Genomic DNA, 40919 nt, shown 5'->3' with positions numbered 1-40919 from the left:
AAAATAAATCTGTAATTTTAGAGTAACAAAACATAGATAGGTTTTTAGATTAATAAATTGAATTTCAGTACTTTAATTTACTAAAAATCTATCTTTTTTACTATTAAAACTTATCTAAATATTAATCGAACTCAGGTTAATAAACCCTTTTTGCTAATAGAAAAGTGAAAGCCTACGGCCTTCTTTTTTAATTTCTGTGAGTGGGTAGAATAAATTCTACCCACTCACAGAAACAAAAAAAGCAATTTGCAAGGGCAAATCACTTTTTTTCTAAGTCGGGATGACAGGATTTGAACCTGCGACCACACGACCCCCAGCCGTGTACGCTAACCGGACTGCGCCACATCCCGAATATTTTAGATTTCAAAGAAAATCTTTTGCCGCATATTTATAAAACGGGAAAAAAACCAAAACATATGCTTTGGTTTTTAGTAATATTAAATTATCCTATTCTAATTATATGTTGGTGTTGACACTTCGAATGTTGAATCTTTAGCTGCCAAATAACGTTCTGCATCCAAGGCTGCCATACAACCTGTTCCTGCTGCTGTTACGGCTTGTCTGTATACATGATCTGCTGCATCACCAGACACAAAAACACCCTCAATATTAGTTTTGGATGTTCCAGGTGTGTTAATAATATAACCTGTTTCATCTAATTTTAAAAACCCTTTAAAGATATCTGTGTTAGGTTTATGTCCAATAGCTACAAAAAATCCAGTTGCAGGAATATCATGCTTTTTATTGGTTTGATTGTTAAAAACTCGAACACCAGTTACTACTTGCCCATCTCCTAAAACCTCATCAGTTTCAGTATTGAAAAGTATTTCAATATTTTCAGTATTCTTGACTCTAGAAGCCATTATTTTTGAAGCTCTAAACTCATCTCTACGAACCAACATGGTTACTTTTTTACAAAGCTTTGATAAGTAATGTGCCTCTTCACAAGCTGAATCTCCTGCTCCTACAATAACAACTTCTTGGTTTCTGTAAAAGAATCCGTCACATACAGCACATGCAGAAACACCTCCGCCTAATTTTAAATATTTTTGTTCAGAATCTAAGCCTAAATATTTCGCAGAAGCTCCTGTTGAAATGATAATAGTATCGCAGTGAATTTCTTTTTCTTCATTAACCCAAACTTTATGCACATCTCCAGAAAAATCGACTTTAGTTATCCAACCATCTCGAATATCTGCCTCAAAACGTTCTGCTTGTGCTTGCAATTGCATCATCATTTCTGGCCCTGTAACCCCCTCAGGATAACCCGGAAAGTTCTCAACCTCATTCGTTGTTGTTAACTGCCCCCCTGGTTGCGTACCTTGATACAACACAGGTTTCATGTTAGCTCTAGCTGCATAAATAGCGGCAGTATAACCTGCTGGTCCAGAACCTATAATTAGGCATTTAACTTTTTCTATATTTTCAGACATAGTTTCTATAAATTTTATCTTAACAAAAGTAGAATTTTTGACTATAACCTAACAGAGAAGTTATCAACAGTTTTTATAGTTTAATAATTCTAAATTATATAAATAAATATGTGTTCGTTTTTTATGTAACTTATAGAATACTAACCTTTTAATTTACGTAGTCATGAAAAATTTATTATTAATTGTTTGTATTGTTTTATTTTATTCTTGTAAAGACAATTCAAACTCAGATACGGTAAACAAAAAAGCTTCTAAAACTGATAGTGAAATTAATACTTTAGAAGGTGCTTGGAAGTTAGTAAGTTAACCCGTTGTGCATTTTAAATAATGCTAGTTTTAATATTGTTAATGTTTCTGTCAAATATAAATTTGTTAATATACTGAATCGTTGTTAGGGCGATTATTTTAGATAATATTCTCGTTTTAAATCCTTCAAAAGTCTTTGCTTAGTTGCGTCTTATCATAAACTGGTCTCACAGTTGAGAAAATAATGTTTCTATTATTTTTCTTTTTTACCGAAACAAATAAGGTTGTTTCTTATAATCTTTTTGATTATTTCTCATAGGTGTATTGAGTTTTATATTGCAGGATTCAAACAGATTAAGTTGGATTTTAGCTGATAAGCAACCGCTATCTCCAATTAATGTGCAGTCACGTATTTGCATCTTAATATCTTTTAGATAATTGATGTCGCGTACAGAAGCTAGACTTAAATCTACACTTTGAAAAACGCCATTTACAGAGCAAGCAGAGTGTAATTTATAATCATAGTAAGTAGATTTTTCGCAGCACAAAAAACCCTTGTCAGGGAACGCATAAGCTTCTTCTTTACAGATTTTTGAGCGTGAGATTCGTGATAATTTACATACTTCTAAAGGCATACTATCTACAACGAAATAATTTTCAAACTCATTAAAAAACAGAAGCTAATTTTAATCGAATATCATTGTGCTCATTAGCTAGTTTTCTTCGTCGCCTGTTGTAAACACTGCGCTCAATTCTTGCTAACATATGCTTTAGAAGTTTTCTAAACAAGTTATTCTTACTATCTATTCCCATAAATTCAGCAGTTAGACTCAAACTAATAAGTTCTAAATCGCTAAGCTTTGGTTAACGCCTTTGATGAGTTAAAAGCTGTTCTTTTGATATTTTTCTTAACACTTCTATTCTTTCGTAATTTTCATTTAAGTTGTTTATTATTAATGATTTGTGGTTAAATCAGTTTGCTGATTTTCAGCAATATGGATAACTTTTTTCTTTTAAATCATAATGCACAACGGGTTTCTTTAAATTAGTTATATTCGGCTATTGAATTATCAGTTAGTGACTTTATAAAAGCAATAATAGCCTGAATTTCATTTTTAGTTAAACCTAGACTGCTTGATGGCAAGGTTTGATACGGAACATCCAGACCCATGCCTTGTCCACCACCAAAATTATAAAATTCAAGTACCTGCTCTAAAGTTTCAAAAGCACCATTATGCATGTAAGGAGCTGTCAATTCAATATTTCTAACAGTTGATGTTTTAAAAAAACCTCGTCTTTCTTCGACTTTATAAGGGTAGTACAAGCCAGGGTCTTCATCTAAAAGAGGGTTTTTAAAATCTGTAGTTTTGGTGAGTCCTAAATTTTCGAATTCGGTTTCATCAAATTTTGGTGGTACAGTTCCGTAAAATGCTGGTGGAAAATGACAGGTAGCACATGCTGCTTTTCCCATAAATAAGTTAAAACCTAAAACCTCTTCATTATTTAAAGTATTTTCTAAACCTTGCATATTTCTATCAAATTTAGAATCAAAAGGCGTTAAACTACGTATGTATGTAGCTATCGCATGTCTTATATTCCGATTATTTATTTTCCCTTCGTATAAAGAGTCAAATTGTTGTTTGTAAGCTGGGTTGTTTTGTATTCTTTTCTCTAGTGTATTTAAATCGATATGGAATTCATTTTTATTATTAGCTACACTAACTATCTGCCCTTCAATACCATCTCCGCGTCCATCATAAAAAAAAGTTTTTTGATATACAGCGTAAGAAAGTGAAGGCGTATTACGCAGAAGTGCTTCTCCGTTTAATCCTAAGGCTGTTTTAAGACCATCGGTAAATGCTTTTTCCTTTATATGGCACGTAGCACAGCTTATTGTATTAGAACCAGACAGGCTTTCATCATTAAATAATACCTCGCCTAAAGCAATTCTTTCATCTGAAATTTCTGGAGAATGTGGAGGAGCAAACATTTTTTTATTAAAAAATGATGCTGAAAATATATTGGTACTTGTTGGGTCTAAAGGTCTAGATTTACTTAACTCAATTTTCCAATCTTCAGTTATATTGTTAATTAACTCTAATTGTTTATTTGTATGGTTTTTAATAAATGAATATCTATCGAAAGTATCAAAATCGCTTGTGTCCAAGGTCTTAATAGAGTTATTAATCTCACTCATCCAATTATTATATAGAATAGTGTTAAGCGTATTTTTATAAGTAGAGATAACATATTTTATTGATTCGTAGTTGTATACCGCCTCTCTTAATGAGTTTGCAAGTATAGGTGAATCAAATCCTGTAATCCCTTTAGTAGCAATATTTACAATGGCATCTCTAATCATTTTTAAATGATGTCTGTCGCTTTGGTTATAAATATTGTGATTTTTTCTGATATAGGGAATTCTTGCTTGCAGATAATTGTATATGCTAAATAACTCTTTATGTGAAACATCATCCACTCCAAACAAATATTCTTCAAGTACTTGATAACTTTTAGGTTTAATTTTTTTGATATCTGTATGGTCATCTATTTCTACCTTTAAAAGGTTTGGAGCATTCATAGATAAATAATTTTGATAGTCGTAAGCAATCATTAGCGGTTCTGCTTTCTTATACCATTTTCTACTAAGCAAGAAGTTACTCCTATTTTTTTCTATTGGTTGAAGTGTATCTATCCGGTGGACGTAAAAGGAAGCACTATCTAAGGTTTGAAAATAATACTGTCTAATATTTTCATTAAATATCGACTCTTCGGTAGCAGATATTGTTTTAATAGTTGATATAGTATTTTCTTTTTTACATGATACTATAATTGATGAAGTTAAAAGAACTAATACTAGAATTTTTAGAAATTTCATTTATTAAATATTCAGGTGTTGTTTTAAATATGAAAAGGCTCTCCTTAAGAAAACCTTTTCGATTTATTATTATTATTATTATTATTATTATTATTATTATTATGCTAGACTATCTAGGTAAACCAGTAATTTTAAATAAAAAAGAACCTTCCTTCGCTGCCTCAGATTCAAATATGGCAGTTGGATCGAAGAAGAAACTTCCATCAGCTCTTTGAGCATTATCTGGATTAACATCTGGTCTCCAACCATGTACTTGAGCACCACCTATAAACGTAGATTCTGATGATCCAATAATATCAGTAACATCAATTAAACCGGTAATTTCCCACATAGAACTTGTGTTCCCAATATTCAACCCACTAGCAGTAGTTTGATCACACTCCATGACTTCTTGTAAAGTTCCAGCTGTAATATCATATTGCCATAACTTCGCATAACCAGTAATATCAGAGTTTAATGAAGCATAACCATTTGGATCTTCTTGGATGTAAGCATAGTTTTCTGTAACCATAATATTATCTGGCGAGTGCATACCATCACCAATACCATTTTCTTTATCACCATCAACCACAACAGTTAATTTAGCATCTGCAGTTGGGTTATCTGGGTTTAATTGTAATTTATATACTCTCCCAAAAGTAGTTCCTCTGTTTGCTAAATCTGGGTTATTCGATCTGTACCTTCCAGTAGCATTAAAAAATACATTTCTGTTAGCTGAAGCAGAACCTTTTTGCCAATCTATGTCTTCAATTCTCTGGAAACCTATAGCTTTTAAATCTATAGCTTCTTGATTCAATTCATCAATAGTTCGTTCGTTAACTTTTACCCACTCAACATCGTAATCGGTACCTTCTGACATACCCATTTCAAATAACTGACCTCCAGCTCCTGGTGCAGTTTCTATTGGGTTTTTTCCTTTTAATACGTATAGGTCTCCACCATTTAAATCACCTCTAGATCCAACATACATGGCAAAATGGGCTTCAGGATAAGAATTATTACTATCATCATCTCCCATAAAAACTACAGTTTGACCTGGGTAAGCATCTTTGCCAATTACAACAGCATTTTCAGTAGACCACTCACCAAGAGCAGGTAATCTATCTGCTTCAACACGGTCTTCTTTAGAGCGGAAAGGATTTATTCTATAAACACCTTTAGCATTGCCTCCCCATTCACCACCAGATAGGTATAACGGTCCAAAACCATGCTCCTCAACAGTAATTGAAGAGCCAGAACACATAGCCGTAAAAGCGGTGGCTGTAGAATTTACGATGTAATCCCCTTCAAGTGCTTGTAAATCTGAGTTTAATCTAATTCTTGCAATTGAATAATCTACCTCTAAATTGTTTATGAGTGCATATGTACCATCTCCGTAAGGAAAAAGTGCAGCGCCATCCATATATCCTCCATAGACAAAAGTAGAATCCGTTGGCAGGATATCTTGAGAAGTCATAATCATTGATAAATTTGCGGAAGTAAATTGACCTTTCAATGCAAAGACTGAATTGGGAATTACTGAGGAGATTAACGGCTCCATTTCAGCAACAGTTAAATCTTCACCATCAGCACCATCCATTCCGTCAGCACCATCAACACCATCAGCACCATCAACGCCATCTATACCATTAATTCCATCTTCGCCTTCACAACTAACAAATGTTGTAGTAGTTATAACACTAATTAAAAGTAATAGTACGAGTCTAAATAATTTGTTCATAATCTAAAATTTTTTTGGTTAATTTTTATGCACCAAATTTATAATTAGACTTTGTAAAACTTGTTAAGCTAAGAATGTGGTTTGATTAACTTATGGTTAGTTATAAGTTAAGAAGTTTAACTGAGTATTAATTAAGACATTTTTAAGTTTAATATCATTTGTATTAAAAATGAATGACTATATTTTTTAGATTTATTGAAGTAGAATAACTGTCAATTTACATGTATTTTTAAGCAAACATGCCCTTAAAAAGAAAGTGATTTTAAAAAACCACAGAATTATCAGTACTTGCGATGCAAGATTCATCTGTAAACAGTTGAATAAAGGGATTTAAATTTCTAAAATAAAAAAAAATAAAACCAAAAAGCGAAAATAAATATAGCCTTATTAACATTTAAAGTATTGTGTTCAAGTTGGAACTAATTAAGTTTTAAAAGAATTGGTTTTAAAGGTGTTCTGAAAGGGTGAAAATTTAACTGACACTAAAATAGCTTCTTTATGTAAAAAGGTTAACAATTGAGATTATACTTGATAGTATTTGGTCTGTTTTTTTTAATAATCTCATAACTCGAAGGTCAATGATTCTGGGCCAGTTCTCACCAAATGTAGAACATTTAAGTTTTTTATAGAATTAAATAAAATGTAACCTTAAGTTTTATTTATTGTTAAGCGCGTTTAAAATCTAAGAATTTTTACATCATAGATAACCATAATTTAAAGCGTACTTAAAACGCTTCATTTACTCATTTTGTTATTTAGCGGAAAATTAATTAATCAATAAATTAACAATGAAAAAACACTACGTAATTTTATTCTTTATCTTAATCTTTTCATCTTTTGGATTCGCACAAAATTCTAATATACAAGGTGTTATAACTGATGACAACGGTATTACTGTTCCTGGAGCATCCATTTTAATTGAACAACTAAAAAAAGGCGCAATATCAGATTTTGATGGAAAATTCACTATGGTTGATATTCCTGAAGGCACTTATACATTATTAATTAAGTATTTAGGATATGTGGATTATAAAGAAGAGATTGCTTTAGCAAGCAATGCAACAACAGCAGTTAATATTACTTTAACTTCTAAAAGCACCGAATTAAATGAAGTTCAAATAACTGGTTACTCAATAGGCGGGCAAGCAAGAGCTTTAAACACACAAAAAAATAAAACGAACATTACCAATATTGTTTCAACTGATCAAATTGGTAAATTCCCTGATGCTAATATTGGAGATGCTGTAAAACGTATTCCTGGAATTACAATGCAAGTAGATCAAGGAGAGGCCAGAAATATTATTGTTCGTGGATTATCACCAGAATTAAATTCTGTAACCTTAAATGGTAGTAGGATTCCGTCGGCGGAGGGAGATAACAGAAACATACAAATGGATTTAATTCCGTCTGATATGATTCAAACTATCGAAGTGAATAAAGCAGTAACTCCCGATATGGATGCAGATGCACTTGGTGGTTCTGTTAATTTAATAACCAGAACTTCGCCACAAGGTTTTAGATTGTCTGCAACTGGAGGCTCTGGAGTTAATTATATTACCAATAAAAGAATAATTAATGGCTCTTTTTTATTGGGAGATAGATCTAAAGACGAAAAATTTGGTTGGATGGTTTCTACATCTTTTAATGATAATGATTTTGGTAGTGATAATTTTGAAGCGGAATGGACAGACGAGTTTGATTATAATGCTTTTGATGATGAAGATAATTTAGAAGAATTAGATGTCAATCCTTATGCAAACGTATTCGAAATTCGAGAATATTTGGTTCAACGTATTCGTCGTAGTTTTTCAGCAAATTTTGACTACAAAATAAATGATAATAATAACATTTATTTTAAATCTATTTATAATTGGCGAGACGACCGTGAAAACAGATTCCGTTTAGAACACGAAATTTTAGATGGTGAAGACATTGAACCTGGAGATTTTACAATTGATGGAAATGGTAATTTAACATCATTTCCTGTAGAAGTCAAAAGACAATCAAAAGGAGGTATTGACAATCAACGCAGTAAAAACAGACGTTTAGAAGACCAACGGATGTTCAATTTCAGTTTAGGTGGTGAGCACTTAGCGAATACATTACAAATAGACTGGATGGCATCATTTGCAAAAGCTTCAGAAGAACGTTTAAACGAACGTTATTTGGAGTATGAAAGTGAGTATACTATTAATTTTAACAACGATTCTGAGTTTCCTTTATCCACACCTGTAATTGCTGCTGCTAATTATAATGATTTTGAATTCGGGGAATTAACAGAGGAAAACCAATATACCGAGGAAGAGGATTTTAACATGTTTGTAAATTTTCAATTACCTCTAAAATTATTTAATCAAGAAAACGGTTTTTTAAAATTTGGTGTAAGAGGTAGATTTAAAAATAAAAACAGAGATAATAATTTTATGGAATACAGTCCACTGAATGGTGGTTTTGATGAATTAGGATTTGTTCCTACTCGCGATTATTCTGATTCTAATTATCTAGCAGGAAGTCAATACGCAGTTGGTACTTTTGCTACACCTGAATTTTTAGGCGGATTAAATTTAAATGATACATCTCTTTTTGAAAGTGAAGATGTGCCAGACGAATATTTACGCGCAAATTTTGATGTGGAAGAAAATGTATTTGCAGGTTATGCAATGGCAAGTCAAAAACTTTCTGAAAAATTAAATGTACTTTTTGGCCTAAGAATAGAAACTACAAAAATTAGAGCAACTGGAAATCAAATTGAAGACGAAGAGAGTGTAATTGATCAAATAACCGATGAGAGTTCTTATACGAATGTGCTTCCTGGGATTCATTTTAAATACAATTTAACGGATGCAACTATTTTTAGATTTGCTTGGACTAATACTTTAGCAAGACCAAATTATGCAGATTTAGTACCAACACTAGATGTTGTATTAAGTGACGAAGAGGTTTTTGTAGGAAATTCAGAATTAAACCCTACAACATCTATGAATTTTGATGTTATGGCTGAACATTATTTTAAAAGTGTAGGAATTATTTCAGGAGGTGTATTTTATAAAAAGATAAATGATTTTATTTACACCTTCCAGACAGAAACTACTGATGATTCTTTTGGCACAGGTACTACTGGGTTTGATGTATTCCAACCTTTAAATGGTGATGACGCCTCTGTTTTTGGTTTTGAATTTGCATTTCAAAGAAAGCTAGATTTTTTACCAGGATTTGCTAAAAACTTTAGTGTTTATTTAAATTATACACACTTAACATCTGACGCCAATGGTATTAGAAATGAAGATGGTGATGAACGAACTGATTTAGATTTGCCAAATACGGCACCTAACATGTTTAATGCTTCTTTAGCTTATGATAGCAAAAGGTTAAGTTTACGTTTATCTGCTAACTATTCTGATTCTTATGTAGATGAAATTGGTGGGAATACTTTTGAAGATAGGTATTATGATGAACAATTCTTTCTAGACTTTAATGCTAATTTTTCAATAAATCAAAACTTAAGCTTATACGCTGGATTAAATAATATTACAGATCAACCGTTACGTTATTTTCAAGGTGTAAAACAAAGAACCATGCAAGCAGAATATTACGGAAGACGCTTCACTCTTGGTTTAAAGTATGATTTATTTAAAAGTAAAAACAAGTAGTTTTTATGAGGTATATATTTATAATAATAGGATTACTGGTGGTTTCATGCGGAAAAAAGTTGCCTGTAATAGCACCAGATGTAATTACAGAAAAGACCTTGCATGACACCGATGATCCTTCTATTTGGATTAACAAAACAAATCCAGAAGAAAGCATCGTTTTTGGAACAGATAAAGATGAATTTAATGGTGGCGTTTATGCCTTTAATTTAGACGGAAAGATCATTAAAGAAAAAAGCATCATAGGAATAAGATACCCAAATAATGTGGATGTGGAATATGGTTTTGCTTTAACAGATTCTACTTCGACGGATATTATGGTGTTTTCAGAAAGAGAAAAGCATCAAATACGACTGTTTTCTATTCCAGATATGAAACCATTGGATAATGGAGGCTTTAAAGTTTTTGAGGACGAAACAGCTATTGAAATGAAACGACCCATGGGAGTTTCAATTTATAAAAACCCTAAAACAGGACAAGTTTCAGTTTTTGTAAGTAGAAAAAACGGTCCAAAAAAAGGATATTTATACCAATACGAATTGGTTTCAGATTCTTTAGGAGTTAAAGCTAATTTAATCAGAAAGTTAGGAGCATTTAGTGGAAAAAAGGAAATAGAAGCTATTGCGGTTGATGACGAAAAGGGTATTCTTTATTATTCTGATGAAGGCTATGGAATCCATAAATATTACGCAAACCCATTAAAAGGAGACAAAGAAATATATTGCTTTGGTGTAGAGTATTTTAAAGAGGATATTGAAGGTATAGCTATTGCGAAATATGATAATAAATCTTTTTTAATAATTTCAAATCAGCAAGCAAACACGTTTAATATTTTTGATGCTGATACAACCGTTTTTATAAAAGAGATTAATTTAGGCACTATTGAAACTGATGGTTGTGATTTAACTATGTCAGCTTTAGGAAACAAATTTCCTAATGGACTATTTGTAAGTATGAATGATGAAAAGAACTTCTTTTTCCATGATTTAACAAAGCTTAAACTGCTAGATTAGATTTTTTTTATTGTTACATCTATGATATGGACTTACTATATTAGACTGGACATTCCTTATTTGGTATTACACCGCTGGAGAAAAGAATCAAAAAAATATGTTAAGAACAGTTTTTCAAGGTCGAGGCAAACCAAAATTAACATTATAACAAAAAGAAATAGTTCTATTAAAGAAACAGTTAAAAGATATTTCAGAAGAACATGAGATATTAAAAAAGGTGGTGAGCAAAATACCCAAAAACAGTGTTTTCTCCTCTTAATATCAAATCTCCAAGAGCGACAAGTGAAATTTAGGTTTATAAAACATCAAAAATTTAAGTTTATAGTCGAGAAGGTGTGTAACGTTTTAAAAGTTAGCACTAGTGGCTATTATAGTTGGTTAAAGGCTAAGGTTTCAAAACTTTGTTTATACAATAAGAAACTATCAGAATTAATTACCAGTATTTTTAAAAATAGTTTTGAGAGTTATGGCCCACCAAGAATAAAAACAGCATTAGAAAAGTTAGGACATTATATTTACAGACCTAGAGCAGCTAAATTAATTAAAGTCAATGGTTTATTTGCTAGAAGAAAACGTAAATTTAAGACAGCAACAAATAGTAATCATAAATACCCTATTGCTGCTAATATTCTAAATCAAAACTTTAAAGTATCCAGAATAAATCAAGTATAGGTATCAGAAATCACTTTCATATAAAACAATAATGGATTATGATTCTTCATATGTTAAACTTAAAATGAAAAAAACCTGAAAATCATACGATTAACAGGTTTTTAACATAGATTGATATACTATTTGTCGGGGTGGCAGGATTCGAACCTGCGGCCTCCACGTCCCAAACGTGGCGCGATAACCGGGCTACGCTACACCCCGAATAGTTATCTAGTAACAGGGTGCAAATATAGTTTATTTATTCATTTACCTATAACTATTTTAAAAAAAAATCTTGTTTAAAAACAATATCTTAGCCACTTTAATTTATTCGATTTTAACTGTGCTCCATATAAAAAAAAGTATTTTCATTTTTGCCATTTTAGGATTAGTTTTAACTAGTAATAGTCAATCAAAGATAGTAGGGAAAATAATTGAAAGTGATAATAATATCCCCTTAGAAGGTGTCGAAATAATTAATATAGACACAAAAAAAAGTATAACTTCAAAAATAGATGGTGGTTTTGAAATTTTTAATGAAGGTATATACTCATTCAATAAAAAAGGGTACGTCATTAAAAGTTTAAATTTAATTTTTAACCAATATTACATTATCCAACTAGAACTAAAGCCCTCGGAATTAAACGAAGTTATTGTACACTCAAATCATATTCCTAAAGCACTAAAAAAAGCAACAGCTTCTATCACTGTCATTACTTCAAAAGACATTAAACGTTCAAACAATATAAATTTTGCACCAATTTTGAATAGAGTTCCTGGTGTCTTTATGCAGAGTGGAGCACTTAACACCAACAGAATTACTATAAGAGGTATAGGGGCCAGAAACCTTTTTGGTACTTCAAAAATTAGAGCCTATTTTAAAGATATTCCTTTAACAAATGGTAGTGGAGAAACTAATATTGAAGATTTTGAATTGGCTTCAATGTCTCAATTCGAAATTATTAAAGGTCCTGCTTCAAGTATTTATGGCGCAGGTCTTGGTGGCGTTATTCAATTAAAACCTAAAAATGCATTGTTAAATCAAACTCATTTAAATACGGAATTTTCTTTTGGTTCTTTCGGCCTTAATAAAGGTATTATTAACGTAAATCATGGTTCAAAAAAAAACAGTTTAAGAGCTGTATACAGCAATACCCAAAGCAATGGTTATCGTGAAAATAATGAATATAATAGGCAAACCTTTACTCTTCATACGAACCATTTTTTAAGTAAAAAAAGCGAACTATCATTTTTAACAAGCTATGTTGATTTAAAAGCGTTTATACCCAGTTCTATTAATGAAACCGATTATCTAAACAATCCTGAATCGGCAGCATTCACCTGGAAACAAGCTCAAGGTTTTGAAGACTCCAAACGAGGAGTTTTTGGCATATCTTTAAATCAGGATTACAGTAGCAATTTAAAACACACATCGAGCATATTTACATCATTTAACAATGCTTACGAACCGAGACCTTTCAATATCTTAAAAGAAAACACATTTGCAATTGGTATTAGAAGTCGTTTATTAGGAAAGTCTAGATTGTTTAGTAAAAATATGAATTGGACTTTAGGTGGAGAACTTTTTAGAGACACATACAACTATAAAACTTTTGAAAATTTATATAACGATTTTCCAACTGGCACCGGAAGTGTTATGGGGAATCAATTATCAAACTTTAAAGAAAAAAGAAACTATTACAATATTTTTGCTGAAACTAATTTTGAAACTTCAAACAGAACAACAATAACATTAGGTGTAAATCTAAACAAAACAGCATATAATTTAGAAGATAATTTTATAACTTCAGCTGAAAACCCAGATCAGTCAGGTGCATTCAAATTCAAAAATATAGCCTCTCCAAAACTCGGCGTATCTCATTTAATCTCAAAAAACTTTAGTATTCATTCAAGTATAAGCCATGGTTTCTCTCCTATCACTCTAAATGAGACACTATTACCAAACGGACAAATAAACACAAACTTAAAGCCCGAAACTGGTTGGAACTATGAAATAGGGACACGTGGTACAACTTTAAAAAACAAGTTACAATATAGTGCGTCAATATATCGGTTAGATATAAAAAATCTATTGGTTTCAAGAAGAACAGCACAAGACGAGTTTATAAGTGTTAATGCCGGAAGTACACAACATGATGGATTAGAATTGGCATTAAATTATAATTGGTTTCAAAAAGAAAGTCTATCTATTAATTCGTTTATGAATTACACACACAATAATTTCATATTTAAAAAATTTATTGAAAATACCAATGATTTCTCTGGAAATAATTTAACTGGAGTTCCGAAAAATATTCTTAATGCTGGAATTGACTTTGATTTAGCTTTTGGTATTTACGGGAATATCAATTATCAATATGTTGGAAGCATGCCAATAACGGATAGTAATAGCTTATATTCAGACAACTACAGTTTAACTAATTTAAAATTCGGGTATCAAGCAAATTTAAATAAAACGCTAAAATTAAATATTTTCTTTGGAGTAAATAATATCTTTAACGAGCAATATGCCTCACAAATATTAATAAATGCATCTGGCTTTGGCGGTAATGCTCCAAGGTACTTTTACCCTGGAAATCCCGTAAATTATTTTTCAGGATTACATGTAAATTATGTATTTTAATGTAACTTTAAATCAAAATTACTTCTAATGAAAAAGATGTATTCCATAATCACTTTAGTATTCATCACCTGTTTTGGATGTGCGCAACAAACCGAATCGGAAATAAATGCAGAAGAACCAACAGATTTAAAATATACCACAGAATTAGTTGTACCAGAATTAAACATTCCGTGGGGCATGACCTTTTTACCAGATAACAGCATGGTTATTACTGAAAAATCAGGAGAATTAATTCATTTTAAAAATGGTACAAAAACTAATATTGAAGGTGTCCCTGAAATATATGTACGTGGTCAAGGCGGTTTTTTAGATATTAAAACACACCCAAATTATAAAAATAACGGTTGGATTTATATGACATACAGTTCTGCGGAAGGCGAAGGTGATGGTGGTAATACTGCCTTGGCAAGAGCAAAGTTAAATGACATTACTTTAGTAGATTTTGAAGTACTTTACAAAGCTGAATTAAATACTAAAAAAGGACAACATTGGGGTTCTAGGATTGAATTTGATGATGATGGTTATTTATATTTCTCCATTGGAGACCGAGGTAATAGAGATGTTAATCCCCAAGATATCACCAGAGATTGTGGTAAAATATATAGGTTAAATGATGACGGATCCGTCCCTCAAGACAATCCTTTTGTAAATGAATCAGGGGCAAAAACCGCTATTTTCAGTTACGGGCATCGCAATCCACAAGGCATGGTAAAAAATCCATTCACAGGAGCTATTTGGATAAACGAACATGGACCAAAAGGAGGTGACGAAATTAATATTATTCAAAAAGGAAAAAACTATGGTTGGCCAGTAATATCTTACGGAATTAATTATAGCGGCACATCATTTACCGAGATTACCGAAAAAGAAGGTATGGAACAACCCCTGTTCTATTGGGTACCTTCCATTGCTCCTAGTGGAATGGCTATTGTTTCTTCAGATAAATACCCAAATTGGAAAGGAAACCTATTAGTTGGCTCTTTAAAATTTAGCTACCTAGAGCGCTTGATTTTAGAAAATGAAAAAGTAGTGAAACGAGAAAAATTATTTGAAGGTATTGGTCGTGTTAGGAATGTTTTGCAAGCTCCCGATGGTAATATTTATATAGCCTTTGAAGGAAAAGGTATTTACAAAATAGTCTCAAAATAATTAGAACAAAAAAAATGAACAGATGAAATTATTTATTACTTACTTTTTAGCAATCATATCATTATTCATATTAAACTCAAACACATACACATACAGCTGTCAAACAGATCCTCTAAAAGAAAGCATCGCACGAGGAAGTGAAATCTACACTGATTTTTGCGTCTCATGCCACTTACCCAGCGGCGAAGGTGTTGCAAACATTTATCCGCCATTAGCAAAGTCGGATTTCCTCATTCAAAAACGAGAAGAAAGTATTAGAGGGATTAAATATGGGCAAGAAGGGGAAATTATTGTAAACGGAAAAACTTATAACAGTAATATGGCCGCTTTAGGTTTAAGTGATGATGAAGTTGCGGATGTCATGAATTATATTACAAATAGCTGGGGAAACAAAAACAACAAAATAGTTACTGAAGAAGAAGTTTCAAGGATTAAAAAATAAGAGCAATTCTCTACAAATGATTTTACATTAACTAACTTTGTAAAAAGCCAATTAAACAACAAATCATGCTAATTTTAGGAATCGCAGGTGGCACAGGTTGCGGAAAAACTACTGTTGTAAACCAAATACTAAATGAACTTCCAGAAGGAGAAGTTGGCGTAATATCACAAGATTCTTATTATAAGGATACATCGCATTTATTATATGATGAGCGCGTTAAAATTAATTTTGACCATCCAAGATCTATAGATTTTGATTTATTAGTATTACAATTAAAAGCACTAAAAAAAGGCAAGCCTATTCATCAACCAGTGTATTCTTTTGTAAAACATAATCGAACTGGAGATACCATTTTAACACATCCTAGAAAAGTAATGATTGTTGAAGGTATTTTGATACTTACAAATCCAGAATTAAGGGACATGTTTGATATTAAAATATTTGTTCATGCCGATAGCGATGAACGCCTAATAAGACGCTTAAAACGTGATATTTCTGAAAGAGGAAGAGATTTAAATGAAGTTTTAAACAGATACCAAACCACCCTAAAACCCATGCATAATCAGTTTATAGAACCTATGAAAGAGTATGCAGATATCATAATTCCTAACAACAAACACAATACAGTTGCTATAGATATAGTTAGAACTATAATAACCGAAAAATTATAATATGGCACTTCCTAGCAACAAATACCTAAAACCTTTTAAAAATATATTCGTACTTATTTTAGTAGTATTTGTGATTTGGATGCTGTTTTTTGATGCCAATTCATGGCTCATCCACCACGAGTTAAATACCGAAGTTGACGATTTAGAAAACGAAAAAGAGTATTATAGAAAGGAAATTGAAAAAGACAAAAAAGACTTAAAAAAGATAAGTACAGAGGACGGTTTAGAGAAATTTGCAAGAGAGGAGTATTACATGAAACGGGAGAATGAAGAAATTTACATTATTGAATATGAAGATAGCTTAAAAACCAAAAATGATGAGTAACAATTTGTTTGATACTTTTAATGCCGTGTCTTCAAAACAATGGAAACAAAAAATACAGTTCGATTTAAAAGGAGCTGACTACAACGATACGCTTATTTGGAAAAACAATGAAGATATTGATGTAAAGCCGTTTTATCATGCTGACGACTTTAAGACATTACCAAACATACCAAAAACAAAAGCAACGCAATGGAAAGTTTGTCAATCTATTTTTGTTGCAGATGTTAATAAATCAAATTTAAAAGCTATTGATATCATTGAAAGAGGCGCTGAAAGTATTGATTTTATTATACCTACTGAAGATATATCAATCAAAAATTTAATTAAAAATATTGATTCAGAAACCGTACTTCTACATTTTAATTTACTATTTCTTTCTGAAGCATTCACAAATAATTTGAATACATTATTACCTCATGCTAAAATAAATATAGATTGTATTAGCCAATTAGCTAAAACCGGAAATTGGTTTAAAAGTTTGAATGATGATTTTAAAACATTCAAAAATATCACAAAAAAAACGTCATCTATAAGTGTTAACTGTTCTCTATATCAAAATGCAGGTGCGACAATGGTACAGCAATTGGCATATGCCTTAGCGCATGCCAATGAGTATTTAAATTTTCTAGAAAGTTCTGAAATAAAATCACCATCACTAAAAGTCATATTTCATATTTCGGTTGGAACAAATTACTTTTTTGAAATCGCCAAATTAAGAGCCTTAAGAACGTTATGGAAATCACTAGCCTCTGAATATGAAATAAATACAGTTTGTGAAATCATGACAACCCCAACAACACGTAACAAAACACTTTACGATTATAACACAAATATGTTGCGTACAACTACGGAGTGTATGAGTGCTATTCTTGGAGGCGCGAATACAATTTGCAACTTACCGTATGATTCTATCTATCATAAAAGCAACGAATTTGGCGAACGCATTTCAAGGAATCAATTATTAATTTTGAAACACGAAAGTTATTTTAATAAAGTTAACAATCCTTCTGATGGTTCTTATTACATTGAGAGTTTAACAAGTCAACTTTCAGAAAAAGCACTAGAATTATTTAAAAATATTGAATCAAACGGAGGCTTTTTAAAACAGTTAAAACAAGGCACAATTCAAAGAAAAATAAAAGAAAGTGCAACTAAAGAGCAAAACCAATTTAATAAAGGTGAAACGGTTTTAATTGGAACAAATAAACACCCAAATACTAATGACAAAATTAAAGATGACCAAGACCTCTATCCTTTCGTTAAAACCAACAAAAGAAAAACATTAATTGAACCTATTATAGAACAAAGATTATCAGAACATTTAGAACAAAACCGATTAAAAAATGAAGATTAAAATGAAAACAAAAACAATCCTAATTACATTTTTATTAGTTGCCACCTTATTAAGTTGTAAAAAAGAAAATACATTTTCAAATTACAAATATGCAGATAAACCCCAAGCATTTACCTGTGAAGGCATAAACTCCAAATTATATAATGAAGCGCTATATAGTTTTGAAGATGACATATTAAATTATTACAAAAAAGGAAATGAAAATTATCGTTTAGACCTAGCCTACTCGCAAGCTATTCGAAATTCTGTTTTTGGTAGATTAAAGATGGAAGAAATCGTTTCAAAACACACCGTTGAAATATTTGAAGCCTTAAAAAAGCAAAATAATTTATGGGCGATTAGCCCCTCAAAAACTCAATTAAATTATAACAACGTTTTAACAGGGTGTATTTCAAGCAATATAAAAGATAATGCCCTTAAAACAACTTTTGACGCACTAATATCAACAAATAGTATGAGTCCAAAATTATTTGGACCAGCATTAGTAACTAAATATAGAAATACGTTAAACGATAAAAATTTAGCCCTTTACGTAGCGTTAGACTTGTATTATGCTAAAATGTTTAATATCGATTTCAGTAAAGTAAATTTAGATAAACCTGAGCAAAAAGTTGATTTTAATGTACTCCCTCCAAAAACAGAAGTTGATCCTCATGCAGGACACAATCACTAATTTTTATGTATAGAAAAAACCTTCAACATATCAAAATAAATCCAGAAGATAGAAATCAGGAGCTAGAAGCTTCAACGTTTCTGACTGCTGAAGATATTGATATTAAATCAACGTACTCAAAAGATGATACTGAAGGTTTAGAACATCTAGATTTCGTAGCAGGTATTGCCCCATATCTTAGAGGACCATATAGCACCATGTATGTTCGCAGACCTTGGACAATCCGTCAATATGCAGGATTTTCAACTGCAGAAGAAAGCAATGCCTTTTACAGAAAAAACCTAGAAGCTGGCCAAAAAGGGCTATCTGTAGCTTTTGATTTGGCAACACATCGTGGTTATGATTCTGATCATGAACGGGTTGTTGGCGATGTTGGAAAAGCTGGGGTAGCAATCGATTCCGTCGAAGACATGAAAATACTCTTCGACCAAATTCCGTTAGATAAAATGTCGGTTTCTATGACTATGAATGGTGCCGTTTTACCTATTCTAGCATTTTATATTATCGCAGCAGAAGAACAAGGTGTAAAACCAGAGCAATTGGCCGGTACGATTCAAAATGATATTTTAAAGGAATTTATGGTGCGTAATACTTATATATATCCGCCAATACCTTCCATGAAGATAATTTCAGATATTTTTGAATATACCAGTAAAAACATGCCAAAATTCAATAGTATTAGCATCTCCGGGTACCACATGCAAGAAGCCGGTGCCACTTGCGATATTGAATTGGCTTACACCCTAGCAGATGGATTAGAATACATTAGAAAAGGATTAGCAGCAGGTATGGATATTGACACCTTCGCCCCTCGCCTATCTTTTTTCTGGGGCATAGGGATGAACCATTTTATGGAAATTGCTAAAATGAGAGCAGCAAGAATGCTTTGGGCTAAATTGGTTAAAGAGTTCCATCCAAAAAACGAAAAATCTTTAGCATTAAGAACCCATTGTCAGACTTCTGGTTGGAGTTTAACGGAACAAGATCCGTTTAATAATGTTGCAAGAACAACTATTGAAGCTGCTGCAGCCGTTTTTGGAGGCACACAAAGTTTACACACCAATGCTCTGGATGAGGCTATAGCGCTACCAACAGAATTTTCGGCAAGAATTGCTAGAAACACCCAAATATTCCTTCAAGAAGAAACTTATATTACTAAAACAGTTGATCCTTGGGCAGGAAGTTATTATGTAGAAAAACTAACACATGATATCGCTCAAAAAGCCTGGACTTTAATTGAAGAAGTTGAAGCATTGGGTGGTATGACAAAAGCTATTGAAGCTGGCATACCAAAAATAAGAATAGAAGAAGCTGCAGCAAGAAAGCAAGCTAGAATAGATTCCGGGCAAGATATTATAGTTGGTGTTAATAAGTTTAGACTTAAAGAAGAAGATCCTATTTCAACACTGGAAGTAGATAATCAAACCGTTAGAAACTCTCAAATAGAACGATTAAATACAATTAGAGCTGAGAGAAATTCAGAAAATGTAAAAGTGACTTTATCAAAATTAACTAAAGCTGCTAATTATTCATTAAATTCGATACGTAGAAACGCTGAAGAAGGTCAACAAATAGAATCGAAAGATCCCCACCTACGTGAGGATTATAATTTATTAGCTTTAGCTGTTGAAGCTGCCCGCGAACGCGCTACTCTAGGAGAGATTAGTGATGCCCTCGAAGTAGTATTTGGAAGACATAAAGCACAAATAAAATCATTTTCTGGTGTGTATAGTAAAGAAATAAAAGACGATAAATCCTTTAAGAAAGCTCAGGAACTTGCAGATGTTTTTGCAGAACAAGATGGGAGAAGACCACGTATAATGATTGCAAAAATGGGACAAGATGGACATGATCGCGGCGCCAAAGTAGTAGCTACTGCTTATGCTGATGTAGGTTTTGATGTCGATATTGGTCCTTTATTCCAAACGCCAAAAGAAGCTGCAAAACAAGCTATTGAGAATGATGTGCATATCTTAGGCGTTTCATCATTAGCTGCAGGTCATAAAACTTTAGTTCCACAAGTTATAGAGGCATTAAAAGCATATGGTCGTGATGATATTATGGTTATTGTTGGGGGCGTAATTCCAAAACAAGATTATAAATATTTATTTGACGCAGGTGCAGTTGCTGTTTTTGGGCCTGGAACAAAAATTAGCGAAGCTGCTATAAAGATTTTAGAAATCTTAATAGACTAACCAAATAACTACCAATAAACTAATAGATTTCCATTTACCTATTTGTTAACAAGTTCCGTTTTTATTCCTCGTAAATAATCGTATTTTTGCGCCTAATAAAACCAAATCATTTAATGGGTAAAATCATTGCAATTGCTAATCAAAAAGGGGGTGTTGGGAAAACTACAACAGCTATTAATCTAGCCGCCTCACTAGGTGTTCTAGAGAAAAAAGTGCTACTTATAGATGCTGACCCTCAAGCAAATGCAACTTCTGGAATTGGAATTGAAGTAGAATCTGTTGACATAGGAACCTATCAACTTTTAGAGCATTCTAATTCTGCAATAGAAGCTATTGTTAAAACTGAAACCCCTAATCTAGATATTATTCCTGCCCATATCGACTTAGTGGCTATTGAAATAGAACTTGTTGATAAAGATGAACGGGAATACATGATGAAAAAGGCATTAAAAACCATTAAAAATGATTATGATTATATCATTATTGATTGCGCTCCATCATTAGGTTTATTAACCTTGAATGCATTAACAGCTGCAGATGCAGTAATGATTCCTATTCAATGTGAATATTTTGCATTGGAGGGTTTAGGAAAACTACTAAACACCATAAAAAGTGTACAAAAAATTCATAATCCAGAATTAGATATAGAAGGCTTATTACTAACCATGTACGATTCGCGCTTACGCTTATCAAATCAAGTGGTTGAAGAGGTTCAAAAACATTTTAACGATATGGTGTTTAAAACCATCATTCAAAGAAATGTAAGACTCAGTGAAGCTCCAAGTTACGGCGAGAGCATAATTAATTACGATGCAAGTAGTAAAGGTGCCAACAATTACTTAAGTTTGGCAAAAGAAGTCATCAATAAAAACGCTTAATTATGGCTAAGGCAACTAAAAAACAGGCTTTAGGTAGAGGTTTATCAGCACTATTAAAAGACCCAAGTAACGATATTCAATCGGCTCAAGACACAAATGCCGATAAAGTTATAGGTAATATTGTTGAATTAGATTTAGACTTTATTGAAGTTAACCCATTTCAACCACGTACAAATTTTAGCGAAGAATCGCTTCGTGAACTGGCTTCATCTATAAAAGAATTAGGTATTATTCAGCCTATTACCGTTAGAAAATTAGGATTAAATAAATATCAACTCGTTTCTGGAGAGCGTCGTTATAGAGCTTCAATATTACTGGATTTAGAAACTATTCCAGCTTATGTAAGAATTGCAAACGACCAAGAATCTCTTGAAATGGCGTTGGTTGAAAATATTCAACGTCAAGATTTAGATCCTATTGAAATAGCTTTATCCTATCAACGTTTAATTGACGAAATTAACCTAACACAAGAGCAAATGAGCGAACGTGTAGGTAAAAAACGTTCTACCATAGCTAACTATTTACGTTTATTAAAACTAGACCCAATTATTCAAACGGGAATGCGTGATGGTTTTATTTCCATGGGGCATGGTCGCGCTTTAATAGCTATTGATAATCAAAACGAACAGTTGGATATTTACGAAAGCATTTTATCCAACAAACTATCGGTTAGAGAAACTGAAAATCTTGTTCGTAATTTTAATACTTCTGAAAATACTGAAAACATATCAAAAAAATTAGAAGAAGAACAGATGCCAAAGTTTGTTAAAAAAGGCATAACAGCTTTTTCTGAATACTTTGGACATAAAATAGACGTTAAAGTCTCTAAAAACGGAAAAGGAAAAATTACGATTCCTTTTCACTCTGAAGAAGATTTTAATCGTATTAAAAAATTAGTTCAAGGTGATTCCAAATAAAGTCCTTATTACAGGAATAATAGCATGTTTACTTTGTATCTCTTCTTTTGGCCAAGACAAGAAGGAAAAACAAAAAAAAGAGCTTCCTAAAGAAGTTCTTATTGATTCTATAATTAAACCCAGTAAACCTATTAACGCTCTTTCTCCAGCAAAAGCGGCATTCTATTCTGCTATTTTACCTGGTTTAGGACAAGCCTACAATAAAAAATATTGGAAAATCCCCATTGTTTATGGTGCCATAGGAACAGGCGTGTATTTTTATATAAACAATAACAAAGAATACAATAGGTTTAGAGACGCCTACAAAAGAAGACTTGCTGGTTTTACTGATGATGAGTTTTATATAGACTCTAATGGCAATCAATTAACCACACCAAGAGTATCGACTGACAGACTAGAAGACGCCCAAAAATTCTACCGTAGAAATAAAGAAATTTCTTTATTAGTAACCATTGGTCTTTATGCTCTAAATATTATTGATGCTAATGTTGGTGCACATTTATTACAATATAATGTTGATGAAAATTTATCTTTAGCACCACATTACGAACTGAATCAAATTGACGCTACAAGCAATCTTGGTTTAACTTTAAATTTTAAATTTTAAGCCCATAATAGGCATTAAACATATATACTTAAAACATATGAATATAGCATTACTAGGATACGGGAGAATGGGTAAAACCATTGAGCAAATCGCCATTAAACGCGGGCATAATGTAGTATTGACTATTGATAAAGGTGATCATGATTATGATATTACCAAAGCTGATGTTGCGATAGATTTTAGCATCCCTTCAGTCGCTTTTAATAATATTTCGAATTGCATTAATAACCATGTTCCTGTGATATCCGGAACCACAGGATGGTTAGATAATTATGATGATGCAGTGGCTTTATGTAAAGAAAAAAAGGGAGCATTTATCTATGCTTCAAACTATAGTTTAGGTGTTAATATCTTTTTTGAACTCAACAAAACACTTGCTAAAATGATGAGTGCATTGAAACAATATAACGTTTCTATGGAAGAAATTCATCACACTCAAAAACTGGATGCTCCAAGTGGCACTGCAATATCTTTGGCTAAAGGGGTTATTGAGCAACATGAAGGCTACCATAACTGGAAGCTTGACGAGCATGGAGAAAGCACCATTCCAATTGTTGCAAAACGTATTGAAGATGTTCCAGGAACACATACAGTAACTTACGAAAGCGAAGTAGATACTATAAATATTGAGCATATTGCCCACACCAGACAGGGGTTTGCCTTGGGAGCTGTTGTTGCAGCTGAATGGATTGTTGGAAAAAAAGGAGTTTTCACGATGAATGATGTGTTAAACATTGGTTAACGCTTAACAATACTTGTAACATAGAAGACTTTGTTACTACTAATAAAAAAATAAAATTTTGAAATTATGACTTGGACACAATGGTTTATTTTCATCTTGATAATTCAAGTAATTCATGGTTTAGGGACATGGAAATTATATATTAAAGCAGGGAGACAAGCATGGGAAGCCTTTATTCCTGTTTACAATGGTGTTGTTTTAATGAAAATAATCAACCGCCCTTGGTGGTGGATTATTCTGTTATTTTTACCTATTGTAAACCTTATTATGCTCCCTGTTGTTTGGGTTGAAACAGCTAGAAGTTTTGGCAAAAACATGCTTATTGATACTGTATTAGCAGTTGTTACACTTGGGTTTTACAACTATTATCTCATTTATATAGCGGATGTCAGCTATATTGAAAATAGAAGCTTACAACCCAATACATCTGGTGGAGACTGGGTAAGTTCTATTTTATTTGCCATAGTTGCAGCTACCATAGTCCACACCTACTTTATGCAACCGTTTACGATTCCTTCTTCATCACTAGAAAAATCTTTACTTGTTGGCGATTTTCTTTTTGTCAGCAAATTTCATTACGGTGCAAGAGTGCCTATGACAACGGTTGGAGCACCAATGGTTCATGATACGATTCCTGTTTTAAACAAAAAATCCTATGTATTTGACGATAATTTTGAAACACGTAAAACATCTTGGAAGAATAAACTACAGCTCCCATATTTAAGATTTCCAGGTTTTGAAAAAATTGACAGAAATGAAATTGTAGTGTTTAATCAACCAGCAGATACGTTGTTGGATATGAATGATTTTACACCAAAAAGAAACTACTACAAACCTATTGACAAAAAGACAAACCTTGTTAAACGATGTGTTGGAGTTGCAGGAGATTCTCTCGAAGTTAGGGATGGTTATGTTTACATTAATGGTAAGAAAAACGAATTACCAGATAGAGCACATTTACAGTTTAGCTATTTTGTACAACCAAAAACAAACCAGTTTAACCCCAAGTTTGTCAAAGACCGTTATGATATTACTGATGGTTTTGGGATTATGAATAGTCAAAATACTTACTATTTTTCAGCTATTTCAGATGAAGCGTTATCCAAATTTAAAAACCACCCTAACGTAACAAGCATTACACCAAATATCCAAGAAAAAGGTGTTAGAGATGCAGATATTTTTCCTCATGACCCAAATTACAATTGGAATGTCGATCAATTTGGACCGTTATACATTCCTGAAGCAGGAAAAACCATTGCTATTAATTTAGATGTTTTACCATTATATAAACGTGTTATTACAGAATACGAGAACAATACACTTCAAGTTAAAGGGAATCAAATTCTGATTAATGGTGAAATAACAGACACCTATACATTCAAACAAAATTACTACTGGATGATGGGAGATAATCGTCACAATTCGATTGATGCTAGACGATGGGGCTTTGTTCCTTTCAACCATGTTATTGGTAAACCCGTATTTATTTGGATGAGTTGGGATGGCATTAAGAATCCACGTTTGGAACGTTTCTTTACAACAGTTAGCGGTGAGGGAAAAGCAACATCTTATTTTATTCCATTTTTAGTGTTATTATTCGGTTGGATAGGTTTTAACAAATGGAGAAACCGCAAAAAAGAAAGCAAATAAGCTTTAGTATATTTTAGCTTAAAAGGATTTTTTTAAAGACTAAGCATATTTATGAGTATTAGAGCGTTTCTCATTATTATTTTTATGTCGTCCGTTACTTTTGGTCAGGATAAGACGGATACTAAAATGATTCCTGAGACTTTAGATGCATCGCAAAAACATTCGCTAACAAAAGATTTTATTGCAGGAAAGTTTGAGTATCGAAACCATGAACTATTCACAGAAGTAAATCTTAATCATGCTTCAAAAGTCATTTATTTAAATAAAGAAGTCTATCATGCGTTTGTAAACATGTTTAATCACGCTAAAGCAAATGGCATATCTCTAAAGATTATTTCAGGCACTAGAAATTTTGATGAACAAAAAACCATTTGGCAAAGAAAATGGAATACTTATAAAAATCTAAAACCCACTAATAGAGCAAAAAAAATATTGAATTACAGCGCTATGCCATCTGCATCGAGACATCATTGGGGAACGGATATAGATTTAAATAGTCTAAACAATGCTTATTTTGAAAAAGGTCAGGGTAAAAAAGTATACGAATGGCTCTTAAAAAATGCTAACAACTATGGCTTTTACCAAGTATACTCAGACAAAAAAGATGGCAGAAGGGGTTATAATCTTGAACGCTGGCATTGGTCTTACATGCCTTTAGCAAGTATATATCTTAGTTTTTACAACAAACATATGGACTACCAAGACATACTAGGTTTTGATGGGTCTGAACTAGCAAAAAAATTAAACATCATTACTAATTATGTTAATGGTATTTCTAAAAAGTCTAAGCTTATACCATCTTCACAAAAATGAAAATTGTTATACATCCAACCTATTTCCCTAACATTGCTCACTTTGTAGCTATTGCAAAAGCTGATGAAGTTATTTTTGAAATGGATGATAATTTTTTGAAGCAAACCTATAGAAACCGAACTTATATTTATGGCGCTAATGGAAAACTAGGATTGAATATTCCTGTGATTCATTCCCAAAAAAATCGTCAGAAATACAAAGATGTAAAAATCTTTAATGAAGATAATTGGCAAAACCTACATTGGAAATCATTACTTTCAGCCTATAGAACATCGCCTTTTTTTGAATATTATGAAGATGAACTTGAGCATTTATTTACTGAAAAAGCAACATATCTTTTTGATTTTAATTTGAAATGTTTTGAAGTATTTTGTGACTGTTTGCAATTAGAAATAAAGACATCTAAAACCGAAACTTATAAAAAAATCATAGAAGACAAAACAGATTTTAGACACCTTGTAAATGCTAAAAAAGAGGCCCCATATAATTTTAAAACCTATACTCAGGTTTTTAACAACAAGCATGGTTTTATACCCAATTTAAGTATTTTAGATTTACTTTTTAATGAAGGGCCTAATGCTTTAAATTATTTAGAATCTCAAAACATAGCTCCATTATAATGATACAAACTTTTGCTCATTATGGGTGTCATTTTTTATTACCACTTCTTGTAGCTTTTCTGTTTTTTAAATCGAATTGGAAATACGCATACCTAGTTATGATTGCAGGCATGTTAATTGACTTAGACCACTTATTGGCAACCCCTATTTTTGACCCCAATAGATGTAGCATTGGCTTTCACCCGTTACACTCTAGTTTTGCTATTTTATTTTATATATTTCTGTGTGTTCCTAAAAAATCGCGATTAGTTGGATTGGGATTGGTAATTCATATTATTGCTGATACTGTAGATTGTTCTTTGATGTAGAATTTGTTACACAGAGATTCATGAAGTTTTCACGGAGATTCGCAGAGAAAAAAAACTTGATATTATAAAAAGTAATGTTGCGTATAGTGGCTAAGACACAAAGATTTGAAATACTGAAAAAAGACTATAAATTTCAAATTAATATTAAACTCTGAAAACTGCGACTGCGAATGAAACTGTAAACTATTTTTCTAAACTCAAAGTCGTCATAATGGGAAAATGGTCGGAATAATGTTCGTTATAGGCCTTAAAACCATTTACATTAAAAGCGTCGTCTGCAAAAATAAAATCTATGCGAACCGGAAAGAATTTAAAATCATAAGTACGCCCAAAACCATTCCCTGCCTCCTTAAAAGTATCATTTAAATCGCCTCTAATTTGTCTATATACATACGAAAAAGCAGTATTATTAAAATCGCCACAAATCACCATTTTATAATTACATTGTTTCTTATGCATTAAAAATAATTCTGTCTGAAGTTGTTGCATTTTAAATGTGGTACTTATCTTTTTAAAAACACGTTCCGAGTCTTCTTTTTTAAGGTTTTCGACATTGGTATCAATACGCAAAGATTCTAAGTGAATATTATAAATTCTTATAGTATCCTTCCCTTTTACAACGTCGGCAAATATGGCATTATTAGCTGTGTTAGGAAATTCTACAGAACCTGAATTCAGAATAGGAAATTTCGAAAAAATAGCTTGTCCGTATTTTGTTTTATTTCCAGAAAGCTTTTCAAATTTATACTTAAAAAAAGATAAATCAATATGCTTATGCGGATGATATTCTTGGATACTGAGAACATCAGGGGATTCCATTTTTATAAAATCAACAATTTTAGTTTCAATACCCTGTTCTGGAATCCACTCATAAAGATTAAAGAGCCTAACATTATAATTCATCACTTTAAAATTTTGCGGATTTTCAATTTTAGTTGAAGCTGAAAATTTATATAAGGACCCAAAAGAAAAATAGCCTATTAATAAAGAAATAAGCGACAACATAAACTGTTTTTTCAATTGAAATACCCAATACAAAAAGAAAAGAACATTGATTATTATTAAAAATGAAACGCCCAAATTAACTACGGATAGTAAAGAAAATGTTTTAGGAGGCAAAAATGGCAAAATAAATGAGAGCAAAAGCAAAGTAGCAACAACACCATTTATAAAATAAATGATTTTATTTATAAAGCTTAGTTTTTTCATAGAATTAACTGCTAGAAGACTGTTGACCGATGACCGTTGATTACTTTAAGTTTCTTTTTAATGCTATCATCATATTCATCAATGAAAGGATTCATCATTATAATTTTGAAATTGTTCTTTGGAAATATAATTCCTTCTGATTGCTTTATGAAAACAAGTTACAACCTCAGCCAAAAAACGAATTGGATATCCTAAAAATTTATTTTGTTCAGGATTTGATTGACCAATTGAACCTTCAGAAATATTTAAAGCTCCAGAATCTACAACTATTAATAATTGAGAAGATAGATTATCATATTCTTTTTTTGGAAAACCATCAATAAGTAAATTAATTTCCTCTCCTAAATCCATTGCTTTACGCCAAATAAGCAATTTTCCAAACTTAAATTTACTCATAATTTTGAAATTTCATGCAAGTTTTTGGTTTTCCATCTTCTGCCATCAGTCTTCTGTCATTAGAATCACTTCCCTGCTCTAAATAAGAATTCTTTTTCTTCAGATGTTAAACTGTCATAACCACTTTTACTAATCTTGTCTAAAATAACATCAATTTTCTTTTGATCATTAAACTCATTAAAGTCGCTTTTAGTATAACCACCAACTTTACTTTTATTTTTATGAACAGTCTTTAAAGGGCCCTTTTTTGAAGCTTTAAATACATTTGTAACACCATCCATTAATTTTTCAAAGCCCTTACCAATATCTTGTCCTTTAGTCAATTGTTTCGCATAAAAATAACCTAATAAAGCACCACCAATATGGGCCAAATTTCCGCCTGCATTTCCTATACCTGGGTTACTTATGCCAGAAAAAACACCTATTACATCTAAAACAACAATAGCAGCTCCAACATACCAAAGTTTTAAATTAAAAGTAAAAAAACGAATGCCTTGATTGGGCATATACGCACAAAGAAAAATTAACAACGCTCTAACCGCTGCAGAAGCGCCTAACAACCTTGTGTTACCTAAAAAAACACTAGGAAATAAGGTATAGAAAAGCATGAATAATAAACCTCCAGAAATAGCTCCTAGAACATAGATATTAAGTGCCATTTTAGGGCTAAATAAGTTTAAAAACATACGCCCTAAAAAGTACAACCAAAGCATATTGAATAAAATATGAAAAAAATCGTAGTGTAAAAAAGCATAGGTAATTATTGCCCAGGGCTTAACAATGAATTTTGAAAAACTACTAGGTAGCTCAAACCAAATAAAATCCATCCTTAAAATTAATGCCAATAGAAAAACAATAACGTTAATGGCTATTATTTTTTCTAGCACATTAAGGTTAGAAAGCTTGTTTTTTATATCTTGATTAAGTGTTGTCATTAATTCCAACGGTTACTATTAAACTGATTTTTTTTCCAATACCACATAATTAAAAACCCTGTTAATGCGCCACCAACATGAGCCATATAGGCGGTATTACTTGGACTAAAAAATGATTGACCCGTGATACCAGAAATCAAATCTAAAATTATAATTCCAGGGATAAAATATTTAGCTTTTATAGGAATTGGTAAAAATATCATCATCAATTTAGCCTCAGGATTCATCATGCCAAAAGCAGCCATTACACCCATTATACAACCAGATGCTCCAACCATAGAAGCATTATAAGCAGGAAAAATATCTTTTAACAAAGTAACTTGAGATTTAGATACACCCGCAAGAACCTCATTAGAAGAAAGCATTTGTTTTATACTCTCTGAAGACAGTCCAGATTCTAATAATGTATTATAACCAGGCATGAATTGAAAATAGTAGAATCCTACTTGAAGTAGAACTGCCCCTAAACCTGCAGAAATGTATAAAAACAAAAACCGTTTAGAACCTAAAACTTGCTCTACGGGAGAACCAAACATCCAAAGCGCAAACATGTTAAACAAAATATGCATAGCACCACCATGCATAAACATATGTGTAATAATTTGCCAGGGTTTAAATACATCATTCTGTGGAAAATACATGGCAAACCACTCGTAAAATGAATTACCGTTTCCAATGGTCAATGTGCCGACAAACATAATCGCATTAATGATTATTAAATGTTTAACGGTATCTGAAATTCGCATCATATTTTAAATAAATTTTTTATCTAACTCGTCAACACTCATGGTTACAAATGTTGTTCTGTTAGTTGGAGACACATTAGGTTCTTTACAAGCAAATAGCTTATTTACTAAGTGCTCTTGTTCATCTTTCTGTAAAGACTGGCCTGTTTTAATTGCTAAACTCTTAGCCATAGATTTTGCTAATAAATCAGAAGCGCTAAAATGACTCTCTGGTACTTCATTTTCAACATCACTTATCAACTGTTCCAAAATAATAGACACTTCACTTTCTGGAACGCCCACTGGAACACCTGTAATATCAACCGACTCCCCTTTAACGTTTGAAAACACAAAACCGGTATGTTCTAAGCCGTCTTTTAACTGATTTATAATAACCATATCTTGAGGCGAAAAATGAAGTTGAAGCGGAAATAATAATTGTTGACTTGCAGCTTCTTTAATCGTCAAATTCTTGAGGAAATCTTCATATAAAACACGTTGATGTGCGCGATGTTGATCAATTACCAACATACCTGATTTTATGGTGCTTACAATATATTTATTGTGAAGTTGATAGGTTGTATGGGTTTGCTCTACTTGAGTATCATCATCAAACATAGATGCTGTATGCTCCTCACTTTCAAACTGAACTTCCGTGAAATTTGGTTTCGAGTCATTTCCCTTAGATTCTAAGCCCACATACAAACTTTCCCAGCTTGTTGTTGGCTCCTTTTTATAAGCTACAGCTCTAGCTTTTGAAGCACTTTCTTCTTGAAATGGATTGAAACTTCTATCTACCTCAACTTTTGGAACATTCGTATTTTGATCTTTAAAACTATAGGGTGTATCTAAATTGGGGTCGCGCTCAAAGTCAAGGACTGGTGCTATATTAAATTGCCCCAAACTATGTTTTACAGCAGAACGCAACAAAGCATAAAGTGTATGCTCATCATCAAACTTAATTTCTGTTTTTGTTGGATGAATATTAATATCGATAGTTTGTGGGTTAACCGTTAAGTTTAAAAAGTAACTAGCGTGTGTTCCGTTTTTAAGTAAGCCTTCAAATGCTGAAGCTATGGCATGATTTAAATAGGCACTTTTAATAAAGCGATCATTCACAAAAAAGTACTGCTCGCCTCTTGTTTTTTTAGCAAACTCAGGCTTACACACAAACCCCGAAATTTTAAGCACTTCCGTATCTTCTTCAACTGGGACTAATTTTTCATTAGTTTTATTCCCGAAAATATTAACAATACGTTGTCTGTAATTACTAATTGGCAAGTTAAAGGTTTCACCTCCATTGTTATATAAAGCAAAACTTATACTAGGGTGTGCTAATGCTACACGATGAAACTCATCAATAACATGACGTAGCTCTACAGTGTCAGATTTTAAAAAATTACGTCTGGCAGGAATATTAAAAAACAGATTTTTCACAGCAACTGAAGTTCCTGTTGGCGTTACCACCACTTCTTGAGAAACCACAGTACTGCCTTCTATTACTAAACAATTACCAACATCATCATTGTCTTGTTTGGTTTTTAACTCCACATGAGCAATGGCTGCAATACTTGCTAAAGCTTCGCCTCTGAAACCTTTGGTATGTAATTGAAATAAATCTTCGGCACTCTTAATTTTTGATGTAGCATGACGCTCAAAACTTAATCTAGCATCCGTATGGCTCATCCCCTTTCCATTATCAATAACTTGAACAAGGGTTTTTCCTGCGTCTTTTATAATAAGTTTTATAGTATCTGCTCCTGCATCAATAGCATTTTCAAGAAGTTCTTTAACTACAGAAGCTGGACGTTGTACAACTTCTCCAGCGGCAATTTGGTTTGCTACATGATCGGGTAAAAGCTGAATAATGTCTGCCATATATTATTTAGGTAAAAAAATAGATAAGTCGAAATCGATAATAAATAGAAATACTAAAATAAGGACTACAATAATAATTAAAATACGTTTGTTTGCTTGGGCATCTGGATTGTTTTTTAAATCGTCAAAAGCATCATTAAACTTTCCTTTTATGCCTTTATTGGGTCCAACCGTTTTTCTATATTCATCAAACTTATGCTTAATTTCGTATGGATTTCCCTCTCCTTTATCATCAAAATAGCGAGGTGTGTAACTAAATTTCTTGTTTTTACGCGTTTTTAAAAGTCCCATGATTTCTAAATTTTCAGTTTGTTATTACATGTATTTCTTTTCTAATACATACATACAAATCAATAATAATACCAAAACAACTATTAAAACATACATGGATATAGATCCACGTGGTTTAACTTTTGAAGCTTTACTTTGCTTCCATTTTGAAACAAAATCTTTGGTATTATTATCCTCTAAACTAGAGTCTGTTTGACTTTCTTTTGAAAATCTAGGTTGATAATTAAACCTTTTATGTTTGCGTTTTTTAAACAAAATCTAGTATTACTCGTCTTTTCAAAAATACTTAAAAGTAGGCAGAAATAGTAGGTTTAATTGCCAAAAAATGTTAAGATAAACGCTTTACGTCACTGCGATTTTTACGTTTTGTAAAACGTGGCAGTCTGTATATCGAGGAGCAGACTACCACAGTTGTACCTCTTTCGCAATGAGAAATGAGATTTAACTGTTTTTTCGTAACTCTGCCATTTTAATAGCAGCAATTGCAGCTTCCGTCCCTTTGTTTCCGTGTTTACCACCAGAGCGCTCTATACCTTGTTGCATATTGTTATCTGTAAGCACGCAGAAAATAACTGGTGTTTCGTGCAATACATTTAGGTCTTTAATACCTTGAGCAACACCTTCGCAAACAAAATCAAAATGTTTTGTTTCGCCTTGAATAACACTTCCAATGGCTATTACAGCATTAATCATTTGCTCTTGCATTTTTTTACAACCGTAAATTAACTCAAAACTTCCAGGAACATTCCAACGGACAATGTTGTTTGGCAACACACCATTTTCAATTAGCGTATCGAAAGCACCTTTGTAGAGTCCTTCTGTAATATTATCATTCCATTCAGAAACAACAATCCCAAACCGAAATTTACTCGCGTCTGGGATTGATGCTTTATCGTAATCTGATAAATTTTTATTTGCCGTAGCCATAAATTTCGGAGCTCTAATATTTGTTTGCTAGCACTTGTGCTTTACCTATAAAAACATCCACTTTTGTAGCCTCAGTGGAGTTCGCATAATCATCTTTTATTCTTTTAAAATAAGCTAATGCTTTATCTGCTTTACCTAAATCTAAAGCAATTGCTCCAGCTTTAAACAAATACATTGGTGTTGTAAATTCGTTATCGCGCATTTCAGCAGCTTGTTCATAGTAACCTAAAGCATCTTCTGTTTGGTTTAATTGCACAAAGGCATCACCAATATTCCCTTTAGCTAAAGGTGCTAGAACCTCATCATCACTTTTAAAATCACTTAAATACTCAACTGCATTTTTATAATCTTTTAGTCTTAGATAAGCTGTACCCGCATAATAACTTGCTAAATTAGCAGAAGGTGTTCCGCTATATTCTTGAATAATATCTAGCATACCAAATTTACCTTCACCACCATTCAATGCCAAGTTATAAAGAGAATCTTTTGCTGTTCCTGTAACGGCTTCATCAAAATATTTTTGAGCTTGAAACATATCATTCATAGCTGCCTGCTGTTTTGGCTTAGCCACATATTCTTTATATGCTAAAGAGCCTAAAACGATTACTGCAACAAGACCAATTATGATAAAAATATATTTTTGATTTTTTGCTACAAAATCTTCTGTTTTAGAAGCTGTTTCGTCAAGTGTATTAAAAACCTCAGCAGTTGTAGAACCATCTTCTATATTCTGTTGCTTCTCTACGTTCGTTTTTGGTTTATATCCTCTTTTCTTGTAAGTTGCCATGATATGCTGTGTAAAATTATTGTCGCGCAAAAATATAATTTTTCTTCATAACTAAACACCTATTTATTTGATATTTTTCAATAATTTGCAGTTCTTTTTATGAGTTTAACCTCAAAATGCTCTCAAAATTGCTTTTTGTATGATTTTAAAATCACTCTCTTTACTTAATTATAAAAATTTCGATAGTAAATCGTTCATTTTCAATGATAAAATAAATTGTATTGTTGGAAATAATGGTATCGGGAAAACGAATGTGCTTGATGCTATTTATCATTTATCCTTCGGAAAAAGTTATTTTAATCCAGTTGCAACCCAAAACATTAAACACGACGAAGACTTTTTTGTCGTTAATGGTGATTATGAGAAGGCTAAAAAAACTGAAAAAGTTGCGGTTAGCCTAAAGCGTGGGCAAAAAAAAGTAATTAAGCGTAACGGGAAAGCTTATGAAAAATTTAGTGAACATATTGGATTTTTGCCTTTAGTTATTATCTCGCCTGCCGATAGAGATTTAATTATTGAAGGCAGCACCACACGTAGAAAATTTATTGATTCTGTGATTTCGCAAAGTGATAAAAGCTACCTAAACCACTTAATAAATTACAATAAAATATTAGCGCAACGGAATGCTTTGTTGAAATATTTTGCACTTAATCATACATTTAACAATGACACTTTAGATGTTTACAACAATCAACTTTCAGATTATGGCAGCAAGATTTTTAAAAAACGTGATGTGTTTCTAAAAGCTTTTATCCCTATTTTTAAATTGCGATATGAGGCTATTAGTAATGGTAATGAATCTGTAGATTTGGTTTATAGTAGTGATTTATTCGAAGGAGATTTAAATACGCTTTTAAGAGCATCGGTAAACAAAGACAAGGCTTTACAATATACAAGTGTTGGTATACATAAGGATGATTTACATTTTAATATTGAAGGACACCCTATTAAGAAGTTTGGAAGTCAGGGACAGCAAAAATCATTTTTAATAGCTTTGAAATTGGCACAGTTCGATTTTATAAAAGCCCAAAGTGGTGTAAATCCTATTTTACTTCTTGATGATATTTTTGATAAGTTAGATGAACAGCGCGTAGCGCAAATTATTAAATTAGTAGACGATGAGAATTTCGGACAACTATTTATAAGTGATACACATGCTGAACGTACTGAAGAAGCAGTGAAGCAAGTGCATCAAAGTTATGAGGTTTTTAGGTTGTGATGGGCTTTTTTAGCCACGAAATCACGACTGTTTTCAATCAATACGACTTGACTTTGTATAAAATTCAGGCTACTTTCATTTAACGCCTAGTATATAATACAAAAACGATTTTATATCCTCGAAAGATTGTAGCTAATTTGAAAAACTACAATCCAAAAAAAATCACAAGAACGGAAACCCTTGTGATTTTAAAAAGTGAACTAAAAATTTTATGATGATGACGAAATGCCACCAAGCACATTTTCTAATTGCATTTCTTTAAGTACTCGGTCTTGAATCGGTTGTGTCAATTCGTTAATTTCATCAACACCCCAAGTTATTCCTACAACAGTTCGAGTTGGACGACTGCCAAAAGGCATTTCTGCCAATTTTAAATAAGCATCTACCACCCATTGTGGGTCAGGAGCATCTTGGCTTTGTAACATTTGAGCAAAATTCTCGCCCATTGCAGTTGGAACAACCGCTAATTCACCATAAGAATCAAGAACTTCAGAATGTAAAGGGGCTTGTCCAGAAGCCAACAATCCTGTTCCAAACGGTCCTGGTTCTACCATTACGATATCTACGCCAAAAGGCGAAACCTCATAACGTAAGGCTTGCGAATAACCTTCCAAAGCGTGTTTTGTGGCAGTATAGGTTCCGAAAAATGGTGGTGACATACGACCAACAAGCGAAGATGTATTGATAATTAAACCCGTACTCGATTTTCTCATTGTAGGTAAAACGGCTTGCATTGTTCTAATAGCACCATAATAATTGGTTTCCATTTGCCACTTTGCCTGCTCAACGCTGTAGGCTTCTGTAATACCGATATACATAATACCTGCATTGTTAATTAGAATATCAATATGTTCTGCTTGTGAAAGGATACTATTCATAGCCTCTTTTACAGAAGCTTCTTTGGTTACATCCATATCCACCACTTTTATATGGTTAGAATAACCTTCTAAATCTGCCTTTTTTTCTGCGTTTTTCCCTTCTGGATTTCTCATTGTTGCAAAAACTTGATAGCCTTTATCTGCAAAATCTTTAGCGGCTTTTAGTCCAAAACCACTACTACTTCCTGTTATTATTATGTTTTTCATTATTTGTAAATATTTATAATTAATTGAATTAAAATCCATCAAACATTCCGTTGTCATTCACCAAACCTTCGGTAGGCACGGGTTGGATTACGTCCCAATGCTCTACAGCTTTACCATTTTCCATTCTGAATAAATCATAAAACGCATTGGAGGTGCCATTCCAAGTTCCTTCGCTTACAGTTAAAACAAAATTTCCTTCCCCAATTACTTTGTGAATGGTATTGTATTGGAACATGTTATTTATAGACGTAAGAAAAGCCACGGCATCCTGAATCCCTTGTAAGCCATTATCGATTTGAGGGTTGTGTTGGATGTAATCTTCGGCAATGTAGTTGGTAATGTTATTTGGATTTTGCCCCATCAATACATCTTGGATTATATTCACAGCTAAAGCTTTATTTGCTTCCGTTTCGTCTAAGTTAGTGATGGTGGTTGGTCCATCAGTCATTGTGTTACCATTAACAGTGGGAAATTCCCAAGCTTGCAAGGCATCCCAATGTTCGGCTATTTTACCATTTGCATCAAAACGTAATATATCGAAAGAAACTGTAGTATCTCCATATCCAAAAACTCCAGCGTTAGTCCATACATTATGAGCTACTACAAAGCTTCCATCTTCAATCAAACGAATATTTTCTAACTGTGTTCCGTTTTGTTCTAATACAGGAAGAAGCGATATAAATGCATCTCTGCCTGTTGGGATAAATGGATTATGTTGAATATAATCCTCATTAACTAAGCTTTCTAAGGTAGCAACATCACGTTCATTAACAGCCTTAAAAAACTGAACTACTTTTTCTTTTTGAGTAGGCTCTGTTACTGTGCCATCATCGTCATCACTACATGCCACTAAACTAAATAGTACACCAAGCACTAAAATTAATTTAAAAAATAAATTTTTCATTTTTTATAAATATTTAAGAGTTAAAAATTAAATTGAATTAAAACCCAAACATACCGTTATTGTGTGCCAATCCTTCGGTAGGTATTTCTTGAATCACATCCCAATGCTCTACAATTTTGCCATTTTCTACACGAAATAAATCATAAAAAACCTGTTCCTTTCCCATCAATTCGCCCTCACTTACTGTGAGTACAAAATTCCCTTCACCTAAAACTTTGTGGAGTTTGTTATATTTAAAAGTGATGTTTTGTGAAGCTAGATATTGAAAAAATTCTCCCAAACCATTTAAACCATCCTTGATTTGTGGATTATGTTGGTTGTATTGTTCCGAACTAATATACTCACCAATTTTACCTTGATTTTTACCCATTGGCACATCGTTGATAAATGAAGTCACCAGTTTTTTATTCGCTTCGGTTTTATCCAAATCTGTCACAGTTGTAGAACCATCAGTTTGTGTTCTTCCGCTTGCAGTTTCTTTAACCAAAACAGTCATTGCATCCCAATGCTCGGCTACTTTTCCGTTTTGATCGACACGTATAATATCAAATGCTACCATTTCATCTGCACCAAATGGTTTTGCATTTTTCCAAATGTTGTGCATAAATACATAGTTACCATCTTGAAATAGTCGAACGTTTTCAGCGTATGTTCCGTTTTCTTTTAAGACTGGTAATAGTCCTATAAACGGTTCAAGTCCTGTTGGCACGAATGGATTATGCTGAATATAATCTGCATTGGCAAATTTTCGCATTGTCTCTGCATCTTGTTTGGCTACAGCACCCAAGAAAGTGCCTACAATTTCTTTGTTGTTCATTGTTTTTTCTTTTGACTGATTATTCTTGCTTTTTGTATTTGTTTTAGATGTGTTGCAGGAAGCAAGAATGCCTGCTAACACAAATACTGTGATTACTTTTTTCATTGATTTAATTTTTATTAATATCTATTACTTGTATTTCGCAAGCAAAAATACAATATTACTTTTAAAAAGCAAGTAATTATAAAAATTAATTTCATTTTACAAGTAAAAAATATAATTTGTTACCTTTGTAGCCTACAAAAGGAACAAAAGAGAATGGAAACAAAATTTAGATGCAATTGCCCTTTTACTTCGGCTTTAGATATTTTAGGCGATAAATGGATGTTGGTTATCGTGAAACAGATGCTTATAGAAAACAAGCAAACTTTTAAAGACTTTACAGAAAGTGATGAAAAAATTGCAACCAATATATTGACCACGAAATTGAAACAACTTGAAGAAGTAGGAATTGTTATTAAAACCAAGCTCCCGAATAATAAAAAGTCAAATATTTATCTTTTAACAGAGAAAGGTCTTGCAATGACACCAATAATTATCGAGTTAGGAATTTGGAGCGACAATCATTTAAGGGATTTGAATCCGACTATCGTTAATGGTAAGGGAATGGAATTATTAAGAACTGATAAAGCCGAATTTGCAAAAGGAATTGAACAGCAGTATAGAAAAAAACTGGCTACAATACCCGTAATCGTTGCAAAAGGCTCTATAAGAGAATAATTTTTTTAACTCAATAACTCTTTTCAAGGTGGCTTTTGTTTTTAGAGTAACCTATTTCTTTTTAAAATTTGGAGTCTGCTAAAGGTCTATTTTGAGTACTAAATAGCCTTTTTAACTGTAAAACAACCTGCTGCTTTAGCATTACTTTTCAACTTTTTTATTATACATTTAAGGTGTTTCTTAATGTTATAAGCAATAGGATGCAGTATTGATGTTATCCAAATTAATGATTGTTTGGATTTTAAAAAAAACATTAGCTATGAAAGACCAATATAATGTATGGGAAGATTAATTAAGAAATAAAAGTAGATAACGATACATTACTAAATAACGAATATTTTTTTAGGATGAAAAGTAAATACTACCCACAACATTTTTTATGGTGAATGTTTACTAATTGGTAAAGTAAAGTGCTTTTTTTTTAAAGTATCCCTTAACCGAAAAAGATTTTAGCATTTTAACAAGCTATTAACCATACAGGAACCCTTTAACGAGCCTCTCCAAAAACAAAACAGCTTTAAATTTAAAAAATTAATATAGCAAATACCCATGCGCTAGGGATAGCAATGAAAAGCCCACAGCCCGACGTAGGAGGTGCGAGGACTTGCAATGAATAGCCCGACCCTTGGGTAGCGCCCAAAAATTTTAATACATTTACAAAACATATTTTTTTCTAATCCATTTAATAGAGCTATGGCAAAACGCAACAACGAAAATTTGAGTATTAGTGACGCTTTAAAAGAGTTTGTTGAAACAAATAAACTTGAAAAAGGATTAAACAAAGTTAATGTTGCTGATGCATGGGCAAAACTTATGGGGAATGGCGTTAACAACTACACTACTGCGGTGAGTTTAGAGCGCGAAACACTGTATGTGCAATTGAGTTCAAGTGTTTTAAGAGAGGAATTAAGCTATGGAAAAGAAAAAATAATTAATATGCTTAATGAAGAGTTAGGAAAAGTGATAATTAAAAAACTGGTTTTAAGGTAATTAGATATTCCTTTTTAGTGCAAAAATTTTATAAAAAATTTCACACTTACTGTTTTTTATATTATATTTGCCACTTAATTTATTATAATACAAATACAATGAGTAAAGGTACAGTAAAATTTTTCAATGATTCTAAAGGATTTGGTTTCATCGTTGAAGAAGACAACAACAAAGAACATTTCGTACACATTTCAGGATTAATCGATGAAATTCGTGAAGGTGATGTTGTAGAATTCGATCTACAAGAAGGCAGAAAAGGATTAAACGCCGTAAACGTAAAAGTAGTCTAACGATATACTATTTAACAATTACAAGGTAAAGAGGTCGTCTAAAAACAATTTAGGCGATCTTTTTATTTTTGGTCATTTAGGTTTTATTTTGACGCTCTTTGTTTTAATAGTAAATAATAATGTTGTTAAAATAGAGCAAAGCGATTTCTATATCGCCAAACTCACTT

At 32.3% G+C, this 40919-nt stretch carries 39 protein-coding genes, 2 tRNA genes and 1 pseudogene; 24 read left to right on the top strand and 18 right to left on the bottom strand.

From position 1 onward, the window contains the following. Window positions 1–275 precede the first annotated feature (275 nt). A tRNA-Pro gene (locus P8K68_RS08145) sits at window positions 276–350 on the bottom strand. Window positions 351–452: 102 nt separating this feature from the next. Further along, entirely contained in the window at window positions 453–1433 is a 981-nt protein-coding gene (gene trxB, locus P8K68_RS08140; protein WP_300249381.1) for a thioredoxin-disulfide reductase, read from the bottom strand. Window positions 1434–1596: 163 nt separating this feature from the next. Between trxB and P8K68_RS08135 the strand changes: the two genes are divergently transcribed. Continuing rightward, window positions 1597–1740, top strand: a complete 144-nt coding sequence (locus tag P8K68_RS08135) for a hypothetical protein (protein ID WP_300249380.1) — start codon at window positions 1597–1599, stop codon at window positions 1738–1740. Window positions 1741–1753: 13 nt separating this feature from the next. Here the strand turns inward: P8K68_RS08135 and P8K68_RS08130 are convergent. From P8K68_RS08130 to P8K68_RS08120, 3 genes and pseudogenes are all read right to left on the bottom strand, one after another. After that, window positions 1754–2630: pseudogene (locus P8K68_RS08130) on the bottom strand (IS982 family transposase). A gap of 94 nt (window positions 2631–2724) precedes the next feature. After that, window positions 2725–4557 carry a cytochrome c peroxidase gene (locus tag P8K68_RS08125; RefSeq protein ID WP_300249377.1) on the bottom strand — a complete coding sequence of 611 codons (1833 nt, stop codon included), beginning with the start codon at window positions 4555–4557 and terminating at the stop codon, window positions 2725–2727. Between the two features lie 109 nt (window positions 4558–4666). Beyond that, window positions 4667–6277: a phosphatase gene (locus P8K68_RS08120; RefSeq protein WP_300249375.1), complete on the bottom strand. Its 1611-nt coding sequence runs from the start codon at window positions 6275–6277 to the stop codon at window positions 4667–4669. Between the two features lie 788 nt (window positions 6278–7065). Between P8K68_RS08120 and P8K68_RS08115 the strand changes: the two genes are divergently transcribed. The 3 genes from P8K68_RS08115 (at window position 7066) to P8K68_RS08105 (ending at window position 11612) form a co-directional block, all read left to right on the top strand. After that, window positions 7066–9927, top strand: a complete 2862-nt coding sequence (locus P8K68_RS08115; RefSeq protein WP_300249373.1) for a TonB-dependent receptor — start codon at window positions 7066–7068, stop codon at window positions 9925–9927. A gap of 5 nt (window positions 9928–9932) precedes the next feature. After that, window positions 9933–10940, top strand: a complete 1008-nt coding sequence (locus P8K68_RS08110; RefSeq protein ID WP_300249370.1) for a phytase — start codon at window positions 9933–9935, stop codon at window positions 10938–10940. Window positions 10941–11222: 282 nt separating this feature from the next. Further along, on the top strand, window positions 11223–11612 hold the full coding sequence (locus P8K68_RS08105; RefSeq protein ID WP_300249367.1) for an IS3 family transposase: 390 nt from the start codon (window positions 11223–11225) through the stop codon (window positions 11610–11612). A 126-nt stretch (window positions 11613–11738) separates the two neighbouring features. On the opposite strand, the gene P8K68_RS08100 is transcribed toward P8K68_RS08105, so the two are convergent. After that, window positions 11739–11813 (bottom strand) — tRNA-Pro (locus tag P8K68_RS08100). A gap of 121 nt (window positions 11814–11934) precedes the next feature. Here P8K68_RS08100 and P8K68_RS08095 point away from each other — a divergent pair. The 16 genes from P8K68_RS08095 (at window position 11935) to P8K68_RS08020 (ending at window position 27579) form a co-directional block, all read left to right on the top strand. After that, window positions 11935–14235 carry a TonB-dependent receptor gene (locus tag P8K68_RS08095; RefSeq protein WP_300249364.1) on the top strand — a complete coding sequence of 767 codons (2301 nt, stop codon included), beginning with the start codon at window positions 11935–11937 and terminating at the stop codon, window positions 14233–14235. Window positions 14236–14262: 27 nt separating this feature from the next. Next, window positions 14263–15384, top strand: coding sequence for a PQQ-dependent sugar dehydrogenase (locus P8K68_RS08090; RefSeq protein ID WP_300249362.1), 1122 nt, complete (start codon window positions 14263–14265; stop codon window positions 15382–15384). Window positions 15385–15406: 22 nt separating this feature from the next. Further along, entirely contained in the window at window positions 15407–15826 is a 420-nt protein-coding gene (locus P8K68_RS08085) for a cytochrome c (protein ID WP_300249361.1), read from the top strand. 65 nt (window positions 15827–15891) lie between these two features. Further along, window positions 15892–16497, top strand: coding sequence for a uridine kinase (gene udk, locus P8K68_RS08080; RefSeq protein ID WP_300249359.1), 606 nt, complete (start codon window positions 15892–15894; stop codon window positions 16495–16497). A gap of 1 nt (window position 16498) precedes the next feature. Continuing rightward, window positions 16499–16822, top strand: coding sequence for a septum formation initiator family protein (locus P8K68_RS08075; RefSeq protein ID WP_300249357.1), 324 nt, complete (start codon window positions 16499–16501; stop codon window positions 16820–16822). Next, a complete protein-coding gene (locus P8K68_RS08070; protein WP_300249356.1) occupies window positions 16815–18176 on the top strand; it encodes a methylmalonyl-CoA mutase subunit beta in 1362 nt (453 codons plus the stop codon). The genes P8K68_RS08075 and P8K68_RS08070 overlap by 8 nt, the downstream gene beginning before the upstream one ends. 1 nt (window position 18177) lies before the next feature. Further along, window positions 18178–18849 carry a hypothetical protein gene (locus P8K68_RS08065; protein WP_300249353.1) on the top strand — a complete coding sequence of 224 codons (672 nt, stop codon included), beginning with the start codon at window positions 18178–18180 and terminating at the stop codon, window positions 18847–18849. Window positions 18850–18854: 5 nt separating this feature from the next. After that, window positions 18855–21044 carry a methylmalonyl-CoA mutase gene (scpA, locus tag P8K68_RS08060; protein WP_300249350.1) on the top strand — a complete coding sequence of 730 codons (2190 nt, stop codon included), beginning with the start codon at window positions 18855–18857 and terminating at the stop codon, window positions 21042–21044. A gap of 113 nt (window positions 21045–21157) precedes the next feature. Beyond that, window positions 21158–21922, top strand: a complete 765-nt coding sequence (locus P8K68_RS08055; protein ID WP_300249347.1) for an AAA family ATPase — start codon at window positions 21158–21160, stop codon at window positions 21920–21922. A gap of 2 nt (window positions 21923–21924) precedes the next feature. Continuing rightward, window positions 21925–22839 (top strand): ParB/RepB/Spo0J family partition protein, encoded by a 915-nt coding sequence (locus tag P8K68_RS08050; RefSeq protein WP_300249344.1) that lies wholly within the window; start codon window positions 21925–21927, stop codon window positions 22837–22839. After that, window positions 22829–23446 (top strand): DUF5683 domain-containing protein, encoded by a 618-nt coding sequence (locus P8K68_RS08045; RefSeq protein ID WP_300249383.1) that lies wholly within the window; start codon window positions 22829–22831, stop codon window positions 23444–23446. Before P8K68_RS08050 ends, P8K68_RS08045 begins: the two co-directional genes overlap by 11 nt. Window positions 23447–23483: 37 nt before the next feature. Further along, window positions 23484–24188 carry a 4-hydroxy-tetrahydrodipicolinate reductase gene (gene dapB, locus P8K68_RS08040; protein ID WP_300249341.1) on the top strand — a complete coding sequence of 235 codons (705 nt, stop codon included), beginning with the start codon at window positions 23484–23486 and terminating at the stop codon, window positions 24186–24188. Between the two features lie 66 nt (window positions 24189–24254). Then, window positions 24255–25838 (top strand): signal peptidase I, encoded by a 1584-nt coding sequence (lepB, locus tag P8K68_RS08035; protein ID WP_300249338.1) that lies wholly within the window; start codon window positions 24255–24257, stop codon window positions 25836–25838. 51 nt (window positions 25839–25889) lie between these two features. Beyond that, window positions 25890–26651: a M15 family metallopeptidase gene (locus tag P8K68_RS08030; protein ID WP_300249336.1), complete on the top strand. Its 762-nt coding sequence runs from the start codon at window positions 25890–25892 to the stop codon at window positions 26649–26651. Beyond that, window positions 26648–27271 carry a WbqC family protein gene (locus P8K68_RS08025; protein WP_300249333.1) on the top strand — a complete coding sequence of 208 codons (624 nt, stop codon included), beginning with the start codon at window positions 26648–26650 and terminating at the stop codon, window positions 27269–27271. Before P8K68_RS08030 ends, P8K68_RS08025 begins: the two co-directional genes overlap by 4 nt. Beyond that, window positions 27271–27579 (top strand): DUF6122 family protein, encoded by a 309-nt coding sequence (locus P8K68_RS08020; RefSeq protein ID WP_300249331.1) that lies wholly within the window; start codon window positions 27271–27273, stop codon window positions 27577–27579. Before P8K68_RS08025 ends, P8K68_RS08020 begins: the two co-directional genes overlap by 1 nt. Before the next feature lie 183 nt (window positions 27580–27762). On the opposite strand, the gene P8K68_RS08015 is transcribed toward P8K68_RS08020, so the two are convergent. From P8K68_RS08015 to P8K68_RS07975, 9 genes are all read right to left on the bottom strand, one after another. Beyond that, a complete protein-coding gene (locus P8K68_RS08015) occupies window positions 27763–28788 on the bottom strand; it encodes an endonuclease/exonuclease/phosphatase family protein (protein ID WP_300249328.1) in 1026 nt (341 codons plus the stop codon). A gap of 78 nt (window positions 28789–28866) precedes the next feature. Beyond that, window positions 28867–29184: a four helix bundle protein gene (locus P8K68_RS08010; protein WP_300249325.1), complete on the bottom strand. Its 318-nt coding sequence runs from the start codon at window positions 29182–29184 to the stop codon at window positions 28867–28869. 65 nt (window positions 29185–29249) lie between these two features. Then, on the bottom strand, window positions 29250–30119 hold the full coding sequence (locus tag P8K68_RS08005; protein WP_300249324.1) for a rhomboid family intramembrane serine protease: 870 nt from the start codon (window positions 30117–30119) through the stop codon (window positions 29250–29252). Next, a complete protein-coding gene (locus P8K68_RS08000; RefSeq protein WP_300249322.1) occupies window positions 30119–30868 on the bottom strand; it encodes a rhomboid family intramembrane serine protease in 750 nt (249 codons plus the stop codon). The genes P8K68_RS08005 and P8K68_RS08000 overlap by 1 nt, the downstream gene beginning before the upstream one ends. A 3-nt stretch (window positions 30869–30871) precedes the next feature. Beyond that, complete coding sequence (gene mutL / locus P8K68_RS07995) at window positions 30872–32722, bottom strand: DNA mismatch repair endonuclease MutL (RefSeq protein ID WP_300249320.1); 1851 nt, start codon at window positions 32720–32722, stop codon at window positions 30872–30874. Window positions 32723–32725: 3 nt separating this feature from the next. Further along, on the bottom strand, window positions 32726–33013 hold the full coding sequence (locus P8K68_RS07990; RefSeq protein ID WP_300249318.1) for a riboflavin synthase subunit beta: 288 nt from the start codon (window positions 33011–33013) through the stop codon (window positions 32726–32728). Window positions 33014–33037: 24 nt separating this feature from the next. Continuing rightward, the gene (locus tag P8K68_RS07985; protein ID WP_300249315.1) at window positions 33038–33268 is read right to left on the bottom strand and encodes a hypothetical protein; all 231 of its coding nucleotides are present in this window, start codon (window positions 33266–33268) and stop codon (window positions 33038–33040) included. Between the two features lie 186 nt (window positions 33269–33454). After that, the gene (gene ribH, locus P8K68_RS07980; RefSeq protein ID WP_300249312.1) at window positions 33455–33940 is read right to left on the bottom strand and encodes a 6,7-dimethyl-8-ribityllumazine synthase; all 486 of its coding nucleotides are present in this window, start codon (window positions 33938–33940) and stop codon (window positions 33455–33457) included. A 13-nt stretch (window positions 33941–33953) separates the two neighbouring features. Then, window positions 33954–34727 carry a tetratricopeptide repeat protein gene (locus P8K68_RS07975; protein ID WP_300249310.1) on the bottom strand — a complete coding sequence of 258 codons (774 nt, stop codon included), beginning with the start codon at window positions 34725–34727 and terminating at the stop codon, window positions 33954–33956. Between the two features lie 139 nt (window positions 34728–34866). On the opposite strand from P8K68_RS07975, the gene recF reads away from it, so the two are divergent. After that, complete coding sequence (gene recF / locus P8K68_RS07970; RefSeq protein ID WP_300249307.1) at window positions 34867–35946, top strand: DNA replication and repair protein RecF; 1080 nt, start codon at window positions 34867–34869, stop codon at window positions 35944–35946. Window positions 35947–36155: 209 nt separating this feature from the next. Here the strand turns inward: recF and P8K68_RS07965 are convergent, their stop codons facing one another. Genes P8K68_RS07965 through P8K68_RS07955 form a run of 3 tightly spaced genes read right to left on the bottom strand, consistent with a single transcriptional unit; the run spans window position 36156 to window position 38857 of the window. Continuing rightward, the gene (locus P8K68_RS07965; protein WP_300249304.1) at window positions 36156–37031 is read right to left on the bottom strand and encodes an SDR family oxidoreductase; all 876 of its coding nucleotides are present in this window, start codon (window positions 37029–37031) and stop codon (window positions 36156–36158) included. A 28-nt stretch (window positions 37032–37059) separates the two neighbouring features. Next, a complete protein-coding gene (locus P8K68_RS07960) occupies window positions 37060–37935 on the bottom strand; it encodes a nuclear transport factor 2 family protein (RefSeq protein ID WP_300249301.1) in 876 nt (291 codons plus the stop codon). Window positions 37936–37972: 37 nt separating this feature from the next. After that, window positions 37973–38857, bottom strand: coding sequence for a hypothetical protein (locus tag P8K68_RS07955; RefSeq protein WP_300249299.1), 885 nt, complete (start codon window positions 38855–38857; stop codon window positions 37973–37975). A gap of 153 nt (window positions 38858–39010) precedes the next feature. Here P8K68_RS07955 and P8K68_RS07950 point away from each other — a divergent pair, with 153 nt between their 5' ends. The 3 genes from P8K68_RS07950 to P8K68_RS07940 all read left to right on the top strand — a co-directional run bounded on the left by P8K68_RS07950 (window position 39011) and on the right by P8K68_RS07940 (window position 40752). Next, the gene (locus P8K68_RS07950) at window positions 39011–39472 is read left to right on the top strand and encodes a helix-turn-helix domain-containing protein (protein ID WP_300249296.1); all 462 of its coding nucleotides are present in this window, start codon (window positions 39011–39013) and stop codon (window positions 39470–39472) included. A 693-nt stretch (window positions 39473–40165) separates the two neighbouring features. Further along, window positions 40166–40462, top strand: coding sequence for a DUF721 domain-containing protein (locus P8K68_RS07945; protein WP_300249293.1), 297 nt, complete (start codon window positions 40166–40168; stop codon window positions 40460–40462). A gap of 98 nt (window positions 40463–40560) precedes the next feature. After that, on the top strand, window positions 40561–40752 hold the full coding sequence (locus P8K68_RS07940) for a cold shock domain-containing protein (RefSeq protein WP_067150460.1): 192 nt from the start codon (window positions 40561–40563) through the stop codon (window positions 40750–40752). Window positions 40753–40919 lie beyond the last annotated feature (167 nt).

The organism is Algibacter sp. (assembly GCF_029245835.1).
Lineage (GTDB): Bacteria > Bacteroidota > Bacteroidia > Flavobacteriales > Flavobacteriaceae > Algibacter_B.
Note: the sequence above shows the minus strand (reverse complement) of the source record. Positions and strands in the feature narration are given on the sequence as shown.

Excerpts from the sequence above, each read along its gene's own strand:
- P8K68_RS07990 (WP_300249318.1), bottom strand. The coding sequence starts at position 33,013 with ATGGGACTTTTAAAAACGCGTAAAAACAAGAAATTTAGTTACACACCT.
- P8K68_RS07965 (WP_300249304.1), bottom strand. The coding sequence starts at position 37,031 with ATGAAAAACATAATAATAACAGGAAGTAGTAGTGGTTTTGGACTAAAA.
- P8K68_RS08075 (WP_300249357.1), top strand. The coding sequence starts at position 16,499 with ATGGCACTTCCTAGCAACAAATACCTAAAACCTTTTAAAAATATATTC.
- P8K68_RS07950 (WP_300249296.1), top strand. The coding sequence starts at position 39,011 with ATGGAAACAAAATTTAGATGCAATTGCCCTTTTACTTCGGCTTTAGAT.
- P8K68_RS07960 (WP_300249301.1), bottom strand. The coding sequence starts at position 37,935 with ATGAAAAATTTATTTTTTAAATTAATTTTAGTGCTTGGTGTACTATTT.
- mutL (WP_300249320.1), bottom strand. The coding sequence starts at position 32,722 with ATGGCAGACATTATTCAGCTTTTACCCGATCATGTAGCAAACCAAATT.
- P8K68_RS08000 (WP_300249322.1), bottom strand. The coding sequence starts at position 30,868 with ATGATGCGAATTTCAGATACCGTTAAACATTTAATAATCATTAATGCG.
- P8K68_RS08015 (WP_300249328.1), bottom strand. The coding sequence starts at position 28,788 with ATGAAAAAACTAAGCTTTATAAATAAAATCATTTATTTTATAAATGGT.
- trxB (WP_300249381.1), bottom strand. The coding sequence starts at position 1,433 with ATGTCTGAAAATATAGAAAAAGTTAAATGCCTAATTATAGGTTCTGGA.
- P8K68_RS08120 (WP_300249375.1), bottom strand. The coding sequence starts at position 6,277 with ATGAACAAATTATTTAGACTCGTACTATTACTTTTAATTAGTGTTATA.
- scpA (WP_300249350.1), top strand. The coding sequence starts at position 18,855 with ATGTATAGAAAAAACCTTCAACATATCAAAATAAATCCAGAAGATAGA.
- P8K68_RS07940 (WP_067150460.1), top strand. The coding sequence starts at position 40,561 with ATGAGTAAAGGTACAGTAAAATTTTTCAATGATTCTAAAGGATTTGGT.
- P8K68_RS08020 (WP_300249331.1), top strand. The coding sequence starts at position 27,271 with ATGATACAAACTTTTGCTCATTATGGGTGTCATTTTTTATTACCACTT.
- P8K68_RS08090 (WP_300249362.1), top strand. The coding sequence starts at position 14,263 with ATGAAAAAGATGTATTCCATAATCACTTTAGTATTCATCACCTGTTTT.
- recF (WP_300249307.1), top strand. The coding sequence starts at position 34,867 with ATGATTTTAAAATCACTCTCTTTACTTAATTATAAAAATTTCGATAGT.
- udk (WP_300249359.1), top strand. The coding sequence starts at position 15,892 with ATGCTAATTTTAGGAATCGCAGGTGGCACAGGTTGCGGAAAAACTACT.
- lepB (WP_300249338.1), top strand. The coding sequence starts at position 24,255 with ATGACTTGGACACAATGGTTTATTTTCATCTTGATAATTCAAGTAATT.
- P8K68_RS08010 (WP_300249325.1), bottom strand. The coding sequence starts at position 29,184 with ATGAGTAAATTTAAGTTTGGAAAATTGCTTATTTGGCGTAAAGCAATG.
- P8K68_RS07975 (WP_300249310.1), bottom strand. The coding sequence starts at position 34,727 with ATGGCAACTTACAAGAAAAGAGGATATAAACCAAAAACGAACGTAGAG.
- P8K68_RS08065 (WP_300249353.1), top strand. The coding sequence starts at position 18,178 with ATGAAAACAAAAACAATCCTAATTACATTTTTATTAGTTGCCACCTTA.
- dapB (WP_300249341.1), top strand. The coding sequence starts at position 23,484 with ATGAATATAGCATTACTAGGATACGGGAGAATGGGTAAAACCATTGAG.
- P8K68_RS08055 (WP_300249347.1), top strand. The coding sequence starts at position 21,158 with ATGGGTAAAATCATTGCAATTGCTAATCAAAAAGGGGGTGTTGGGAAA.
- ribH (WP_300249312.1), bottom strand. The coding sequence starts at position 33,940 with ATGGCTACGGCAAATAAAAATTTATCAGATTACGATAAAGCATCAATC.
- P8K68_RS08125 (WP_300249377.1), bottom strand. The coding sequence starts at position 4,557 with ATGAAATTTCTAAAAATTCTAGTATTAGTTCTTTTAACTTCATCAATT.
- P8K68_RS08085 (WP_300249361.1), top strand. The coding sequence starts at position 15,407 with ATGAAATTATTTATTACTTACTTTTTAGCAATCATATCATTATTCATA.
- P8K68_RS07945 (WP_300249293.1), top strand. The coding sequence starts at position 40,166 with ATGGCAAAACGCAACAACGAAAATTTGAGTATTAGTGACGCTTTAAAA.
- P8K68_RS08110 (WP_300249370.1), top strand. The coding sequence starts at position 9,933 with ATGAGGTATATATTTATAATAATAGGATTACTGGTGGTTTCATGCGGA.
- P8K68_RS08070 (WP_300249356.1), top strand. The coding sequence starts at position 16,815 with ATGAGTAACAATTTGTTTGATACTTTTAATGCCGTGTCTTCAAAACAA.
- P8K68_RS08115 (WP_300249373.1), top strand. The coding sequence starts at position 7,066 with ATGAAAAAACACTACGTAATTTTATTCTTTATCTTAATCTTTTCATCT.
- P8K68_RS08030 (WP_300249336.1), top strand. The coding sequence starts at position 25,890 with ATGAGTATTAGAGCGTTTCTCATTATTATTTTTATGTCGTCCGTTACT.
- P8K68_RS08135 (WP_300249380.1), top strand. The coding sequence starts at position 1,597 with ATGAAAAATTTATTATTAATTGTTTGTATTGTTTTATTTTATTCTTGT.
- P8K68_RS08025 (WP_300249333.1), top strand. The coding sequence starts at position 26,648 with ATGAAAATTGTTATACATCCAACCTATTTCCCTAACATTGCTCACTTT.
- P8K68_RS07955 (WP_300249299.1), bottom strand. The coding sequence starts at position 38,857 with ATGAAAAAAGTAATCACAGTATTTGTGTTAGCAGGCATTCTTGCTTCC.
- P8K68_RS08005 (WP_300249324.1), bottom strand. The coding sequence starts at position 30,119 with ATGACAACACTTAATCAAGATATAAAAAACAAGCTTTCTAACCTTAAT.
- P8K68_RS08050 (WP_300249344.1), top strand. The coding sequence starts at position 21,925 with ATGGCTAAGGCAACTAAAAAACAGGCTTTAGGTAGAGGTTTATCAGCA.